The sequence below is a fragment of the Pectobacterium zantedeschiae genome (genome assembly GCF_004137795.1).
Lineage (GTDB): Bacteria > Pseudomonadota > Gammaproteobacteria > Enterobacterales > Enterobacteriaceae > Pectobacterium > Pectobacterium zantedeschiae.
In genome coordinates this window covers 1-57671 of sequence record NZ_NWTM01000001.1, presented here as the reverse complement: position 1 = coordinate 57671, position 57671 = coordinate 1, and the positions used below count along the sequence as shown (strand labels likewise).

Genomic DNA, 57671 nt, shown 5'->3' with positions numbered 1-57671 from the left:
CAGAAAACTGTTTGTTCGCTTCTGCCAGCAAAGCACTGCCTTTCGTCGGATCATACTTCAGCGCCCGACGTAATAAATTGCGCGCGTCTTCAGTCTGTCCAGCATTGAAAAAGCAGTATCCCGCATTTTCCAACGCATCAGCAACCTGACTGTAATCAGGAAGTTGTGCAGCCGCACTAAACTGTCGCTGCGCCGCTACATACTGCCCTAAACTACACAGAAACGCACCGTAATTATTCATGACGCTGCCATTTTCCGGCGCCATGTTCAACACATGCTGATAACGTTGTTCGGCCAGGCGGTTTTCACCTATCCGTTGCTCGTAAAGCGCCATACCCAACTGTGTTCGATAATCCTGCGGCGCTATCGCCACCGCCTTCTCAAGATTCTGCCGAGCCGAATCCAGATTATTGTGCGCCAGATACGTCAGACCAAGCTGTAAGCGGGTTTGGGCGACCGCTGGATTTGTCGTTTCCTGAGGCGAATGTACACACCCCACCAGCTGCAACATCGCAAACAGGCCACTCAGCCAATACATTCTCTGTGATAAAGGTTTCGCCATCCCTGTTCCCCTACTTTGTCGTCCTTGCCAAAGAGGTTACCTGAATATGAACAGAGTGGCAGTCGTACCTGACAACGACGCGGCGCGCTTCGCAATTTGCTCTCATTTTCCCTGCAAACTACGTTGGTGAAACAACATCAGCGGCAGAGGCTGGGTTAACACAGAAGCGTTAACCCACGCCATTCGTTATCAGACCGCTTTCACCGTGATAGGTTCACCCGCCATTTTCTTCTTCAATGTACGTTTGGTTCTATCCACCACTTCACCCGCCAATTGACCACAGGCAGCATCAATGTCATCCCCACGGGTTTTACGTACGATCGTCGTGAAGCCGTACTCCATCAGCACCTTGGAGAAACGATCAACGCGGCTGTTTGAGCTACGGCCATACGGTGCGCCGGGGAACGGGTTCCACGGAATCAGGTTGATCTTGCATGGTGTATCTTTCAGGCATTCAGCCAGTTGATGCGCATGTTCGGTGCCATCATTGATATGGTCCAACATCACATACTCAACGGTCACGCGGCCCTGATTTGCATTGGATTTTTCCAGATAGCGGCGTACCGCACTCAGGAACATCTCGATATTGTATTTTTTGTTGATCGGCATGATTTCGTTGCGAATGTCGTCGGTCGGCGCATGCAGTGAAATCGCCAGCGCAACATCTATCATATCGCCCAGCTTGTCCAATGCAGGTACAACGCCTGACGTGGACAGCGTCACGCGACGCTTCGACAAACCAAAGCCGAAATCATCCAGCATGATTTCCATCGCTGGCACCACATTAGTGAGATTCAGCAACGGCTCGCCCATTCCCATCATCACCACGTTAGTGATCGGGCGCTGGCCGGTAACTTTAAACGCACCGATGATCTTCGCCGCACGCCACACCTGACCAATGATTTCCGATACGCGCAGGTTACGGTTAAAGCCCTGCTGTGCCGTTGAGCAGAATTTGCACTCTAGCGCACAGCCAACCTGGGACGATACGCACAGCGTGGCGCGATCTTCCTCTGGAATATAAACCGTTTCGACCCGCTGGCCGCCCACCAGAATCGCCCACTTAATGGTGCCATCGGAAGAGCGCTGCTCGTCCACCACTTCAGGTGCGCGAATTTCAGCGATTTCCTGCAATTTGGAACGGAAGACTTTGTTGATATCCGTCATCTGATTGAAGTCATCACAGCAGTAGTGATACATCCATTTCATGACCTGATCGGCGCGGAACGGCTTCTCTCCCATCGACATGAAGAGGTCGCGCATTTGCTGACGGTTAAGATCCAGCAGATTAATTTTTTCCGCACTGGTTTTGACGGATTGAGAGGCATCAGCAGACGCCGGAGAGAATTCAGACACGGTTGGCTCGGATACGGTTGTTGTAGATGAGGCAATTGTAGATGCGGTCATTTCAGACACGATGATTTCAGACGCGATTTGCTTAGACATTGTAAATCCTGGCCTCGTTGTTACACGTTATGGCGCTAAAAAAGAAGGTGGAGTTCGATGGTAATGACCAAAGAAACGCCCCGGACAAGTGCAGGCTCATCCGGGGCGCAGCATTGTACAAAGTTTAAAACAGGTAAGCTACTATCACCGCTTTTTTTCTGTGCCATCACGTCAACGGAACGCACCGACACTAATGAAAAAAAGCAATATCACAAGCGATTACCTGTTATCACGCACAAAAACGCATCATGCGTGATTACGCGTAGGCAAAATTACGCGCGTGGGCAGATTTCGTCGTCGCTGAAGAAATAAGCGATTTCACGCTGAGCGGACTCGATAGAATCAGAGCCGTGCACCGCGTTCGCCGTGAAGCTGTCCGCGTAATCGGCGCGCAGCGTTCCTGCCAGTGCGTTGGCTGGGTTCGTTGCACCCATGATGTCACGGTTACGTTGAACGGCATTTTCACCTTCCAGCGCCTGTACCATGATCGGGCCAGACATCATGAATTCAACCAGGCCGTCAAAGAACGGCTTGCCTTTATGCTCAGCGTAGAAACCTTCTGCTTGCTCACGGCTCAGACGCAGCATTTTAGCCGCAACGATGGTAAAACCTGCGCTTTCAAAACGTGCGTAAATCGCACCGATGGCATTCTTGGCAACCGCATTAGGTTTTACGATGGAGAAGGTACGTTCTATCGTCATATTGACCTCATTAACTAAACTGTCAGATTGCAGCCGGATTATAAGAATTGTCTACCCGACCAGTGAAAGTGGCGCAGATTATAAGGGTAGCTACCTTTAATGCCCACCAAGGAAATAACATTTTATTAAAAAAATATTACCTCTTATTTTCTCTTCGTTAACGATTCCACATTGCACTTTTTCGTCCCCCATAGCCTCTACGCTGAATGTAACAAATCATCGGCGATCACAGTTCTGAAGGTTACTTGTAACGTTATAGGTTATTTGTTTTTAAAACAACAAGATAACTGGAACCTTTCTGGCATTCGCTGCTAGCCTTGCTGCTGTACCCACCATAATGGCCAGTAAGAGGGCTGATAATGAAAAGAGCGGTCAACGCATTACAAAATTTCGGCAAGTCCCTGTATGGGCCAGTGCTGATACTCCCGATTGTCGGGTTATTCATCGCATTTGGGAATGTGTTCGGTAACGGTAACTTAGCGGGCTATGTCCCTTTACTCAATCACCCCTTGATTCAGGATTTTGGTCAACTGGTTTCCAAATCTGCCGTGGCGATCTTGGCTAATTTGGCGCTGGTGTTCGCCGTCGGGATTCCAATCGGGCTGGCGAAACGCGACAAGGGTTATGCCGCACTGATCGGTCTGGTGATGTTCATCATCTTCATTAATGCCATGAATATCACACTGCAATTGCAGGGAAAACTCGTGCCAACCGCCGAGATGCGCCCTGCTGGGCAAGGAATGGTTCTGGGCGTTCAGGTGCTGGAAATGGGTGTTTTTGCCGGTATTCTGATCGGTGGGTTCGCTGGCTACCTGTACAACCGCTATTCCAGTAAACAGTTTAACGGCGTTATGGCGATCTATTCCGGTCACTGCTTCGTCGCCATTCTGGTTATTCCATTAGCGATTGCGCTGGGCTTTGCGATGAGCGCCCTGTGGCCGTTTGCTCAACACGGCATTACCTGGCTGGCCTTCGCCATCAAAGGTGCTGGCCCTGTCGGCATCGCAATTTATGGTTTTCTGGAACGCGTTCTGATTCCTACCGGACTACACCATCTGGTCTATACCCCGTTCCTGTACACCGAACTGGGCGGAACCGCCGAGGTATGCGGCAAGCTGTATCAGGGCGCACGCAACATCTATTTTGCTGAAATGGCCTGTCAGGACGTCAAACAACTGAGCTCAACCGTGGTCTGGGATGCGCGCGGCATCAGTAAAATGTTTGGTTTGACTGCCGCCGCATTGGCGATGTACGTCACAGCGAAGCCAGAAAAACGCCTGGCGGCGAAAGCCATTCTGATTCCTGCCGCTTTTACCTCTTTCTTACTGGGCGTCACCGAGCCGCTGGAGTTTTCCTTCCTGTTCGTCGCCCCAATGCTGTTTGCCGTTCATGCCGTACTCACGGGCATAGGCATGATGCTGTTCTCCATCATGGGCGTGCACGCGATTGGTGCCAACGGCGTCATCGACTTCCTGCTCTATAACCTGCCGCTGGGCATCGAGAAATCCAACTGGCCGATGTATATCGCGGTTGGACTGACCATGTCGGTAATTTACTTCTTCGTCTTCCGCTTCCTGATTCTGTATTTCGACATGCCAACACCAGGGCGTGAAACCGATGAGGAAGAGACGCGGCTTTACTCAAAAACCGAATATCAGTCCAAGACCGAGAATCAGGCGAAAACGCAGGATGCGATGAAAGGTGATACTCAGCCTGTCGGGGCCACCATCATCGCGGGGCTAGGCGGCAAAACCAATATCGAGGTGGTGGATAACTGCTACACCCGCCTGCGAGTCACGCTCATCGACCCGGCTTTGGTAGACGAACAACAGCTTAAGAACACCGGTGCGAAAGCCGTTATCCGACAGGGTAACAACGTACAGGTGGTTTACGGACTTCACGTCAAAACTATACGCGAAGCAGTTGAAAACGCGCTTTAACAGGAGACTGACCATGACGAAACCCCCATTCATTCTGACGATTGCCGGTGGCGGCAGCACCTATACCCCAGGCATCGTAAAAAGTCTGATGGTACGTCTCGCGGATTTCCCGCTGGCAGAGATTCGTTTGTATGACATCGACGGCCAACGGCAGGACATCATCGCACCGGTGGTGGAAAAGGTGATTCGCGACCACAGTGATAGCATTATCTTTAGCGTCACGACGGACGCAGAGACCGCGTTTACCGGTGCTCACTTTGTCTTTGCACAGATGCGCGTCGGCCAATACAAGATGCGCGAACAGGACGAGAAAATTCCACTGCGCCACGGCGTCGTCGGGCAGGAAACCTGTGGCCCCGGCGGTCTGGCTTACGGACTGCGTACTATTCTGCCGATGGCCGAGCTGATCGATCTGGTTGAACGCTATGCCCATAAAGAAGCGTGGATCGTCAATTACTCCAACCCTGCCGCGATTGTTGCCGAAGGCGTTCGTCGTCTGCGTCCTAACGCCCGCGTGCTGAATATTTGCGACATGCCGGTTGCTGCGATGCGTAATATCGCGGCCGTGCTGGGCGTTGATCGTCACGACATCACTGTGGACTATTTCGGGCTGAATCACTTTGGCTGGTTTACCCGTGTGCTGGTCGACGGTGTCGATCGTATGCCGGAACTGCGAGAACACATCGCCCGCTACGGCCTGTTGACCGCCGATGCCGCCGACACCGATCCGCAACACGCCGATCCGTCATGGGTGAAAACATGGCGTAACATCAAACCAATCATGGATCATTTCCCAGAGTTCGTGCCGAATCCGTATTTGCAGTATTACCTGATGCCTAACCAAATCGTTGAACATCAGGATCCTGACTACACACGCGCCAACGAAGTGATGGACGGACGTGAGAAGAAACTGTTTGCGGCCGCTGCCAGCTACAAAGAAACCGGTATTCTGCCGGATGCGTTCCACGTTGGCGTACACGGTTCGTTCATCGTTGATGTTGCCTGCTCGCTGGCGTTCGATCTCCGCCAGCGCCATTTGGTCATTGTCGAAAATAAAGGTGCCATCGCCAATCTGCCTTACGATGCGATGGTGGAAGTCCCAGCTTATATTACCGCGCAAGGGCCAGAACCGGTGCGAATGGGGAATGTACCGCAGTTCCATCGTGCCTTGCTGGAGCAGCAGTTAGCGTCTGAGCAGCTACTGGTAGAAGCGACGCTTGAAGGCAGCTACGAGAAGGCGTTGCAGGCATTTACCCTGAACCGTACCGTGCCAACAATGCAGCACGCCAAAGCGATTCTGGATGACATGATCGAGGCCAATCAGGATTACTGGCCGCAATTAAAACAAGCATATAGAGACGGTATTGCCCAATAATCTGCGACTTGTCGGATTAAGGAAAATCGCTGACAATGAATCTATCATTGCACATCAATGGTAGATTCGGGGTCGAATTCGTCGACCCCAACGTGGAGGATCTATGTCAGCATCGTCTTCTGATTTGCCCGTTTCTCATGAGCGGTTTGTCTCCGCAGACTGGCTTGCCAGCCACCTGAACGACAGCAGCATCACGCTCATTGACGCCCGAATGTTGCCACCGGGTAACAACACCCGTGATATTCATGCCGAATACCGCGCCGCTCATCTGCCTGGCGCGGTTTTTTTTGATATTGAAACCCTGTCCGATCACAGCACCGACCTGCCTCATATGATGCCGACTCGGAAAGACTTCGCTCGCGCGATGGGTGGGTTGGGGATCGATAACCAGCAGCATCTGGTGATTTACGATGAAGGCAATCTCTTCTCCGCCCCCCGTGCATGGTGGATGCTACACACTTTCGGCGCGACATCCATTTCAATCCTGAGTGGTGGTCTGGCAGGCTGGAAAGCGCAGAATCTGCCGCTGGAACAGGGCGATGTGACACGTAACCCCGTCACGTTTCACGCTACGTTGGATGAAAACGCCATTCGTTCACGCGACGACGTACTCTCAATCAGCCGGGATAAATCAGAACAGATTGTCGATGCACGCCCCGCGCCACGTTTTAATGCCGAAGTAGACGAACCGCGTCCCGGTCTGCACCGTGGCCATATCCCCGGTAGCCTGAATGTGCCGTGGACTGATTTGGTGAATAACGGCGCGCTGAAGCCTAATGCCGAACTAGCGACCATCTTGCATAAGCACGGCGTAGATTTCACTCGACCTATCGTCGCCAGCTGTGGTTCCGGTGTAACGGCATCCGTCGTGGTGTTGGCGCTGGCGCAGTTGAATGTGCCCAATGTGACGCTGTACGACGGATCCTGGAGCGACTGGGGTAGCCGCGATGATGTCCCGATTGCGCGCGATTAATCCCGCACGGTACTTTGTTGTCAGTCTATTTATTCCTTGCCTATCAGGAATCGTTCAGGAGTAGCTGATGGATAATAGGCTGGCATCGTTAATGCAGCACGGTCAGGCGCTGACGCGCGCGGAATATCGCGTGCTGGCTTTTATCGCCGATCATTCATCGCTGATCGGCAAAATTACGGTGCGGGAACTGGCTCAGAAAACCTATGTTTCTACCGCGACGATCATGCGCCTGTGCCAGAAAATCGGCTTTAGCGGCTACAGTGAATTCATTTATCACTGCAAAACGCTACTCACGGACAATCCGCGGCTGGCTCCATCACCTGTCGTTACGCCCGATGATGCCTCGCTGCCTGATGCTTTTCAGCATTTTATCGATAACTATCAGCGCACATTTACCTACATTAGCCATCAGGATAGAGCAGCCTTCAGCGCTATCCTGAGACAGGAAAGCCATTTTTTCCTCTACGGCGCAGGATTTTCCCATTTGTTTGCCGAATATCTGGCGAAGAAACTTCAGGTGTTGGGGAAAGATGCGTTCTCTTCTGGGTTAGGCGACAGTCGAGGCATTTTTCTCAATAACGCACCGAAGTATCAAGTATTTATCGCAATCTCCCGCAGTGGGGAAACCGAGCAAGTGTTGGATAAGGCGCGGATCGCCAAAAATATTGGTATGAGGGTGATAGCATTTACCCGCGCGTCGTTGAACTCATTAGGCGAGTTGGCCGATTTGCACTTCCGGCTCTACGATGATGCGGTTCACTATGCGGCGGAAGCGGGCGAAATTAGCTCATTTGAATCGAATCTGGTGATGCTGATCGATTTACTGTTGTTACAGGCAACAGCGGAAAAATCGTAATCCGCTGTCACCATCATTAGATCTATACCCTAAATAATTCACGTTGCGTAAAGGCGACCAGCGCCCATGCAGCTTTAAGTATGACGGGTATCAGGCGTTACCGGTGGCCTTAAACTCCCTCAGGAAACTCCCCCACTTGCGTTCGTAGAACGGCGTGGTGTGCTTAATCATGTAATGACTGATGCCCGGCTCGCCTTCCTTCACCAGACACAGGTCGACAGGTCGCTCATCCGGTAAGGTATCGCTGGCGACGCTGCCCGCTTCGCGAATGATGATTTCCTCATCCTGATCGGCATCAATACCAATCAGCAGATGCGGCTGTTCTTCACCCGGCTCCTGAATCTGTGCCAGAAACGCCCGTTTTACATGGCGATGCTTGGTAAACAGCTGAGTCAGGGAATCAATCATCTGCGCTGGCATCTCGGCTGGCTGGCTCAGCATGACCTGCATTTCTTCTTCAACAACGCGCTGCTGAACAAAGCCATTACCTTCGCCAGACAGAATATGTTCAATTTCCTGCGGCAAAAATTCTTTGCCGTACGGCAGCTTAGGATTAAGGAACAGCGTGACGCCCTGCGTAATTTCAAACAGCGAACGCACTGGCAGTGCCAGAAAAGACGCCTCTTCCGTAATCACGCTCTGTAATGCTTCCAGAGAAGAAAAGAAAGGAATAGCGGATGAACCATCGTCTTTTTCCCAGTGCTGAATGTTCACATTACTGCCTGCATGCAACACCGTCTCACCGGATTCATCCCCGTCATCAGTACTGCCCAGCACGAACACCGTGGCTTCCATCAGTTCGCTGAAAAATTCAGGGCGATGTGCGGGCTCCGTTGCGGCCAGAATCAGCACCTCTTCCAGTTTATTACGTGGCGAAAACTCCATACTTTCCTCAACATGATTACGTTAAAAACCGACGCTTTGAGACCTGAATAAAATGAATGGCAACAGCCATCAATTTCAAACGGGTCTCAGCGCGGCTTTAATTCTCAACACATTCTGTAAATGGCCAGCAAGCCAGGAACCAACTACTTGGCGTTGCTTAGCAGGAGATTCGCCAGCGTACGCACGCCGAGTCCCGTCGCGCCAGTCGCCCACTGATCTACCGCGCCTTTACGGTATGTTGCAGAGCAGTCGATGTGCAGCCAGCCCTGCTGGTAATTTTTCACAAAGTGCGAGAGGAAAGCGGCTGCCGTACTGGCACCAGCGGTGTGTGCACCACTAGCAATATTGTTCAAATCAGCAAAGCTGGACGGCAGGTGGCTGCGGTGGAACTCTTCCAGCGGCAGACGCCAGAACGGCTCATTTTCTTCTTTCGCACTTTCCTGCAATGTCGCAACCAGTTCATCATCAAAGCTGAACAGCGCGTGGTAATCGTTGCCCAGCGCCATTTTCGCTGCGCCCGTCAACGTCGCGCAGTCAATGATCCACTGCGGGTTCTGCTCGGAGGCATCAATCAGACCATCAGCCAGCACCAGACGCCCTTCCGCGTCGGTGTTCATCACCTCAACCGTTTTGCCGTTGCGATAGCGAATGATGTCGCCCAGACGGAATGCATTGCCGCTCACCATGTTGTCTGCACAGCACAGATACAGCTTCACACGCTGTTGCAAACCGCGTGACGCCGCCAGCGCCAGTGCGCCCGTCAGGGTGGCCGCACCGCCCATATCTGACTTCATGGAATCCATGGAACTACTAGGCTTCAGGCTGTAGCCACCGGTATCAAACGTAATACCTTTGCCGACCAAACAGGCGAACACCGGAGCATCTGGGTTACCTGTTGGGTTATAGTCCAGTGCCAGCAGCACTGGCTGACGTTCAGAACCGCGACCAACCGTATGCAAACCGGCATAATTCTGTTCACGCAGATCTTCACCTTTAGTGATGCGGTAGCTGACGACATCACATGCCACGTCACACAGCAGGTCAACCGCACGGGTCGCCAACTGCTCTGGCCCCAAATCTTCAGCAGGCAGGTTGATGGTGTCACGCACCCAGTCAACAATCTTCAGACGGTCATTCAGTTCTTTCTTGTCGGCGTCATTCAGTTCCGCCCATTCAACCGTTCTTTGCCCTTTCGGCGCACGGTATCCCTGCCAGAATGCCCAGCTGTTTGCCAGATCCCAGCCTTCACCCGCTAACGTAACGTGTTTAATGCCCTGCCCGTCAATTTTGCGGGCAGCGCGCTGGATCGTTGCCAACGCAGCTTTGCCATTCAGCGACGTCGTTCCAACATGAATGGTAAAACCCTGCTCATTCACACTCAGCGTCGCTTTTTCTCCCCAGCGCGCATCAGCAGGTTGAGTGGAGAGTGAAATCAGCATGGTATTGTTCGTCATAGTGCTTCTCCGATAATGGATATTCCTGCCACTTTTCATGTTTGCAGGTGCTTTTCATATTTGCAGATACATAAACCGTGCATCATGACATGAAAATGTTACAAATTTTGGCACTCACCAGCCTAATGCTGGACACTTAGGCCTCATATTAGGAGAAACTCGGGGATGAGGTTCTTACAGGGATACCCCGCCTCGTCGTCGCTCCGTGTATCTCGATTCTTAAACTATCGGCATTAATCAGGTAGCCCGTCATATTGCTTAGTCGACTTCATCTAACCAGACCAGCAGGATCGCTTCCAGAATTTTTTCGTTGGAGGCGTCCGGCCGATCGTCAAATTCATCCAGTTCGCAGATCCACTGGTGCATATCGGTGAAACGCACCGTTTTCGGATCGAGATCGGGAAACTGGTCGTAAAGTGCTTCGCCGATCGCCCGGCTATCTGTCCATTTTAATCCCATAACTGCTGCTCCTTATGCAGATCAATGCTCGCGTGCATGGTTGATCGTATAACGCGGGATCTCAACGACCAGATCGTCTCCGGCGATACGCGCCTGACAGCCCAGACGGCTTTCGGGCTCCAGCCCCCAGGCCTTATCCAGCATGTCATCTTCATCTTCTGTGCTTTCTGCGAGCGAATCAAAGCCTTCGCGCACAATACAGTGGCACGTGGTACAAGCACAGGATTTCTCGCAGGCATGCTCAACGTCAATACCGTTACGCAGGGCGACTTCCAGAATACTTTCACCGCGTTCCGCTTCCAAAACCGCGCCTTCAGGACACAAATCCTGATGCGGTAAAAAGACTATCTTAGGCATGTTACACCTCATCCACAGAATGGCCTGCCAGCGCACGGCGGATTGAAGCATCCATGCGGCGGGCGGCGAATTCCTGGGTTTGTTGATCGACTGTTTTAATTGCGGCTTCAATCGCCACGGGATCGCGTCCCTGCATCATCATGTGCAGGTGTTCGGATGCCGCGACAATGATGTCTTTTTCGTCATTGCTCAATAACTCAGCATCGGCTGCCAGTGCGCTTTGCAAACTTTCCAGCACGCGTGCCGCCTCCACTTTTTGCTCTGCCAGGCGACGCGCCCCGACATCTTCCTTAGCATTCAGCATCGAGTCGGTGATCATCGTGGCAATTTCCGTATCGCTTAAACCGTACGACGGTTTAACCTGAATGGATGCCTCAACGCCCGTCGATTTCTCCATCGCCGTAACGCTCAACAAACCATCCGCATCAACCTGAAAAGTCACGCGGATGTGAGCCCCACCGGCGGGCAGCGGCGGCAGACCGCGCAGTGAAAAACGCGCAAGAGAGCGGCAATCCGCCACCATTTCACGCTCGCCTTGCAAGACGTGGATCATCATGCCGCTCTGGCCATCTTTAAAGGTTGTGAATTCTTGCGCACGAGCAACGGGGATCGTGGTATTACGCGGAATGATTTTTTCCACCAGCCCGCCCATCGTTTCCAGCCCGAGCGACAGGGGGATCACGTCCAGCAGCAGCATTTCACTGTCCGGTTTGTTGCCCACCAGAATATCCGCCTGAATCGCCGCACCGATCGCCACGACCTTGTCTGGATCGATAGACGTCAGCGGTGTACGACCAAAAAACGTCCCCACCTGCTCACGTACCAATGGAACACGAGTGGAACCGCCGACCATCACCACTTCCTGCACGTCTTCTGCCGTCAATCCCGCATCTTTCAGCGTGCGACGACAGGACAGCAGCGTACGTTTCACCAACGGAGCAATCAGTGCATCAAGTTGTTCACGGGTGATACTTCCCTGCCAGCCAGCGATATCAACATCGATCGCATCCGCGCTGCTGAGCGCAATTTTGGCCTTCACTGCCGCATTGCGAAACGCATGATCACGTTGACGATCGTTACGTTCGTGAACACCGGCCTGCTCACGCAGCCACTCCGCCAACAGATGATCGAAATCATCTCCGCCCAGCGCAGAATCACCACCGGTCGCCAGCACTTCAAAGACGCCCCGGCTTAAGCGCAGAATGGAAATATCAAAAGTGCCGCCGCCTAGATCGTAAATGGCGATCACACCTTCTTTACCGGAATCCAGCCCATAGGCAATTGCCGCCGCGGTTGGTTCGTTGAGTAGACGCAATACGTGCAGCCCAGCCAGACGCGCCGCGTCCTTAGTCCCCTGACGCTGTGCATCATCGAAATATGCGGGAACGGTAATCACAACGCCATCAGGCACGCCGCCTAACGCCGATTCCGCACGCGCAGCCAGCGCAGACAAAATGTCCGCAGATACCTGTACAGGATTGAGGTTGCCAGCAGAGGTCTGAATCAGCGGCAGGCCATTATCGCTGGCATGAAAGCGATACGGTAAATGCGGGTAACGCTGCTGAATATCCGCCAGAGAGCGGCCCATCAGGCGTTTGACTGAACTGACCGTGTTTTCCAGATCGTGAGCCGCATTGTCACGCGCTTGCCAGCCGACGCTGTGGCCATCGTGACGATAATGGACAACAGACGGCAGCAGATCGCGCCCGTCGCTGTCCATCAGCGTCTGGGCTTCGCCGCTACGCACGGTGGCAACGAGAGAATGGGTAGTACCTAAATCAATACCGACGGCCAGACGGCGCTGGTGCGGTGCGGCGCTAAGGCCAGGCTCACTAATTTGTAATAAGGCCATATTGAGCTTCCATCAATTGGCTGGCGAAAAACCTGCATGGCAATCACCATCGGCTTTCCCACCGGATTAACGAGTTATCTGTCCAGCAATTGCTCTTCGAGTTCTTCAACCTGTTGCTGGAGCTTGTCTAAAAAGCGTAGCTTGCGCACGGTATCCACGGCGTCTGCCCACGTCTCATTATTAAGTTCATCGCGCATACGAGAATGACGTGTGGCGATCGTTGCCTGCAACCGCTCGGCAAAGGCCGTCAGCGCATCATCAGCATCTGACCGTTGTGAGATCGCCTCCAACTCTTCGCGCAGTTCAAGCTGTTCCATCAGGAATGCGGTGTCCCGCATCGTATGCTGCTCATTGTTCACATCAAAACCGTGCAATGACAGCATGTACTCCGCACGTTTCAGCGGATGTTTTAGCGCTTGATAGGCGTTATTGATCGTCGCCGCCTGCTGTACCGCCAGCATACGCTCGCGCTCTGGGCTGGTAGCATAGCGATCAGGGTGGAACTGCCGCTGTAAGTCCTGAAAACGGGATGCAAGAAGACCGCCATCCACATCATAGCGAATGGGTAGCCCGAATAACGTAAAGTAATCCATAGTGGTACTCTGGGAGTTCTGGGTAGCAGCGCGTGTCATTAATCGATCGCACGCTCACTACCCAAGAGGGATCAGACGTTGAAACTTTCGCCGCAACCACATTCGCCGGAAATGTTGGGATTATTGAACTTAAAACCCTCATTCAGCCCCTCTTTGACGAAATCCAATTCGGTTCCGTCAAGATAGACCAGGCTTTTACCGTCCACGATGACTTTGACGCCTTTATCTTCAAAGACCGTGTCACCGTCGTTCAAATCATCAACAAACTCCAACACATACGCCATACCGGAACAGCCGGATGTCCGTACGCCAAGACGCAGACCAAGGCCTTTGCCCCGATTTGCGATGAAAGCGCTCACGCGTTGTGCCGCACTTTCGCTCAGAGAAATCGACATACTGTTACCTCGATCGTTCGCCACCTCGACGGAATCAGGCACCAATAACAACGGTGCCCCGACGAGTTCAGCCGCAGAGATTACTGCGCGTCACGTTTACTTTTGTAATCCGCAATCGCTGCCTTGATAGCGTCTTCCGCCAGAATGGAGCAGTGAATCTTCACCGGCGGTAACTCAAGCTCTTCGGCAATCTGCGTGTTCTTAATCGCTTCGGCTTCATTCAGCGATTTGCCCTTTACCCACTCAGTAACCAGCGAGCTGGAAGCAATGGCAGAACCACAACCGTACGTCTTGAAGCGGGCATCTTCGATGATACCCTCGTTGTTGACTTTTATCTGCAACTTCATCACATCGCCGCACGCTGGCGCACCGACCATGCCGCTGCCGATAGAAGGATCGGCGTTGTCAAACGAACCCACGTTGCGTGGGTTTTCATAGTGATCAATTACTTTTTCGCTGTAAGCCATGATAGTCGTCCCCGCACTGGTGAATTAATGATGCGCCCATTCGATGCTGCTGATATCTACGCCCTGCTTGAACATTTCCCACAACGGAGAAAGATCGCGCAGACGGCCAATAGATTTACGTACCAGCTCGATGGTGTAGTCGATCTCTTCTTCGGTGGTAAAACGCCCCAGCGAGAAACGGATCGAACTATGTGCCAGCTCATCATTCATACCCAGCGCACGTAGCACGTAGGAGGGCTCCAGACTGGCCGACGTACAGGCAGAACCGGACGATACCGCCAGATCCTTGAGTGCCATAATCAACGATTCACCTTCAACATAGTTGAAGCTGACGTTCAGGATGTTGGGCACGCCCTGTTCGATATCACCATTCAGGTAGACTTCTTCAATATCATTAATACCGTTCCACAGACGATCGCGCAGCGTACGCAAGCGATCCATTTCTGCGGTCATCTCTTCTTTAGCGATGCGGTAGGCTTCGCCCATACCGACAATCTGGTGCACAGGCAAGGTGCCAGAACGCATACCGCGCTCATGACCGCCGCCGTGCATCTGCGCTTCGAGGCGGATACGGGGTTTACGACGAACATACAGTGCTCCGATCCCTTTCGGCCCATAGATTTTATGGCCGGAGAAAGACATCAGATCCACTTTTAACTGGCTGAGATCGATAGGCAACTTGCCTACGCTCTGCGTGGCATCAACGTGGAACACGATACCGCGGCTACGGCACATGTCGCCGATGGCTGCGATGTCCTGCACAATACCGATTTCATTATTGACGTGCATGATGGAAACCAGAATGGTGTCCTCACGCATCGCAGCTTCAAGTTCAGTCAAATCGATAATGCCGTTGCGCTGCGGTGCCAGATAAGTGACATCGAAGCCTTCACGTTCGAGTTGGCGGCAGGTATCCAGCACGGCTTTGTGCTCGGTCTTACTGGTGATGATGTGCTTGCCCTTCTTCTGGTAGAAGTTGGCCGCACCTTTAATCGCGAGGTTGTCGGCTTCTGTCGCGCCTGACGTGAAGACAATCTCACGCGGGTCGGCACCGACCAGTTCAGCAATTTGGTTACGGGCGATATCAACCGCCTCTTCCGCCTGCCAGCCAAAACGGTGTGAACGGGAAGCCGGGTTACCGAACGTGCCGTCCAGAGTTAAACACTGCATCATTTTCTCAGCGACGCGCGGGTCAACCGGCGTGGTAGCTGAATAATCGAGATAGATAGGTAACTTCATTGCTCATAAACTCCGTACATCACTTCAAAACGTACAATGCGTTTTGTTTTATTGACAGGCTGTTTATACCCGCAACCTCTCGGGCCAATGCAAAAAATCTGACGATGTTATAATCGGAAAAGCACCGTGACAGTCGAACTAACGCCAACACCACATTGAGTAATGTGGTCATTGATTACGTAACTATCAGAAAGGCAAAACGTGACGAATAAAAATTACTCGTCACGTTGAAGGTGTATCAGGCACGCAGGTTAACGTTGATCGTTTCCTGGATACGCCCGTTAGCGGTGCGACGGATGTCGGCATCCTGACGATCGGCAACGTTCAGCACTTCCTTATTGTTCACCAGCTCATCCAGCGTGATGTTATTCAGGAAGTCAGTAATACGGTCGCTCAGATCGCGCCACAGTGTGTGCGTCAGGCAGCGATCGCCACCCTGGCAGCCTTCACGGCCCTGACAGCGCGTTGCGTCAACAGACTCATCGACGGCAGAAATAACCATACCAACGGCGATTTCATTCGCGTTTTTACCCAGCAGGTAACCACCGCCTGGGCCACGAACGCTGGCAACCAGCCCGTTCTTACGCAAGCGCGAAAACAGCTGCTCCAGATAAGACAGTGAAATGCCTTGGCGTTCAGAAATATCCGCCAATGGAACTGGCCCTTCCTGGGAATGCAGAGCCACATCGAGCATGGCGGTAACGGCGTAACGGCCTTTGGATGTCAGTCTCATGATAGTGGTACCTGTAGGTAAAACATGTATTATGAAAACATGTATTGGCAGAACATACCGCGAGTCTGACATTCCTGAGTGTTTTAGTCAACTATTTAACCAAGTAAAACACTCAAGTATTATTCGTCATGTGTTTTTTGTACCGAACTCAATATCCCGCGAAGGATGTTAAGTTCCTGAGCTTCAGGTCTGGCGCGGGTAAACAGGCGACGCAACTTGTTCATTACCTGCCCCTGATGTGCAGGTCGGATAAATCCGGTTTGCAGTAATGTCTGCTCAAGATGCTGATAAAAGCGTTCCAGATCGTCGACCAGCGGGTACGGAGATTCTTCGTGTTCTGGCTGGCCGGCCTGTAACCGATCCAAATGCGCGATGCGCACTTCATAAGCAATGATCTGTACTGCCATCGCCAGATTTAACGAGCTATATTCCGGGTTTGCGGGGATTGCCACGTGGTAATGACATTTCTGAAGTTCATCATTCGTCAGCCCCACACGTTCACGCCCAAATACCAGAGCTACCGGTGCGTGCTCCGCTTCCTGCGCGCTGCGAACACCACACTCACGCGGTTCTAGCATCGGCCACGGCAAAGTTCGGGAACGCGCGCTGGTGCCAACCACCAGGCTACACCCTTCGAGCGCCTGATCGAGCGAATCAACAATCGTAGCATTACCGATGACATCGCTGGCACCAGCCGCCAACGCAATCGCCTGTGAATCAGGCTTAACCAGTGGATTGACCAGATAAAGTTTACTGAGTCCCATGGTTTTCATTGCTCTGGCCACCGACCCCATATTGCCAGTGTGCGACGTTTCAACCAGAACAATGCGAATATTGTCTAACATATGTACTCTATTGTGCGATAGATAAAGGAAGTCGTGCGAGCGAAAAGGAAACCGCCATACCTTAACACAAACTTAGCTATTTTACTTTTCTACTGCTATACTCTGCGCCGCTTTCCGTTCTTTAACATTCCAGTGGACCGATACCATGCATCCGATGCTCAACATCGCTATACGCGCTGCGCGTAAAGCCGGTAATTTGATTGCCAAAAACTATGAAACGCCAGACGCCGTCGAAGCTAGCCAGAAAGGCAGCAATGATTTTGTGACCAACGTCGATCGGGATGCAGAACGTCTGATCATTGAAGTCATCCGCAAGTCTTATCCACAGCACACCATTATTGGTGAAGAGTGTGGCGAGCTGGCAGGTGAAGATCCGGCAGTACAATGGGTTATCGATCCTTTGGATGGCACCACCAACTTCATCAAACGTTTACCTCACTTCGCTGTTTCTATTGCGGTCCGCATTAAAGGCCGTACCGAAGTTGCCGTCGTTTACGATCCTATGCGTAATGAACTGTTTACCGCGACCCGTGGTCAAGGCGCACAGTTGAACGGCTACCGTCTGCGCAGCAGCACTGCCCGCGATCTGGACGGCACCGTGCTGGCAACCGGCTTCCCTTTCAAATTAAAACAACACAGTAAAAGCTATATCAATGTTATCGGCGCGCTGTTCACCCACTGTGCGGATTTTCGTCGCACGGGTTCTGCCGCACTGGATCTGGCCTACGTGGCCGCAGGTCGCGTTGATGGTTTCTTTGAGATCGGTCTGAAGCCATGGGATTTTGCTGGTGGCGAACTGCTGGTGCGTGAAGCTGGCGGGATCGTGACAGACTTCGTTGGTGGCCATAACTATCTGGCGTCTGGCAATCTGGTCGCAGGCAACCCGCGCGTGGTGAAAGCCATTCTGGGCACTATTCGTGAAGAACTGAGCGACGCGCTGAAACGCTAATCTCGATCGACTCCGGCCCACTCGTATAAAAATGAAATCGGGTCGGAGTTGTTATTTTTCTTTACATATGAATCCTGTATACGCATTGTTTATCATTATACGATAATAATTATCAAACTCATTACACTGATAACTTCATACACTGATAAATTGTGAATTAGGATCGCTACCATGTTAAGAAACTCAGTAAGATCGTTCTTTCTGACTGCATTACTCTCAGCCCCACTCTTCAGCTACGCCACCCAATACCCTCTCACTGTTACCGATTTCGACGGCAGAAGTGTCACCATTAAACAAGAGCCGCAGCGCATCATTCTTCAAGACGGCCGCGATATTATGGCGATGGCATTACTTGACCGCGATAATCCCTTTCAGCGTCTTGTCGCCTGGAACAATCTGGCGAAAAAACAGGACACCGCAACCTGGGACATGCTGAAAGGAAAATGGCCTGAGTCCGTCGGCATTCTGGATATGGGCTTCAGTGACAAAGGCAACGTCGATCTGGAAAGCGTGCTGTCAAAACAGCCGGACCTGATGATTGCCCAACTGCGTGCCAAGGCAGCACTGAAAGAAAGCGGTGTAATTGACAAGCTCAGCGCACTGAATATTCCCGTACTGTTTGTCGATTATGAAGTGAATCCGGCTAAAGATACCGCTCCTAGTGTTGATCTGTTGGGTAAAGTTCTGAATCGTGAAGCCAATGCCAAAGCGTATACCGATTTTTATCGTCAGCACTTCGACGCTATTCAGCAAAAAACCGCCGCAATAACGCCGAAACCTAGCGTCTTTGTTGAACCGATTGCCGGCAACTCAGATTCCTGCTGCTTCACGCACAGCAACAGCGGCTGGGGCGGGTTGATTGAAGCAATCGGCGCAAAAAATATTGGTTCGGATTTGCTACCAGGCGCAACAGGTTTTGTCTCGCTGGAAAAAATCATCAGCATGAAACCTGATGCCTACATCATGACAGGCTCTAAACGTGGTAACAGTCAGGTACTGCCGCTAGGCTATGGCGCCAAAGTAGAAGACGTTCGTACTCAGGCTAATGTGCTGCTAAACCGCACCGGTATTAGCCAAATTCCAGCCGTTCAGGCTAAGCGCGTCTATGGTGTTTACCACCATTTCTACAACCATCCCTACAACATTGTTGGTATGGAATATCTGGCAAAAGATATTTATCCTCAGGCGTTTGCCAGCCTGAATCCTGATGAAACGTATCATCATATTATTCAAAACTTTACCTCACTGCCTGACAGTGACTTTATCTTTGCCTGGAAACAAGGTGAGTAATTTTTCATGAGTACAACCACTGAACCGGGTATCCACAATACTGCCGCGGATGCCAACACCATTATGGACAACTATCGCGGCATCATTCGACGCCGCGTGGGTGTGATGGCGATACTGCTGTTGATCATCATCGGCTCGTTGTTGCTGGATTTCACGATGGGGCCTTCGGGGCTGACGCTTGATGTGCTTTGGCAGACGCTGACCGATCCGGCCAGCGCCGATGCAGGCACACGCGTGATCGTCTGGGATATTCGTCTGCCTTATGCACTAATGGCTATCGTCGTCGGGCTAGCGCTCGGCCTGGCTGGTGCAGAAATGCAGACAATCCTGAACAACCCGCTGGCTAGCCCGTTTACGCTTGGCGTTTCCTCCGCCGCCGCATTCGGTGCTGCATTGGCTATCGTCCTTGGTATCGGCATCCCCGGAATTCCGGCTCAGTGGTTTATCTCTGCTAACGCTTTTATCTTTGCTCTGTTGGCAGCACTGCTGCTTGATGGCATTACGCGCTGGACGCAGGTCGCCACCTCTGGCGTCGTGCTGTTCGGTATTGCCCTGGTGTTTACCTTCAATGCGCTGGTTTCCATGCTTCAGTTCATCGCCAATGAAGACACGCTGCAAGGTCTGGTGTTCTGGACGATGGGCAGCCTGGCACGCGCTTCGTGGGAAAAACTGGGCATCCTGCTGCTGGTGCTCGTCATCGTTATGCCAATCTCACTGATGAGCTCATGGAAGCTCACAGCATTGCGATTGGGTGAAGACCGTGCCGTCAGTTTTGGCATTAACGTACGCCGTCTGCGTCTGGCGACGCTGCTGCGCATCAGCATTTTATCCGCTATTTCGGTCGCGTTTGTTGGCCCCATCGGCTTTATCGGCCTGGTTGCGCCACACATCGCGCGTATGGTTTTCGGTGAAGATCACCGTTTCTATCTGCCTGCGAGTGCGTTAACCGGCGCGCTGGTGTTGTCGATGGCGTCCGTTGCATCGAAAAACCTGATTCCCGGCGTCATTATCCCGGTCGGTATCGTCACCTCACTGGTTGGCGTACCCTTCTTCCTGAGCATCATTCTGCGCCACAGAGGGAACGCATGAGCCAGCAAACCTCCTCTGGATTAAGACTTTCCCACTTTCGCGCAGGTTACCCCAAGCGTCAGGTGATCCGCGATCTGTCCGTACCTCAATTGCCGCGCGGAAAGATCACTGTACTGCTTGGCCCCAACGGCAGTGGTAAATCAACCCTGTTGCGGGCCATGGCTGGCCTGAACGCTTCCGAAGGCGAACTGTATCTGGATGATACCAATCTAATGACACTGCCGTTCGCTCAGCGGGCGGAGAAAGTCGTTTATCTGCCACAGTCATTGCCCGCAGGCGTTCACCTGCACGTGCTGGAATCCATTATCGTCGCGCAGCGCGCCTCTGGCGGCATGCACAATGCAGAAAAACAAGACGAAGTGATGACCCTGCTACGTCAGTTGGGTATTGAGCATTTGGCGCTGAGCTATCTTGATCAGCTCTCAGGCGGACAGAAACAGCTGGTTGGGCTGGCACAATCGCTCATTCGTCAACCCTCGTTGCTTTTGCTGGACGAACCGCTCAGCGCACTGGATCTGAACTATCAATTTCACGTGATGGATTTGGTACGAAAGGAAACACGTAAGCGCAACATCGTTACCGTTGTGGTGGTGCATGACATCAATATCGCTTTGCGTCACGGCGACCACGTACTGATGCTGCAAAACGGTAATTTGATTGCCGATGGCGCGCCAGCCGAAGTCATTAGTCCAGAAAGCCTGTCTGCGGTCTATGGCGTACGTGGACGCATCGAGCGCTGCTCACAGGGCGTGCCGCAGGTGATTATCGACGGATTAGTCAGCGAGCCCACCATCTAGACAATTGACCGCTCAAATAGCCTCCGGTAGCGAGTGCCCCGGAGGCATAATACCGCTAGTGTAAACGCTCAGTTCCCAACATATCGCGCATGTTCGTCAGCATGTTCTCAAACAAACGCAATGCCAGCCCAACACTGTTTACGTTGTAGTACAGCGCCGCGTCATGATGCTTTAAATAATCCTCAAACTCAGGTTTGCCGATCAATTTATAAATAGCAGTAAATCGCGAGATCAGATGGCTGCAATTATTGAGATACAGATCAAGCGTGCGGTAATCGCTGTTAATTAACTGCGTCAATAACGTCGTCATATGCTCGAACTCAGTCAGTAACGACGCATAATCTCCCAGGTTTTCCGCACTGTGTTCGGTCAATTCCATACCGTTATTTCCCTTGCTCTTCTCTTTTCTCCATCCGTCATCGGCTCCTTTGGCCACGCACCGTTAGGTGCGTGGCTCTGTAGATCAAAAACGCTGCCAGTCCGCTTCATCCTGAGCAAGCGCGCTTTTTTTCTTCGCGAAGGCGAGACGAGGTGCAGATATGCCTGGCGGCACAGAAGCAAAAGCGGGGGTCTGCGCCGATGAAGCGATTTGTCCCACAATAAACTGCCCCACCAGTTGGCTCAATGTGCTCGCCTGTTCCTGCAACGACTGCGAGGCCGCAGATGCCTCTTCGACCAATGAGGCGTTTTGCTGAGTCACATCATCCATCTGGTTAACAGCCTGATGGACCTGACTGATCCCCTGACTTTGTTCTTCCGTCGCCGCAGCGATTTCATTAACTAAATCCGTCACCTGCTGGATCGCATCTTTCATCGCTGACATGTTTTTCCCTACGTCGCTGGCTTGTTCAACACCCGACGACACCAGCGAGTTTGAGGCATCAATTAAATCCTTGATTTCACGCGCAGCCGTGGATGAACGCTGTGCCAACGTGCGAACTTCACCCGCCACCACCGCAAAACCACGCCCCTGCTCACCGGCACGTGCCGCTTCCACTGCTGCATTGAGGGCGAGGATATTGGTTTGAAACGCAATCCCTTCGATGAGCGCAATGATGTCAGTGATCTTGCCTGAGCTATTGCGAATATGTTCCATCGTATTCAGCATCGTGCTAACTGAATCGGCGCTATTGATGGAAATTCTGCTGGCATTCCCCGCCAGCAGGCTGGCCTGTTGGGTGTTTTCTGCGTTCTGGCGCACCGTTTCACTAATTTCCGTCATACTAGCTGCGGTTTGCTCCAGTGAGGCCGCCTGCTCCTCAGTTCGGGATGACAAATCCTCATTACCCGCCGCAATCTGGGTTGCCGCGCTGCTAACCGACTGCGATGAAGCGCTTACTGACGCCAACGCTGAAGAAACACGGTTCATTAAGCTATTAAAGGCGCGGGCGGTATTGCCAACTTCATCTTTGCTCCGATCGTCAGCTTGAATAGTCAAATCGAGATGCGTGCTGACGCTTTCCATCGTTTGACTCATATTGTTCAGGCTCTTTCTAATGCCCAGAATAGTTCTGACAGCAAAAAAACCAATCAACAACACCGTCAGTAACGCGCCAGACAACAAACCAAACCACGTTTTTTCATAAATTCGTGTATTCACCTGACGTAGGTCATCACCCAGCTTGACGTTAAGATCGAATTGCTTGCGGTAGTTAGAGATTAAATTGCGTACCGCTTCACCTGGGCCTCCCGTTCCCTGAAGCAGGCCGAGGGCGATGTCATTCTGGTTTGCTCTTGATGCGTTCAAAAAAACGGGCAAAGACGCCTGTAATTTTTTGACTAACTCAATCGCCGTATAAGTCAGTTGGCGATCCTCTTCGCTGGAAGCATTATTTTTCAGGTAATACTCATTGAGCGCCTTCATCTCTTCAATGGTTCTAGTAATGTCTTGCTCGATCGCAGGTAATTTACGATCGTCATCTGTGGTTTGGTGACGATACAAAAAAAGCACCAGCGAATTACTTTTATCCACCAGATTATTCAAATCTTTAATACTTGGGATCGCATTATCCTGTACATATTCAAAGCGAGATTGGAACCCTGATAATAACGACAAAGTGACTATAACCAATGAGATAAGTGCTAGAGACATTAACGAAAACGTCAACAGCAGGCGTTGCGTGATATTCATAACCGCTCCATTTTTGAGTTTTTATACCGTATCTTTTTTCCTGATTCTGGTATGTCGAATAAACAATTTTTGCCTCCACATTTGGCATTTTGACTAAAAATCCGCCATACCTTTATCACGCTCAATTATCGACACAGAAGCGAGCAGCTTGATAGCATTGATCGACAAAACCACTTAATAATACCAAATCAATAATCATCAACTATCAAAATAAGATTATCGATCGTCAAAAACATCCGACGATCCTGTGATGAAGTAAATTGATAGGAAAACGTTTGCTTTATTCTGCGCAGCACAAAGAATGCGGTGACATAAACATCGCCAGCGCTGCTGTCACTGGGTGGTAGAAACGGTGGGAAATGCACAAAAAAAAAGCACTGACCAATGAGGTTCAGTGCTTTTTTATTATCTGATGATTGACCGTCTGGTAGCGTTATTTCTTCGCTGGCAGAGTGACCCAATAGCCTGGCTGATACGGCAGCGGCAGGAACTTTTCATGGAAAGTACGGAACGTCGCGTCAGGATCGAGATCCTTGAACAGTTCCGGATGTATCCATTTCGCTAATACCTGAATCGCCACAAACTGATACGGACTGTCATAAAACTGATGCCAGATCGCATGAGCATTGCCATCGGTCGCGACCGGCAGCGTTTTAAATGCCGAGCGCTCCATCAGTTTTTGCAGGCGTTGCAGCGCTTCTTTCTGGTCAGCTCCCGGCCCGACGCCAACCCAGCCGTTGGCCGTGTTGTAATTCTTCCAGTTAGCGCCAGTCACCACTACGACATCTGGACGCGCGCTGATAATCTGCTCAGGGTTCAGCGTACCAAACGTACCAGGGATGATGTTCTTGGCAATGTTGTCACCACCCGCAGCCTCAACCATGCGGCCAAAGTTCTCATCACCGAATGACATGCAGCATTCTTCGTCATACCCCCCCGCACGGTCGATCATCACTTTCGGACGCGGCCCCTGATAGTTTTTCAACCGCTCAGTGACGATTTCAATCTGCTCACGGCGGAACTTAATCAGTTCTTCAGCACGCTGTGGTTTGCCGACCAGTTGACCCATGATGTGAATGCTTTTCTCTGCATTCTCAAACGGTTTCTCGCGGAAATCGATAAACACCACAGGAATACCCAGAGAACTGAGTTTTTCAATCAACTTACCTTCATCCGTCGCGGCCTTTGATTCCAGATTCATCAGTACCAAATCCGGTTTCAGCGTTAATGCCTGCTCAACGTTGAAGGTGCCGTCTTTCGCGCCACCAAAGGTCGGCAGCTTTTTGATTTCCGGGTATTTCTTTTCATAGGCAAGATAACCGTCATAATCTGCTTTCGGCAGATCGTCACGCCAGCCCACCACACGCTGGAACGGTGCTTCGGTATCAAAGGCAGCCAGCAGATAAATCTGTCGACCTTCCCCTAAAATAATCCGCTTCACTTCGGATTTAATTTCTACCTTCCTGCCACTAACATCTTCAATAACAATCGGGTTAGCGCTGGCAGCAACGCTCGCACTCATCCCCAATAGAACAACGACTGAGAACAGCCATTTTTTCATTATTATTCCCTTCTGCGATGATGGTTATAGATGATAATAGTTATCATTATTGGAATGATATCTTGCCGTGATTATCGGAGGCAATGGGTTTTTAGTGCGAGGTTAATAAAAAGTGAAATCAGCCGGAGAATGGCCGAATACCGCCCATCATCGCAGGCTGTGCGCTGACGTACAGCAGGATGCCGGAGCCGACCAGAATCAGCCCACCAGCAAACGCCAGAAGAGAAAAAGTCACACGCTGCCACACGGGCGATGCGCGATTTGCACCTAACTGCTCAACGACGCGACGGCAGTAAAAAACCAGCACGGCCAGCGCAGAGATCGTAATCGCCGTTCCTGCAGCCATCACTAGCGCAGAAGCTACGCCCCATAGGTAAACGCCGATCACTTTAGAGAAAAGCAACACAAGGATAGCACCTGAGCACGGACGCATCCCCATCGCCAGTACAATCATCAGGCGAGTACGCCAACTGCTATCGCGTTCAAGTTCCTCATTGCTGGGGAGATGGCGGTGCCCACAGCCACAGTCGGCATCGTGCTGATGAAGAAAATGAGACGGCGCAGGAGTCAGACGAAGTATCATACGTCCAGTCGTTGGTGCATTTAGCGGAGTGACGCGCAAAGGAACAACGCGCAAAATAGTCGTGGTCTTAGGTTGACGCACCAGCACGATATACAGCTGTTTCAATGCACGAAAACAAAGCAGCAGCCCCAGCCCCGCCACCAACACGAAGCTTCCCTTTTCCATCCAGAAGCTGCTGTTATGAAGCGTTCGGCTAGACAATTGCAAGATCCCGAGTACGACGGTCACCAGCATCACTGCCATCCCCCCTTGAACCAGCGAGGCGGCAAGTGTTAACTTCAGACTGCTTTTCAACTTCGACGGATGTGTCGCCAAATAGGTCATAATGACGACTTTACCGTGCCCCGGCCCAACAGCATGGAGCACACCATAGACCAGGCTGAACACCATCAAACTCAACCCTGCCTGATGCGGCTGCTGTTCAACCATCTGCAACAGGTGTGACATCTGCTGGTGCAGCGACTTCTGCCAAATCGCACTTTGCAGCACAATTTGCGGCCAGTAACCCACGATGTAATGCAGTGCTGAGATTAGCAGAGCTAAAAATAGCCACAGCGGCCAGAGATCGCGCAGTCTGCTCAACAACGAACGTTGACGCGGCAGCGATCCAAGGTTTACTGACATTGCAACGTCACCCGCTGTGCAAATTGTTTCCCCAGATCCATGTCTTCATCCGGTGCATCATTCTTATCCAGCGACAGCGCATAAGATTGCAATTCAGCATTAGGTTCCGGCGTGACGAGCGTGGTTTTACAACGCGAGGTCAGTGCGGGTGAAAGCTTAACGGCCTTGTCGTTCTGATAGGACATATCGACAAAGTAGGTAGGATCGTAAGTAGAAATGAGCAACGGCTTTCCAGCCAGCGGCTGTGGATGCGCCAGCGGCAGCACAAACTCCAGTACCGCCTGATTGCCTTTGCGGGAAAGGTGATACTCAGTTGGCAGCAGCGTATATTTCACAGGCTGATTATCACGATAAATATCGGTAAAATAGTGCTGCCCCCAGACATTCGCCATGACTTCCGCCGCCAGTTTTTTCCAGATTTCAGAATCGGTTTTCGCTTTTCCAGCGTCATACAGCAGATCGGCCGACGTGATAGGGTCCATCGTCCACTGCATACGTAAACCGGTGATCTTGTCGTTCTGACTCTCGACTGTCGTCTGCATATCAATAAAACTGTGTGGGTGAGCGAAAACGGGCTGACCAAATGCCAGACCTGCCATTAGCAACGTTATCCGTCCGCACCGCCCTTTAAAAGCGTTATAATGTAACATTGTTTTTACCACAATACGTTATATTGACAGTAGGCACCATTTTCTTACGCTTTTTCGACAACAGTATGGTGGCTGACAGAGGGCCGGATAAACAGTGCCGGAACCGCCAACAGCGCCATCACCCAAAACGTGCCGCCCTGCAAATGCTCAAACAGGAAACCGGACACCATTGTCATGACAGCAATACTCCCCCCCATCGCCAACGCGGAATATACCGCCTGCAATCGCAATACGTCACCACCGCTGCGTGCCGCAATAAAGCGCATAGCGGCCAGATGGCAGACGGTGAACGTACCGCAGTGCAATATCTGTATCACAATCAGCCACGGCAGAGCCACCGTCGCGCCCATTAAGCTCCAGCGCACCACGCCGCATACGGCAGAGAGCAGCAGAAGCTGTCTGGCACTCCAACGTCGAAACAAACGTTGGCTGAAGGTAAAAATAACAATCTCCGCAACGACACCCAGCGACCAGAGATAGCCGATAATCGAGGCGGAATAGCCTGAATCCTGCCAATAAATCACGCTAAAACCATAATAAGCCGCGTGAGCCCCCTGCAACAGGGATACACAAAGCAGGAAACGCCATACTGCGGGCTCAGTCAGCAATGTTTTCCACGGCGTGACGCTAACCGACTGCGCTGTTGAGGCTGCGGCCTGTGGCATCACACTAGGTCGAAGCAGCATGCCTAACAGCATGACGGCCAGCCCCGCGCTGAGAATTGCCAGAATCGCGGAATGCCCCCAGATAGCAACCAGTTCGCCTGTCGCCGCCGAAGCGATAACAAACGCGATCGATCCCCATACGCGTACCTTGCCATAGTCCATCACCACCTGCCGCTGCCAGGTCGCAGCCAACGCATCGGTCAGCGGCACCAGCGGCGCAAAAAACAGGTTAAACCCGACCATGACAATCATCAGCCACAGCCAGGCATTGCCCAGCCAAAAGCCGACGGCCAGCGCCAGTGACAACAATGCCAACCCACGTAATACCGTAATCAATTTGGAGGGATCTTTCACACTGGGCGTAATAACCAGGCTGCCGACGAAACGCGCCACCAGTCCGGCACCCAACAGCATACCAATCGACTCTGCCGAGAGCCCTTCACCTTTCAGCCATCCGCCCCAAAACGGCAGGAAAACGCCATAACAAAAAAAGTATGTGAAATAGCTCAGCGCCAGCCAGCGCGTCGATTGCAACACCATGATTTCTCCCTTTGGACGGCGAACACACCCGTTCACCATCCTACAAACCGTCGCAAACACGGCGTTGATAATTTTTCACTGAAAATGCACCAACGTTTTTTGCTGGCGATTCTTTTTACCGATGATTTTTTTGCTGGTTACTGTGTCAGAGTGCATGCGGCGGTGCAATGCGTTATTCGTCATTAAACGCGAATGAAGATATCAGCTTGATCAACAGACATAAAAAATTTCCGGGAAAAATTTTTAACGTTGCGTCAGCAGCGACCCATAAGAGTGGCGGCCAGGAATGGCGCGCCATAAAAAAACGTGGGGAACGTTTTTCAACGTCGCTTGCGACGGCCCGCAGGGTGGCGGCCAGGGATGGCAAGCCATAAAAAACGCCAGCACATAGGCTGGCGTTTGAGACATGTTCCGACAATGTTGTCAGAGAAAAATGCCGAATTATGCGTAGACCGGGAAGCGAGCGCAGATATCCAGAACTTTTTGCTTCACGCGCTCGATGGTCGCTTCGTCGTTGATGTTGTCCAACACATCACAGATCCAGCCAGCCAGTTCACGCACTTCCGCTTCTTTAAAGCCACGACGGGTTGCCGCTGGCGTACCGATACGGATACCGGAAGTCACGAACGGGCTCTTCGGATCGTTAGGCACGCTGTTTTTGTTCACGGTGATGTTAGCACGGCCCAGCGCAGCATCTGCTTCTTTACCCGTCAGGTTTTTACTGACCAGATCCAGCAGGAATAGGTGATTGCTGGTCGCACCAGAAACCACATTGAAGCCACGTGACAGGAAGACTTCTACCATTGCTTTGGCATTTTTCGCCACTTGCTGCTGGTAGACTTTGAACTCAGGCTCCATCGCTTCTTTCAGTGCGACAGCTTTACCCGCGATGACGTGCATCAGCGGGCCACCCTGACCGCCAGGGAAAACAGCGGAGTTCAGTTTTTTATACAGCTCTTCGTCGCCACCTTTCGCCAGAATCAGGCCACCGCGTGGGCCAGCCAGCGTTTTGTGCGTTGTCGTCGTCACGATGTGAGCATGAGGAACTGGGTTAGGATAAACATCTGCGGCAATCAGACCGGCAACGTGTGCCATATCAACAAACAGGTAAGCACCGATGCTGTCTGCGATTTCACGCATCTTCGCCCAGTCAACCACGCCAGAGTAGGCAGAGAAACCGCCGACGATCATTTTTGGCTTGTGCGTACGCGCCAGTTCAGCCATTTCGTCGTAGTCGATTTTACCGCTTTCATCAATGCCGTAAGGGATGACTTTATACAGTTTACCAGACAGGTTAACCGGAGAACCGTGCGTCAGGTGACCACCATGCGCCAGGTTCATACCCAGAATGGTGTCACCCGGCTGCAGCAGCGCGGTGTAAACGGCAAAGTTAGCCTGAGAACCGGAGTGCGGCTGCACGTTGGCATAATCTGCACCGAACAGCGCTTTAGCACGATCGATCGCCAATTGCTCAACGATGTCCACATACTCACAGCCGCCGTAGTAACGTTTGCCCGGATAACCTTCAGCATACTTGTTCGTCAGCTGAGACCCTTGAGCCTGCATAACGCGTGGGCTGGTGTAGTTTTCTGACGCAATCAGTTCAATGTGCTCTTCCTGACGCACTACTTCTTGCTCCATTGCTTGCCACAGGTCGGCATCATAATCGGCAATGTTCATTTCACGCTTTAACATCCGGATCTCCTGACTCAGCTAACATAAATATACTGGGAATTGATGGCCCATTTAGGAATTGGCCTCCCCTTTTGGGGAATAGCGTATAGTGTAAACCGTTTTTCCCTAATGAAGATAGGTCTTGACAGAGGTTTTTACGCAAACGATTAGCTACAGGCAGGGCAAGGCCTCAGCAAATATAAACCTCCTGGTGGCAAACAGATTTTTATTCATTCTCAACCTGCTATTTCTTCATGTTATTCCCTCTTACTTACTCTCCTTAAAACCCTTACCACCAAAAAGGTAATTTACAGCGACAGACAAACCCAATAAGATGCATATAAAATACAACTTATAAATCATACCAATAAATAAGGAGTCACCATGCTGGATAACCACACTATCGCCATCGTTAAATCGACCATTCCTCTGCTGGCAGAAACCGGCCCGAAACTGACTGCACACTTCTACGATCGCATGTTTACGCATAACCCTGAGCTCAAAGATATTTTTAACATGAGTAACCAGCGTAATGGCGATCAGCGGGAAGCCCTGTTCAATGCTATTTGTGCTTATGCGACGAATATTGAGAATCTGGCTGCGCTGCTGCCTGCGGTTGAGCGTATCGCCCAGAAGCATGCCAGCTTTAACATTCAGGCAGATCAGTATCAGATCGTGGGTAATCACTTATTGGCCACGCTGGATGAAATGTTTAGCCCCGGACAAGAGGTGCTGGATGCCTGGGGTAAAGCCTATGGCGTGCTAGCGAATGTTTTCATCCAACGCGAAGGTGACATCTACCGCGGTACCGAAGCGAAAAACGGCGGCTGGAGTGGTGTGCGGCCTTTTCGTATTGTGAACAAGCAGCCGCAAAGTTCAGTGATCACCAGCTTTACGCTGGAACCCATCGACAGGCAGCCTATTGCTGACTTTCAGCCTGGCCAGTATCTGGCGGTTTACATCAGGCACGACAGTTTTGCCAATCAGGAAATTCGCCAATACTCTCTGACTCATGCGCCGAATGGAAAATACTACCGGATTGCGGTTAAACGCGAAGAACAGGGCACCGTTTCCGGCTATCTGCATGATACTGCTCGTGAGGGCGATACCATTCATCTGGCAGCTCCACACGGCGACTTCTTCCTTGATATCCCGGTCTCGACACCGGTTGCCCTGATTTCTGGCGGCGTAGGGCAAACACCAATGCTGGGCATGCTGCATACGCTAAAACAGCAGGAGCATCAGGCAAAGGTGTTATGGCTACACGCAGCAGAAAACGGCACAGCACACGCGTTTGCTGATGAAATCGAACAAGCAGGCCAGTCATTGCCACAATTCCAGCATCATATTTGGTATCGGGAACCCCAGCAGGCTGACCGTCCGGGTGAAGATTATCATCACAGCGGACTGATGCAATTGGCCTCGCTAAAAGGCGAGTTAACCACACCCGCTATGCACTATTACCTGTGTGGCCCTGTCGTTTTCATGCAGTTTGTCGCACAGCAACTACTGGCAATGGGCATCCCGGCCGAACGGCTACATTACGAATGTTTTGGTCCACATAAAGTCGTCTAACCCTCATGAGTGGCGCATCAAACCCAAAGGTCGCTTGTGCGGCCTTTTTTTTGTCTATCAAAACATCGCCTTCCCAGAAACACTTTATTGATCACAATTTTATGTGCCGATACACGGGTACTCCGCTAAAAAAGAGGTGGGTCACAAAAAAACACACATTATTAAAATAATATTTCATTTTTAATGAATATCTATTTCACCAAAGAGCTCTACGTTTATATCCTAAATAATTCGAGTTACAAGAACGCTGCGTGCAGCGGCCCTTTAGAGCGAGGCTACGATGGGTCGAGTTTTTGAACGCTGCTAACGCACATGCAATGTGAAGAATGACGGATATAGGTATCGCCCTTAAATCGGCTTGGGTGCACAATGCAAGCCCCAACATTTCTCTAAAGGGCGTGACAAGAACGATAAAAAACAGCGGCCTTACTTTGATAATGCTTGGATTCATTAACTGTTTTCGATTAATCAACAAGGGATATGTCTCACCATGGCAAAACGTTTTTCAGAAAGTGTAGCTTTAGCTCTGATACTTTCCGCCCCTTTCACACTGGTACATGCTAAAACTCCCGCAGCCGCACACCAGACTGCCGCACCAGAAAGCATTAAATTGTTGTCAGGTTCAACGCTGGGTGAAAAAACGGGATTATCCGGGAGTGTCACCGCACGGGATATTCATCTGCCTGCCACCATTATTATCAGAGACCAACAGGGTCAGAAACGGCAGACACAGACCGATGAGCAAGGAAAGTATCACCTTGATATTTCTGGCCTCACGCCACCGTTACGGCTTTTAGCCATCGAATCCGGTGGTAACAACTGCCTGCTGAATAATATTTCTCGTGCAATTTGTTTGTCCGCCGTCGCCCCTTCATTGCATGACGGCAAAGAAAATATCGCCAATATCAATCCGCTGACTGACCGTATTACTTCAGATATCGCGGTGGCGGCAGGCTACATTGGTCCACAGCAGTTAACGGACGACACGGCATCACCAAAACTGGATGCTACAGCCTGGAAAAAAGCCTACGCCGATTTTCATGCGGGCTTTAATGATGCGTTAAAACAGGTGGGTATCAGCGCCCCCACACGCTTCGATCCCCTGAGCTATCCCGCCGCTCAGCAAGACGCTGTCACCAAAATCGTCAGCGTCATTAACCATAACCGCAATTATCACAACAACACCGGCTACTCCGGCCATACGGTACTAACTGACAGCGCGTTCCATCCGATTGTTGGCCTGAACGATAAAGGCGACTATGAACCACTGGACTATCGATCTGCCCGCCAGAATCTGGATGCGATTCAGAAAGCGCAAACGCGTATTTTCATCGTCGGCGACTCAACCGCAGCCACTTATGAAAAGGGACGCTTCCCACGCATGGGATGGGGACAGGTTTTTGAACAACAATTCAGTAAAAATAGCGGCGTAAAAGTCGTCAATGGCGCACGTTCAGGCCGTAGCTCACGTGACTATTTTTACGAAGGCTGGTTCCGCCAGATGCAACCCCTGATGAAAGAAGGTGATTTCCTGTTTATTCAGATGGGACACAACGATCAGAACTGCAACGGTGCGAAAGCAGTACGCGGTCCCGCTGATGTCGCTAACCTCTGTACTTACCCAAATGATGCGGCAGGGAAAAAACAGGCACCGCAGGGGAAAGCTGACATGTCATTCCAGACATCGCTGGAACGCTACATCACCTTTGCCCGTCAGCACAAACTCACACCGGTTCTGCTGACCCCAACCACTCGGGTCAAAACGGCTGAAGGCAAAGAGGGCACACCAGCCGTACATAGCCACTTCACCAAACAAAATTCAGAAAATGGTTATGCCTTCATCGGCGATTACAGCCAGACCATCAAAGACACGGCAACGGATAACAAGGTGATTTTACTGGATGTTGAACCTGCTACTATCGCGCTGGCGAATCAGGGCAACAGCGATCATTGGAAACAATACTGGCTGGCGATCGATCCCAAGAAATACCCTTTTTATCGCGATCAGGCTGGTAGCCTAAGCAAACCGGATACCACACATTTTCAGAAAAAAGGCGCTATTGCTGTGGCAGGCATTGTTGCTGACGCCATTCGGCAGGAACCCGCTTTAGCATCGCTGGCCGAAAAAACGGCCAGCAAGCACAAGTAGTCATCAGTCAGGCAAAACGATAAGACAGACCCACGCGCGGCGCTACGTAGCCGCGCGTTATAGCCCCTCCCCTTTTCCCTTACCGATTACAGGACGCTGGACATGATAAACGCCTCACATCTCTACAAGACGTTGACCTTAGCCATGTTAATTTCCTCACCTTGGGCGTTAGCACAGGCAGCCGACTACAATGCGCTGGTTTCCGCCAATGCAACGGATGCAAAAGCCTATAAAACCATCACTGAAGCTATCGCCAGCGCCCCGGCAGACAGCTCTCCATTTGTTATCTATGTGAAAAATGGTGTGTACCATGAACGCCTCACTATTACACGTCCCAACATTCACCTACAGGGAGAAAGCCGTGACGGTACCGTGATCACCGCAACCACCGCGGCTGGTACGCTCAAACCTGATGGCAGCAAATGGGGAACCTATGGCAGCAACACGGTGAAAGTCGATGCTCCCGATTTCAGTGCCCGTTCACTGACCATCAGCAACGATTTTGATTACCCTGCCAATCAGGCAAAAGCGAATGAGGATCCAACCAAATTAAAAGACTCGCAGGCCGTTGCATTATTAGTTGCCGAAAATAGCGATCGCGCATGGTTTCATGATGTCAGCCTGACGGGTTATCAGGATACGTTGTATGTGAAAGGTGGACGTAGCTTCTTCTCAAAATGCCGAATCAGCGGCACCGTTGATTTCATCTTTGGCAACGGCACTGCGCTGTTTGACGATTGCGATATCGTCGCGCGCAACCGTACCGACGTAAAAGATCAGCCTCTTGGCTACCTCACCGCCCCCAGCACTGACATTAAGCAAAAATATGGTTTGGTTATTATTAATAGTCGGGTGATTAAAGAGAAAGACGTCCCGGCGAAAAGCTATGGTTTAGGCCGCCCTTGGCACCCAACGACCACCTTTGAGGATGGTCGCTACGCCGATCCTAACGCTATCGGCCAGACTGTATTCCTGAATACCAGCATGGATGACCACATCTATGGCTGGGACAAGATGTCAGGCAAAGATAAACAAGGTGAGAAAATCTGGTTCCATCCGCAGGACTCGCGCTTTTTCGAGTATAAATCCAGTGGTGCAGGAGTAGAGAAAAACGATCAGCGCCGTCAGTTGAGCGAGGCGGAAGCGGCAGAATATACTGCAGATAAGGTGTTGGCGGGTTGGGTTCCGACTGCACCTAAAGGGAAATAAATGTAACGAAGCCAGCCTGATACAGGCTGGCTTCTATACTCGTCATACTTCAAGTTGCATGTGCGTTGGCTGCGCTCACATACCTGAGTAAGCCCATCGGGACTCCCTCACTTTCCGCCAGCCTGAAACCCGAATTATTTAGAGTATACAGCGATATTGACGGAGTAAGGCGAAACGATTAAATCGCTTCCTCGTCTTCTTCACCGGTACGAATACGGACAACACGTGCCACATCAAAGACAAAGATTTTGCCGTCGCCGATTTTTCCCGTCTGTGCGGTCTGCGTGATAGTTTCAACACAGGTATCAACGATATCATCCGATACGACAATTTCGATTTTTACTTTCGGCAAAAAATCGACCATGTATTCTGCGCCACGATACAGCTCTGTGTGGCCTTTCTGACGACCAAAGCCTTTCACTTCCGTTACCGTCATCCCTGTAATGCCCACTTCAGCTAACGCTTCACGTACATCGTCCAGTTTGAACGGCTTAATAATCGCATCAATTTTCTTCATGGAGGAACCTTTGTGTTATCTATGTTGCGGCCAAAGCCGAGCATCAGCGAGTAAACAGCATGTCAGAACTCAGGCAGACAATCTATATCCGTTATACTTTACGCTGCTTGTACTTTGGCTGCCCGCTCTCTCAGCACTAGTCTTTAAAATCGTTGGCATCCAGCTCGTGGCGGCCCAACAGCTTATAAAATTCGGTTCGATTACGCCCGGCCATTCGTGCCGCCTGCGTCACGTTGCCTTTGGCTATCTGTAATAATTTCCGCAAATAGTTAAGCTCAAACTGATGCCGCGCTTCAACAAACGTTGGCAGCGCGGTGTTTTCACCTTCCAGCGCTTGCTCAACCAGCGCATCGCTAATCACCGGTGCGCTGGTCAATGCCACACACTGTTCGATGACATTCACCAACTGGCGCACGTTACCCGGCCAGCTTGCCGTCATCAAGCGCTTCATCGCATCGGTTGAAAAGGTGCGCACAAAAGGCTTGTGACGATTGGCAGATTCACGCAACAGGTGGTTTGCCAGCATCGGGATATCTTCAGCACGTTCATGCAGTGCTGGCAGCTTCATATTCACCACGTTGAGCCGATAATACAGATCCTCGCGGAATTCGTTTTTTTCCATCGCCTTCGGCAAATCACGATGCGTGGCGGAAATAATCCGTACATCAATGTCCAGATCGCGGTTACTACCCAGCGGGCGGACTTTTCGCTCCTGCAAAACACGCAGCAGCTTAACCTGTAAAGACAGTGGCATATCGCCGATTTCATCTAAAAACAGCGTCCCGCCTTCTGCCGCCTGAAAAAGCCCTTCACGGCTGCTGACCGCGCCAGTAAACGCGCCTTTCGCATGACCGAACAGTTCCGACTCCAACAGAGGTTCCGGCAGCGCCCCGCAGTTAATCGCGATGAAGGCTTTTTTCGCTCGCGGGCTTGCTGTATGAATCGCCTGAGCAAGCACCTCTTTCCCGGTTCCGCTCTGACCATTAATCAGCACGCTGACGTCCGACTGTGCGACCATTCTGGCCTGTTCCAGCAGGCGCAGCATAATTGGGCTGCGCGTCACGATAGTTTCGCGCCAACTCTCATCACCCGCCGGTGCGGACAGCGCCAGCGCTTCGTCTATCGCTTTGTAAAGCGCATCACGGTCAACAGGCTTCGTGAGGAAGCTAAATACCCCCTGCTGCGTAGCCGCAACCGCATCGGGGATAGACCCATGAGCGGTTAAAATGATCACCGGCATCCCCGGCTGATAGCGCTGAATTTCGGAAAACAGCGCCATGCCATCCATCTCGTCCATACGAAGATCGCTAATCACCAGATCGAATGTCTCACGCGTTAACAGACGCAGTGCTTCCTGGCCGCTCTCCGCCGTCATCACGCTAAATCCTTCGCTGGTCAGACGCATTCCCAACAGTTTTAGCAGGCTAGGGTCATCATCCACGAGCAATAAACTCGCCGTCTTTCTGGCTGTCATTGTCTTGTTGACTCCTTCTTCGTCGTCGGTTTGTCCGTATGTGACTCCATCGGCGGCGTATAGGTATCATCCGTATCCACGGGTTCATTTCTGGATTTCGCTGCCGAATTGCGCGAGCCGTCTTTATTCGCACCCGCACCACTGCGACGTTCGGTATCGTTATCCGGCATCTCTCCCGACAGCTGCTTACGGGACGACAGTTGACGCTCAATATCCGTCAGATTTTCCAGCTTCTGCGTGGTTGTTTCTAACTGGTATTGCAGGTGATTTTGCTGTACACGCAGGGCGTCTAGCTGTTTGTCGCTGGATTCTTGCAAACGCTTATAGCGCAGGCGTTCATCCGACAGCGCCAGAAACAGCGTTTGTCTGTCACGCCAGGTTTGCATCAGAGGACGCAGCGCTGCTGGGAAAGCCAGGCGATATAAATTGATCTGTTCCAACACCTGACGCCGCTCAGCCTGAGTAATCCCGGCATTATCCAACAGAATACCCTGCTTAAATACGCTATCCCAGTTGTCACCCGCAACCTGCCCGGCTTCCTCACGGGCCTGGAATTGCGTCAACCGCCCAGCACAGTCCATCGCCCGTAACCAGTAAAGCGCGTTGTTCATGGATTCACGATCGTCTATCTGCCAGAGATGCTCGCATTGCGCGATACGGAAATCAGCAACCTGCTCTTTCGGCGGTGTAGCTTCTGCTTCTAGCAACGCGGTGCCGCTGTTCACATGGCTATTGCACCCAGCCAAAACGAGTGGCGACGACATGACCACCGCTCTCAACAAACGGGAAAATCTTCTATTTGCAAGCCATCCCTTCATAAATCCTACATTCATTATCTATTCATTCTCGGATTTTATTCATTATCGAACTATTCGTTATCGGACAATAAAGGCAACTCGATGCGGAAACATACATCAGCATAATCAACGGTAATGAGGCTCAGCTCACCGCGCATACGACGAATGCAATCACGCGCGATGCTCAGCCCTAATCCGCTTCCCTTGACTGCACCACGGCGCTGATGACTTCCCTGATAAAAGGGTTCGAAAATCATGCCCCGCTCTGCATCAGGAATCGGCGTACCACTGTTGGCAACATCAATTTGAACGCGATTGCCAATCTGACGGCTATAAATCCAAATGTTACCGGATTCCTTACCGTAGTGCACCGCATTGGAATAGAGATTATCAATCACTCGCATCAACAGCGTCGTCTCCGCCCAACAGTGCTCGACGGCCAGCGTCACATCGGTATGAATCATTTTAGCGCGGGCAGGCAGACTATGGGACGATACAACAATATCGACGATCTCTTCGATTTCAACGCGTTCCAGCTCGGTCGGCGTATCCGCAAGCTTGCGATTATAGTCGAGCAGTTGATCAATCAGTTGTAGCAGGTGACGGCTGCTGCTATCGAGGATATCCACAACCTCTTTCTGATCGGCAGTCAGCGGGCCAACCACTTCATCTGCCAGCAGTTCGGTGCCTTCCCGCAGGCTCGCCAGCGGCGTCTTGAGTTCATGGGAAATATGGCGCAAGAATTCATGCCGCTGCGACTCCAGCCACGATAGACGCTCGCTCAGCCAGATAATGCGTTGCGCCAACGTCCGAATCTCACGCGGCCCTTTGAAGGTGCTGGTGTTACCCAACGAGCGCCCTTCCCCAAGGCGGTTAATCATCCGCTCGACGCCATTAACTGGGCCGATAATCATTCGTGTAAAGAGAACCACCAGCAGCACGCTGACCAGGAATAGCAATAGCGCCTGCCAGCCAAAGAACTGGCCACGTTCAGAAATAGCCTGCTGGAGTTGTTGGCCACGGGAAAAAACGACGTCACGCGTCACCTGTACCATCTGCCCATTGGCACGGGAAAAACCTTCCAACAGGCTGGATGCCGTTTGTTCCGGGCCACTGTTATGGCAGCGTATTTCGCCTAGCTGAGTAAGGAGTTGACGTAATGTCTGATAATAACGGGGATCGGGGAGCACCTGCGCGTGGGAATCCAGCATTTGCGAATACTGTTTACGCTGGTTCTGGTAGAGCGTCGCCAGCGTCTGATCGTCCAATACGCAGTATTGCCGGTAGCTACGCTCCATCGCCAACGCGACGCTGGTCATCGCCTCACTGCGGCGGGCATCCGTCAGCGTTGTCCGGTTGATATCTGCCGCCTGTTCGCTCAGCATGTTCAGACTTTGATAAGCCTGATAAGCCAGCACCAACAGCGGCAGCAGTACCAACAAGAACGCCATAATTACTAATTGCCGCAGGGAACGCGGGAATAAACGCCATCGTTTCAAAGAAATCATCTCGTTACCTATCAAATCCGCTCTGATGCTAACTGAGTCTTACAAAAGTTCAACGTTTTCTCTTACGGCATGCGCAACGCTTCGCAATACGACATGAATACCAATGTCACGCCGTAGACAGTGACGCCGTAAAAAATCAGGGGATTCTCTGGGAGATGTGATGGAGTAATAAAGCATCACGCGGCCAGAAGAATCGCTCCCTCTGGCCGCGTAACTGAATAGGCGGTGCCTCACTCAACGTGTCGTCCGATGCTTGATAAAGTTCGTTTTCACGCTCTGTTATCGGTCTGGTGGACGATAGGCACCCTTTCTTTTGGCATCATTCCAGATGTTATGAGCGAAAATGTTTGCCAGTTCGCAACGCAATCATAACCAGTTGAATGAGCAACACTGACTATAAAGCACTTATCATGCCAACTTGGCAAAACAAAAATCAAATACATGATTTTTAATGGCTTTTAAATTAAAACCCACTAAAAAACAAAGTACCAAGAACGCAAATAACGAAAATACACGTCAAAGAGACAATTTATGTCGCTAAAAACAGACAGCTTTATGACAAGGTCACGCCAATCATAAAAATCAAATAGTTAAACGTCTCCAATTAGAGACATCGAAAAATCAGTTCGTCGCAAAAAAGCGACAACCCAAGAAAACAGACGTAAAAAAGGGGCCAAAGCCCCTTTTCCTCACAAAGTTAACTCAGCCCAGCTGTCTGCGCGCATTGCGGAACATACGCATCCACGGGCCATCCTCGCCCCACTCTTCAGGGTGCCAGGAGTTACTGACGGTACGGAACACTCGCTCAGGGTGTGGCATCATGACAGTTGCACGGCCGCTGGTGCTGGTCACCGCCGTAATACCGTTTGGCGAGCCATTCGGGTTAGCCGGATAATTCTCGGTTACCTGACCGTAGTGGTTGATATAACGCAGGGCCACCAGACCGTGCTCTTCAAGCGCCGCTAAATGCGCATCGTCGCGGACTTCAACTTGTCCTTCGCCGTGTGAAACAGCAATAGGCATACGCGACCCTGCCATGTCGTTCATGAACAGAGACGGGCTTTTCTCCACTTCGACCAGACTGAAGCGTGCTTCAAAGCGATCGGATTTATTACGGACAAAACGCGGCCAGAGATCGGCCCCCGGAATCAGTTCACGCAGGTTAGACATCATTTGGCAGCCGTTACATACGCCCAGCGCCAGCGTCTGTGGACGCAGGAAGAATTCAGCGAATTCATCACGCACGCGAGAGTTGAACAGAATGGATTTAGCCCAACCTTCACCCGCCCCCAGCACGTCACCATAAGAGAAACCACCACAGGCAACCAACGCCTGAAAATCCTGCAAGTTACGGCGATTTGCCAGCAGGTCGCTCATATGGATGTCGATGGCATCAAAGCCCGCGCGGTGGAACGCCGCCGCCATTTCTACGTGGGAGTTCACCCCCTGCTCACGCAGGACAGCCACTTTAGGCCGAACATTCTTAGCGATATAAGGCGCGGCAATATCTTCCTTCGGATCGAAGGTCAGCGATACATTCAGACCGGGATCGTTATCATCCTGTCTGGCGATGTGTTCTTGGTCAGCACACTGTGGATTATCACGCAGGCGCTGCATCTGCCAACTGGTTTCAGCCCACCAGCGGCGTAGCGTCGAACGGCTCTCCTGATACACCGCTTCTGCACCCTGATTGATGGTGAAACGCGTTCCCTCTTCAGCCTGACCGAGGTAATGCACACAGTCCGCCAAACCATGCAGAGCCAGAATAGCTTCCACTTCAGCACGACGCGCTGCCGGAATCTGAATAACGGCGCCAAGTTCTTCGTTAAATAGCGTCGCCAGCGTGTCCTCACCCTGAGACGCGATATCGACAGTGATACCGCAATGGCCAGCAAAGGCCATCTCCGCCAGCGTCACAAGCAGGCCACCGTCTGAACGGTCATGGTAGGCCAGAAGTGCCTTAGCAGCGACCAACTCTTGGATCGCATTAAAGAAGCCCGCCAACTGCTCTGGACTATGAACATCTGCCGTTTTACGACCCAACTGGCGATAAACCTGTGCCAGCGCCGTTGCGCCCAGCGCTTTATTACCTGCCCCCAGATCAATCAGCAGCAGCGCATTATCCTGACCGGTACGCAACTGTGGCGTTACCGTGTTACGCACGTCCTCTACACGGGCAAACGCAGAGATCACCAGCGACATCGGCGAAGTAACCGCGCGATCTTCGCCTTCTTCCTGCCAGCGGGTTTTCATCGACATGGAATCTTTACCCACCGGGATCGTCAGACCCAATGCTGGACACAGTTCCTCACCCACGGCTTTCACCGCATCGTATAGGCCGGCATCTTCGCCCGGATGCCCTGCTGCTGCCATCCAGTTTGCGGACAATTTCACTCGGGTCAGCGGGCCAATATGCGTGGCGGCAATGTTCGTCAACGCCTCACCCACGGCTAAACGCGCGGAGGCTGCGAAGTTACGCAACGCGACCGGTGCACGCTCGCCGATAGACATCGCTTCACCGTAATAACTATCGAGGCTGGCAGTAGTCACTGCACAGTCAGCCACTGGCACCTGCCATGGCCCGACCATCTGATCGCGCGCTACCATACCGGTAACAGAGCGGTCGCCGATGGTGATCAAGAAGGTTTTTTCCGCAACAACTGGCAAGTGCAGTACACGCTCGACGGCTTCGGCCAGATAGATTTCATCACGCTGTAGCGGCGTACCTGCTACCTGTTTACGCTCAACATCACGCAGCATCTTCGGCGTTTTGCCCAGCAGCACATCCAGCGGTAAATCGATAGGTTTGTTGTTGAAATGACGATCGTTCATCGTCAGATGCAGCTCTTCCGTCGCTTCACCAATCACCGCATAAGGTGCGCGCTCACGGCGGCAAATCTCATCAAACTGGGACAACTGCTCTGGGGCAACCGCCAGAACGTAGCGCTCCTGCGATTCGTTACACCAGACTTCCAGCGGGCTCATGCCCGGTTCATCGTTCAGAATATCGCGCAGTTCAAAGCGACCACCGCGACCACCGTCGCTCACCAGTTCCGGCATTGCGTTAGACAAACCACCCGCACCGACATCGTGAATGAACAGAATCGGGTTGGCTTCGCCTAATTGCCAACAGCGGTCGATGACTTCCTGACAGCGACGCTCCATTTCCGGGTTATCACGCTGCACAGAAGCAAAATCCAGATCCGCATCGGATTGACCCGATGCCATGGAAGAGGCAGCGCCACCGCCCAGACCAATATTCATGGACGGTCCGCCCAGCACAATCAGTTTAGCTCCGACGCTAATTTCGCCTTTTTTGACGTGATCGCCACGGATGTTACCAATGCCGCCTGCCAGCATGATCGGTTTATGGTAACCGCGCAGCTCTGCTCCATTGTGGCTATCGACACGCTCTTCATAAGTACGGAAATAGCCAGTCAGTGCAGGACGGCCGAATTCGTTGTTGAATGCCGCGCCGCCCAATGGGCCTTCAGTCATGATATCCAGCGCGCTGACAATACGATCTGGCTTACCAAACTCTTCTTCTTCCCACGGCTGAATAAAGCCAGGAATACGCAGATTCGATACAGAGAAGCCCACCAGCCCCGCTTTCGGTTTGGATCCACGGCCTGTTGCGCCTTCGTCACGGATTTCACCGCCGGAGCCAGTTGCTGCGCCCGGCCACGGTGAAATTGCGGTTGGGTGGTTATGTGTTTCAACCTTCATCAGGATATGTGCGTCTTCCTGATGGTAATCATATTGCCCATTGGCATCGGTGTAGAAACGGCCGACGGCGGAGCCTTCCATGACGGCAGCGTTGTCTTTATAGGCAGAGAGAACGTGATCGGGTGTGTGTTCAAAGGTGTTTTTGATCATTTTGAACAGTGATTTCGGCTGAATTACGCCGTCGATCACCCAATCCGCATTAAAAATCTTGTGGCGGCAGTGCTCAGAATTCGCCTGCGCGAACATATACAGTTCGATATCGGTCGGGTTACGGCCCAGATTGGTGAAAGCTTCTAGCAGGTAGTCAATTTCATCTTCTGCCAAGGCCAGCCCAAGACGAACGTTCGCCTCTTCCAGCGCCTGACGCCCTTGCAGCAGAATTTCGATGCGCTTGAAAGGCGCAGGTTGATGATGAGAGAACAGCGCTTCGGCCTGTTTCAGGTCGCTAAATACGCTTTCCATCATCCGGTCATGCAGCAGTGCCCCCAGTTGCTGCCACTGCTCGTCGTTCAACGTAGGCGCATGAATATAGAAAGCCAGACCGCGCTCCAGACGCAGTACTTTGCTTAATCCACAGTTATGGGCGATATCGGTGGCTTTGGAAGACCACGGTGAAATGGTGCCAGGACGTGGCGTCACCAGTAACAGATGACCTTGCGGCTCGTGCTCCGCGAGAGAAGGACCATACTTCAGCAAACGTGTCAGTTTGGCCTGTTCATCGTTGTTCAGCGGAGCGCTGACATCGGCGAAATGTACGTATTCAGCATAGATATCGCTGACCGGCAAAACGTGCTCTTTGCAGCGGACCAGCAATTTATTAATACGAAAAGCCGATAAAGCAGGTGAACCACGCAGTATTTCCATAATCTAAAGTTCTCTCGTCTTCGATGCACTGGCTGCGATACAGCCATTGGGCACAACAGGGGGGAAACGCGCGTATTATAGAGAATCCTTCCCTCGGACGAAACCGTTTGCGTGGCGATAATTTCACTTCGCATCCGCCGAATGATTAATCGGTGACCAAATCAATAAAAGTTGCACACTGGCGGTTTGTTAAGCAAAATGCCCCCACTCTGGGAAATGACGTATAAAAAAACTGCCGTTACAGACAGCCTGGCCACGCGGCCGCCGAGAGATAACTATTTGAAGCCTTTAAAATTAAATTATTTTTTCATCGGGATTATCACGTTACTGCTGGCGTTAGCGCTATGGCCTAGCATTCCCTGGCGCAGTAGCCAGGATGTACAGCTCAGGCAGATCCTCTCACGCGGTGAGTTGCGTATCAGCACCGTTAACTCACCGCTGACTTATGCAATGAGCAACGGATCCCCGACAGGTCTGGACTATGAACTGGCAAAACGTTTCGCCGATTACCTCGGCGTCAAGCTGGTGGTCTCGTCACGTAAGAATCTTGACGAACTGTTCGACGATCTGGACGGTGACGATGCGGACCTGCTGGCTGCCGGGCTGATTTACAATCACGAGCGTCTGGAACGTTTCCGTGCTGGCCCGACCTACTACTCTATTTCCCAACAGATTGTCTATCGCCTCGGATCGCCCCGCCCAAAAACGCTGGATAAACTGCAAGGCCGTCTTGTTGTTACGTCGGGCTCAGCCCATGCCGCTACCCTACGTGATTTAAAAGCAGAGAAGTATCCGCAATTAAGTTGGGAATCCGCCTCCGATCAAAGCACGCAGGAATTACTGAAACAGGTTGCCGACGGCAAACTGGACTATACGCTGGGTGATTCGGTCACCATTGGCTTGATGCAGCGTATTCATCCACAGCTCGCCGTCGCCTTCGATCTCAGCGATGAAGAACCCGTCACCTGGTATATGCGCCGTTCCCACGATGATAGTCTGTCCGCTGCGCTGCTGGATTTCTTCAGCCAGATTGCCGAAGACGGTACGCTCGCGCGTCTGGAGGAGAAATATCTCGGTCACGTTGGTGAATTTGACTATGTTGACACCACTACGTTCCTAAGCGCGATTGACGAAACGCTGCCGGACCTGCGCCCGCTGTTTGAAAAATACGCCACCGATATCGACTGGAAACTTCTGGCGGCTATCTCCTATCAGGAGTCACACTGGAACCCGATAGCGACCTCTCCTACTGGCGTACGCGGACTGATGATGCTCACACGCAACACCGCAGAAAGCCTGAACGTCACCGATCGCGTTGACCCAGAGCAAAGCATTCGCGGCGGCGCACAATATATGTCGCATATGATGCAGAAAATGCCGGATACCATCCCTGAGGATGAAAAAATCTGGTTTGCGCTAGCGTCCTACAACATGGGATACGCTCACCTGCTTGATGCGCGCAAATTAACTGAAAAACAAAAAGGTAACCCAGACAGCTGGGTGGATGTGAAAATGCGCCTGCCGATGTTGAGCCAAAAGCGCTATTACACCCAAACCACCTACGGCTACGCGCGCGGACACGAAGCCTATAATTATGTAGAAAACATTCGGCGTTATATGGTGAGTCTGGAAGGTTACCTGATAGAAAAAGAAACCAAGTCGCAGCAGCAGACGCAGATTGCACAAGGTTATCCAGCGGTTCCTCTCACCAAAGTACCGGAATAACAGCGTCGTAATAGGGCTGTATAAGGAAGGAAAAAACCTGCTGCTGGCGACTTCAGCCGCACTTTAGGAGAAACACGGGAGATAAGGTTCCCGCAGGGACACCTCGTCTCGTGGTCGCTCTATGTATCTCGGTTTTTCAACGATCGGCATTACGTTCCTGCGCGGCGTTTTTCTCCGCGGCACGACGGGCTTTATGCTGCTCACGGCGCAGACGGAAGAACGCGCTGAGTGTCGCAGAACATTCATCAGCCAAAATACCTGATTCAATTACGATTTGATGGTTCATACCGGGATGACGCAGAATATCCACCAGCGACCCCGCCGCCCCCGTCTTCTCATCTGACGCACCGTAAACCAGACGACCGATACGGCTGTGTATCATCGCGCCCGCACACATGATGCACGGTTCCAGTGTGACATACAGCGTCGTCTCCAGCAGGCGGTAATTCTGCAACACCTGCCCTCCCTGCCGCAGCGCCATAATTTCCGCGTGCGCGGTAGGATCGTGATGCCCTATCGGCCGGTTCCACCCTTCACCAATCGCTTCGTTATCCAGCACCAGCACTGCGCCAACAGGCACTTCGCCTTCATCCTGAGCACGCTGAGCCAGCGCCAATGCATAGCGCATCCAGTATTCATTATCACGCAGGCTACTCACGTTTCCTCACTTATACCCGTAATACTTCAAACTGCATGTGCGTTGGATACATTCGCTCTCTTGCCGCCTTCCTGCAACTCGAATTATTTGGGGTATAGAACCTATATCAGTAGGCCCTTATCATTCACATTTTGGCGGCGCATTATACCTATCTGGATGGCGAATTGAAGGTGTTACTCCAACTGTTGCAGACTGCCTTCGGGCGTCACCCGCCAGCGGTGCTCGCAAAAATAGAGCAGTGGGTTGTCCTGTTTGCTGTCGCTGTAACCGCTGTAGAGCTTGAGCGGCGCGCCCAGACGCTGCTCCATCTGCGTCACTTTTTCATGCCCGAGACAGCGTAGCGTTAATACCCAACCGCCGTAGCGGCGTGTAATTTGGCTCCCCATCAGGCGAACGCCGGGCAGAAAAGGCGAATCATGGTAGACCAGTTCAACCAGTCGCTGTGGCGATCCAGTCACCAGCCAGACCTGCGCATCACTGTCTTCAAGATAGTTTTTCAACCGCTGCTGAACCTGAGGAAACGGTATGACATCGCGGCGAAATACGCTGACGAACTGCTTTTCAAGCTGAATGAGATGGTCTTCATTACGCCCAAAAGTAATCGCCCACAGCAGCCAGCTCATCGGCCAGCGAGCCGCCCGACCGCGTATCAATAATCCCATCCCAATAACGGGTAAAAGCGGAATAACCAGGACGAGGTTTAACGGCAACCGACGAAGCAAGAAACGTAAAAAGCTGCCAAACATGTCCTGCTGATGCAACGTGCCATCCAGATCAAAAAAAACAATGCGTTGCTCTCGCTTATCACTCAAAACGGTTCTCCCGATTACACCCAAATATTCTTATTCGCCAATTAACGCCTCACGCAGATAGCCGTTGTGTTTTTTCAGGCGTTCACGCGCAGCTTCCACATCAATATTAGCCAGAAGCATCAGAATCGCTGGCTTAACGTCGTTATCCGACTGCACCAGCGCCTGCCGCGCCCTATCCCACTCTGCTCCCGTCGCGTCAACCACGATGCGACAAGCACGATCAAGCAGCTTCACATTGGTTGCCTTCACATCAACCATCAAATTCTGGTACACCTTGCCCAGCTTAACCATTACACCAGTAGAAATCATATTCAGGACTAATTTTTGCGCCGTTCCCGACTTCAACCGCGTCGAGCCCGTTAGTGCTTCTGGGCCAACGACAGGGGAAATCGCGATTTGTGCTTCCTGTGCAATAGGTGAATGCGGGTTGCAGGAAATCGCCGCTGTCCGGCAGCCAACCTCGCGTGCATAGCGCAATGCACCAATCACATACGGCGTCCGGCCTGATGCCGCAAGACCGATCACCATATCGGTAGCCGTTAAACTCAGCGCTTTCAAATCCGCGGCACCGAGTTCGGGATCGTCTTCCGCACCTTCTACCGCCTTAAGTAACGCTCCCGGCCCGCCAGCAATCAGGCCAATCACCAGCCCATGCGGTACGCCAAACGTCGGCGGACACTCAGAGGCATCCAATACGCCCAAACGGCCGCTGGTACCTGCCCCCAGATAGATGAGCCGCCCACCTGCCTGCAACGATGCCGTTGCCAGATCGACAGCGTCGGCAATCGCAGGTAAAACCTGCGCAATGGCTTCAGGCACTTTCCGGTCTTCCTGGTTAAATACGTGCATCATCTCCAGCGTAGAGAGCTGATCCAGCGTCATCGTTGCCGGATTCCGTGTTTCGGAAACCAACGTCCCTAAGTTAAGGTTCTCTCTATTCACTACGCCTGAACTCATTCTGATACCTCATGCTCTATGTCAGCGTTCTTTCAACGTTTTTCACACGCCGATGACAAACCCCTATTTTCACTACTATACCCCAAATAATTCGAGTTGCAGGAAGGCGGCAAGAGAAGGAATCCCGATGAGCTTACTCAGGTAAGCGATTCGGGTGAGTGAACGTAGCCAACGTACATACAGCTTGAAGTATTACAGGTATATACTGCTTTTGAGACCTATGAAAGTAAGCTATTCTGCATCGAATTCACTCTACACATTCATCTCGCAAGGTAAGCAGAAAAACCTCAGTGCAACTCTCCAGGTTCAGAATCTCCAGTTACAAGCTCTTGTTTATTAGCTGTCTGCTGTTTCTGCTGGCGGGCTCGCTGCGTGCGGACTGGGATTTTATTACCATTAATCAGCGTACCGAGCAGCTTTATGGCCCGGCAACGCCCGATGCTCGCCGCCGGATAGATGAATGGCAGGCGCTGTTGGTGAATTCTCGTAATAAAGATGAAAAGACGCTACTGAGTAGCGTGAACCAGTTTTTCAATGACCGAATGCTGTTTCGCGATGATATCGTCGTCTGGAATCAGGAGGATTACTGGGCAACGCCGATTGAGGCGCTACGCAAAGGGGCCGGGGACTGCGAAGATTACGCACTCGCCAAGTATTTTACCCTGCGGCATTTAGGCGTCTCTGCGGACAAATTGCGCATCACCTACGTTAAAGCCCTGCGTCTGAATAAAGCGCATATGGTGGTTACCTATTACCCCACACCAACGTCTATTCCGCTGGTGCTGGATAATCTGACCGACAAGATCCAACCCGCGACAGAGCGCAACGATTTAGTTCCGGTGTACGCCTTTAATGGCGGTGGTCTCTGGCTACCGGGAGCAAGCGGCAGCAATAAACGCGTCGGTGACAGTAAACGACTTTCACGCTGGCAGGATGTATTAACCAAAATGCGTGCCGAAGGGTTTTCAATTGAGGAGTAAGGGTAGGCTATGTCTCTATACAAACAACTACTGATAGCCATCTGCCTGTTTGTGCTAATTATTTTCAGCGGGAGTTTTTTCGTCAGCCTGGAAAATTCGCGTGAACAGTACAATAACCAGCTTCACTCTCACGCACAGGATGCCGCGACCGCGCTCGGGCTTTCTCTAACACCGAATATTGATGACCCCGCAATGGTGGAGCTGATGGTCAGCTCAATTTTTGACAGCGGTTATTTTTCCAGTATTCGCGTGCGAGATTTAAAAACCGGCAACGTCACACTGGAACGCACCGCATCGCCGGATATCCCTGACGTACCGCTCTGGTTTGTCCGGTTAGTGGACCTTCAGCCCGGCGCTGGTGAAGCTATTGTGATGCGCGGTTGGGAACAGGCAGCAAAAGTTGAAGTGGTCAGCCACCCGATGTTCGCGGTAACCCGCCTGTGGCGCAGCAGTACCGCAACCTTCCTGTGGCTGCTTGGCTGCGGCACGCTGGGTGTACTTATCGGCGCATTATTCCTGCGCCGCCAGCTACGCCCGCTCGACTATATTGTCGATCAATCGCTGGCCATTACCCGACGTGAATTTCTTAGCCAGCCGGATTTACCCAATACACCCGAATTCCGCCGCGTCGCGCAGGCGATGAACCTGATGGTCAGCAAACTTAAGACGCTATTTGAAGAGGAAGCAGAGCGGAGCGAGCGCTTACGTCAGGAAGCCTACCAGGATCCACAAACCGGACTGAATAACCGCCGTGCGTTTGACATGCAGTTCAACGACAAACTGGCTGACGAAGAAACCGCTCCCGGCTTCCTTATTATGATTCGCGTGCAGGATCTGGCGGGGATGAATCAGCGTCTGGGCGGTCAACGTACCGATGCACTGTTAGCCTCCATCGGGCATATACTGCGCCAAACGCAAAAACAGCATACCAATACAGAGAGCCTACTGGCACGTATCCGCGGTGGGGAATTTGCGCTGTTCTGTCCAGGTCTGGTCGATAAAGAAGCCTATGCGCTGATTGGCGAGCTGATGCGCAACATTGAAACCTTGCATCTGACAGGCGAAACCGATGTCTCCCCTGTCGCTCAATTCGGCATGGTGCCTTTCCGCCCTGGCGACACCGCACAATCCCTGTTTATTCAGGGCGACCAAGCTCTCACGCGCGCCGAAAGCAGCACGGACACGACCGCACCTCATGAGATACCGTTGGTTGGTACGGAACAGATCGAAACCGATCGCCATATGTGGTTTAACCTGCTCGATCCTATCCTTGAGCAAGAGCGCTTGCAGCTTTTCCTGCAACCCGTCGTCGCGTGTGACGATCCCAGTCAGGTACTCCATCACAAGGTACTGGCTCGTATTCAGGATGAGCAAGGGAACAGCATCGCAGCGGGTCGATTCCTGCCGTGGATTCAACGCTTTGGCTGGGATACTCGCCTGGACCAGACCATGCTACGTGAAGTACTGGACTATCTCCGCCAGCACGACGGCAACCTCGCACTAAGTTTGTCTGGCACCACGGTTCTGAATCTTCATCTGCTCGCCGATCTGCTTGCTCCACTGAAGCATCAGCCTGAGGTCGCCAGACGACTCATTCTAGAACTGGATGAAAATCAATTGCCAGACAGCACTCAGTTGGAAGCCTTAATCAAGCTGTTGAATGAACATGGTTGTGCGCTGGGGTTACAGCATTTTGGTGGGCGCTTTAATATGATTGGCAACTTGTCCCAGTGGGGGCTGGCTTACCTGAAAGTCGATGGCAGCTACATCCGTAATATCGACCAGGAAGGCGATAAGCAAATGTTTATCGAAGCGCTGTATCGCGCCACCAACAGTATTGCTCTACCACTCATCGCCGAACGTGTTGAAACCGCGGGTGAACTGAAAGTGCTTCAGGAAATGGGATTACAGGGTGCAATGGGACGGCTGCTGGGTGAACCGATGCCAGCGGTTAGAGCCTGACGCGTCCTCTTTAACTCAAACTCACTATGTTTAACTCCCCCGGCTTCTCTCTTATATAGATGAGAAGCCGGGACGTATTGAGAGGTAGAGAACGCGATAAACAGCGTGAGCGATTGAACAGGACGTTAAGGCATCATTTCTTCAAGGTATAATGTCTTCAAAACATGGTCTATTCAGAACATGGTCTCTTCATCGTCGCCAATCAGCTTGTTCAGTCCACCATTCAACGCTTCACGCGCCTGCGCGCGGTTGATCAATTTCAGCTGCGCTGCCTGAGGGAAATCGGTAATGCTGACGACGCCTTTTTGAATCAAAACCTGAATTAAATCCTCCAGCACGCGGACCATTTCCAGATCGCTTTGCCGCAGTTGCTGCAAGCTGGACATCGCCGCCTGATGGCTGCGGCACCAGGCCTGCGCCTCGCGCGAATCATCAGGCAACTCGCCATTCATTTCAGGAAAAGGGCTCTTTTCTACCTTCATCAGGTGGCCATCACTGTCGCGCTGGATATAAAACATTCTCGGAGCCCCTTAAGTTTTTTGATAGAGAAAGGAGCCAAATAGGCTCCTTTTCCTCTTTCCTGTCAGCTAGATGGTTCCGGTTTGCTAACCAGACTCTCCAGCGACGGTAATGCACCGTTATAATGTTCCAACGTAATTGACACCGCAACCGTTCCGCCTTTATCCGCTGTAAAGTTCCCTGCTGTGCTAACTTCAATCGTCGGCGAGCCGTGATTATCCGTGATGCGAATATAGCGGCTGATATCGGTTCCTTCCTCCAGTTCACCAACCAGATCGCTTAAATCAATCCGGTCACCCTCTTTAGCATTAAAGTCTTTGATCACATCATTGCCGATATCACCAGCCAGCCATTTAAAGGTATCCGCGCCAGCCCCGCCGATAAGCGTATCACCTCCAGGGCCACCGATCAGGATGTCATCCCCCGCACCACCGTAGAGCAGGTCATTACCTTCTCCGCCAATCAGCGTGTCATTTCCACCTTGGCCGAAAAGAATATCATTCCCTGCTCCACCGTTGAGTATGTCATTGCCATCTTTCGCCGACGACAGATCGAACTCCGCACTGTGCGTGGCAATATAACCATGCATCTCTTTCGCCGTTGGCACGCCTGTTTGCATACCTAACTGCTTGCCGATGTAGTTCTGCAACGCGGTGATACCATTGCCGTCGATATTAGGGAACGATACAACATCGCCGAACAGAATGTCGTTCCCCAGCCCGCCATTTAGCTGATCATTACCGGCATGTATCGACTCGCTGCTGCCCAAAATCGCCTTATTCAGGTTAGCAGGATCAATATGATCCTGAACCACGCCATCAGTGTCATAGCGCTTCAGCGTATCGCCATTTAAATCAGCACCAATGCCGATCGCTTCAATCGTCGACTGCTTCTTCAGCAAATCGAAGGCCTGAGCCGCATTCGTGTTGCTGACATCGCGGTTACCTGAATTATCAACCCAGTACCAATTGCCTCGGTAGTCCTGCGTCCAGTAGCTACTGTTATTACCCACGCCGCCCAGGGAGGAAATTTCATACGTTCCATCCCCCTGCGCGTGTACTTGCCCAATGACCGTGCCTACGACTTTATTGCTGCTATTGCTCCAAGAATATTGATAGACGTTCCCTTTGCCATCAATGACTTCACGCACAGCACCGCGCACATCCATAGAATAAGACTGCCCAGGCTTGTAAGCGATATTGTCAATATTCAGCGACTGCCACCAGTCACTCACGCGCACTTCATTGGCTTCATTGGTCTGGTAGTAAGTTGGCTCACCGTCGGTAATGAAATAGGTCAGGTTATTACCCACATTTTTCTGCACGGTGTCGCTTTGGAACCAGTTAGCGGTCGTCTTGAATACATCTTCATAGTTGGTACCACCACCAGCAGAAGATCCGCCCACCATTGAATTCAATACGGCAGTCAGCTTGTTAAGTGCATTGGTGTCGTTCAGATTGACGGATACGGTTTTACCCACCTGCGTATCAAAGTCCGCCAGGAAAACGTTCACCGTGCCAGAATTCACGCCAGCAGCACTGTTGATCAGACTTTTGAACACATTGACCAATGACGTACGCGTATTATCGATATCCGTTGACGACATGCTGCCTGATGAGTCGACCATAAAGGCAATGTTGTAATTCTGCCCTTCAATGATCTGCAAACCGGATACATCCGCGACCATCACATCATGGCTATGCGTACCAGACATGTTGTCATCGCCTATCGTACCGACGCTCATTCCATACTGTTCAACGCCTCCGGAAGAGTATCCGGTCGCCGTATCGTGATTGGCGATTTCTGTCGATGTCGCCTGCGCGACCACGTTGAATTTACCCGCATCGACCGGCACTTCGAGCGTAATCTTTCCAGCCAGCGTCAGTGCATTGTTGGCGTTCTTGATAACGTACGATCCATCATCACCAACGGTATACGTCACATTGTTAATGTGGTCAGTCAGCACCGTTCCTTTCGGAATCCCCGTGAGCGTAATCCCTGACAGGGTTTCACTACCGTCACGATCGGTGAGAGCAGCCGAGACATCAAGCGTATGCGTCTGTGTTCCTGCCTGACCGGGCACTTTTTCCACCGTCGCACTGTTGGTGCCCGGAGTGTAGGTCGTGCCGTCGCTATAGATCACACCTTCAATATTGTTGCTAACCTGCGTTGTAAACGAACCGGATTTGCCGCTGCTATCGGTATAGTTAACCTTTAAGCCATCCAGCGTATTCACCGACGTGTCCTGATTATTGTTCGTGCTGTAGGTCGCGTTATAGGTATAACCTGTCTCTTTCATAACGAACACATAATCAGAATGCGCACTACTGCCGTTATTCGTCCTGTTACCGTTGAATGAATCCAGATCGCGGTGATCCTTACGATCGGCCGCCCAGTCGCTCTGCCGATAGAAATAGCCGCTGGTAGAGTGCACCACGAAGATATCGCTGTAGCTACCGTCACCGCTAGTATTGCCCTGACTGTAATACGCCACCTTACCGGTGCCGACCACGGTAGGTACCGGATCCCCCTCGGTCAGCCAGACGCGAACACCGCTACCCACTGCGATGATTTTCCCATCTTGTACGTCGAAGCCACCGTTGGCGCTACCGCCATTCACCTTAATAATTTCCGAAGAGGTCGCCGTCGTGGCACCACTGGTGATGCTCAGACTCACTACTGGTGCATCGGCTACTGGCGTAATGCCAATATGCAGCGCGGCTTTATCGCCCGCATTCCCTGCACTATCGACAGGTCGATACGCAATGTCACCCAGCGATGCGCCAGAAACATTAGTCGCAGGTGTAAAGCGCAGGTCGGTGTTACCAGCCGTAAAGGTTTGGCCAGCGGTGACGGCTTTCCAACTCCCGCTGTCATTAAAATAGAGCGTGCCAACGCTGGCTGGTGGCAGAGACGAAATCACGATGCTTGTGGTATCACTCGATACGCCCAGATCGCCCCAGCCAATATGCAGCGGTGTGTCTTCTGTACCCGACACCGTATTGTTATGTGCGACAGGCGGCGTAATATCCATGATCGCCTGACTGTTATCATGAGCCTGATTACCTGCGGCATCGGTCGCTGTTGCCCCTGCGGTAATCTTGCCCTCCGCTAACGTGCTCAAATCGACATTCGTCTGCCATTTTCCGTTTGTTACTGGCACGTCATGCAGCGTAACCGACTTACCGTTCACATCGGTAAAGACCAGATCGACCGTCTTCTCGTTGCTGGTACCACTGATTAACGTGTTTTTCGACTCACTCTGGCTGACATAGCCATCGTTACCGGCAAAATTCGTAATATCAATTTCTGGAGCGATGGTATCCACCGCGTATGCATGATGGGTGTTCGCCGTGGTGACGTTACCCGCCGTGTCGCGGGTCGTCACCGTGGCACTGACATCGCCATTGGCGGCCAGTACCGATCCCGGCACACTGACGCTCCAGGTTTTGCCGTCCGCATTCACCGTGGTCTGGTAGGTCTCGTTGCCGACTTTTACCGTCACCGCATCGCCGGCCCTGACGTCGTTATCGACCTTACCGGTCACCGCGATGGTCTGGCCGGATTCGGCCGCATTAATCACGTTATCGCTGGTGACATTATCGATAGTAATCGACGCGGTAGGTGCCACCGTATCCACGCCGTAGGCGTGACTGGTATTGGCGGTGGTCACGTTGCCTGCCGGATCGCGGGTGGTGACGCTCGCACTGACATCGCTATTCGCAGCCAGTACCGAACCGGGAACATTGATGCTCCAGGTCTTGCCGTCGGCATTCACCGTGGTCTGGTAGGTCTCGCTGCCGACTTTTACCGTCACCGCATCACCGGCCTTGACGTCGTTATCGACCTTGCCGGTCACCGCGATGGTCTGGCCGGATTCGGCCGCATTGATCACGTTATCAGCCGTGACGTTATCGATTGAGATAGACGCGGTAGGTGCCACCGTATCCACACCATAAGCGTGACTGGTGTTCGCCGTCGTCGCGTTACCCGCCGCATCACGGGTGGTGACGCTCGCACTGACATCGCTATTCGCAGCCAGTACCGAACCCGGAACACTGACGCTCCAGGTTTTGCCGTCCGCATTCACCGTGGTCTGGTAGGTTTCCGTGCCGACGTTCACCGTGACCGCATCACCGGCTTTGACGTCGTTATCGACCTTACCGGTTACCGCGATGGTCTGGCCGGATTCGGCCGCATTAATCACATTATCAGCCGTGACGTTATCGATTGAGATAGACGCGGTAGGCGCTACCGTATCCACACCGTAGGCGTGGCTGGTATTAGCGGTGGTCACATTGCCTGCCGGATCGCGGGTGGTGACGGTCGCACTGACATCACTATTCGAAGCCAGTACCGATCCCGGCACCGTGACGCTCCAGGTCTTGCCGTCGGCATTCACCGTGGTCTGGTAGGTCTCGCTGCCGACTTTCACCGTCACCGCATCACCGGCCTTGACGTCGTTATCGACTTTACCGGTTACGGCGATGGTCTGCCCGGATTCGGCCGCATTAATCACGTTATCGCTGGTGATATTATCGATAGTAATGGCTGCCACCGGCGCATCGGTATCCACACCGTACGTGTGATTCGTGTTCGCCGTGGTCGCGTTACCCGCCGGATCGCGGGTGGTGACGCTCGCACTGACATCGCTATTGGCGGCCAGTACCGCCCCCGGCACATTCACGCTCCAGGTTTTGCCATCCGCATTCACCGTGGTCTGGTAGGTCTCGCTGCCGACTTTTACCGTCACCGCATCACCGGCCCTGACGTCGTTATCGACCTTGCCGGTCACCGCGATGGTCTGGCCGGATTCGGCCGCATTGATCACATTATCGGCGGTGACATTATCGATGGTAATCGACGCGGTAGGTGCCACCGTATCCACACCATAAGCGTGGCTGGTATTGGCGGTGGTCACGTTCCCGGCCGTGTCGCGGGTGGTGACGCTCGCACTGACATCACTGTTGGCAGCCAGTACCGAACCGGGAACATTGACGCTCCAGGTCTTGCCATCGGCATTCACCGTGGTCTGGTAGGTCTCGCTGCCGACTTTCACGGTAATGCTGTCACCGGCCTTGACGTCGTTATCGACCTTACCCGTGACCGCAATGGTCTGGCCCGATTCGGCCGCATTAATCACGTTATCGCTGGTGACATTATCGATTGAGATAGACGCCACCGGCGCATCGGTATCGACACTATAGGTGTGATTCGTGTTCGCCGTCATCGCGTTCCCTGCCGCGTCGCGCGTCGTCACGCTCGCACTGACATCGCTATTCGCAGCCAGCACCGAGCCCGGCACATTGACGCTCCAGGTTTTACCGTCCGCATTCACCGTGGTCTGGTAGGTCTCGCTACCGACTTTTACCGTTACCGCATCACCGGCTTTGACGTCGTTATCGACCTTACCCGTTACCGCAATGGTCTGGCCCGATTCGGCCGCATTAATCACGTTATCAGCCGTGACGTTATCGATTGAGATAGACGCGGTAGGCGCTACCGTATCCACACCGTAGGCGTGGCTGGTATTAGCGGTGGTCACATTGCCTGCCATGTCGCGGGTGGTGACCGTGGCACTGACATCACTATTCGCAGCCAGCACCGCGCCCGGCACATTCACGCTCCAGGTCTTGCCATCCGCATTCACCGTGGTCTGGTAGGTCTCGTTGCCGACTTTCACCGTCACCGCATCACCAGCCCTGACATCGTTATCGACCTTACCGGTTACCGCGATGGTCTGGCCGGATTCGGCCGCATTGATCACATTATCGGCGGTGACATTATCGATGGTAATCGACGCGGTAGGTGCCACCGTATCCACACCGTAGGCGTGGCTGGTATTGGCGGTGGTCACGTTCCCTGCCGTGTCGCGGGTGGTGACCGTGGCACTGACATCGCTATTCGCAGCCAGTACCGAACCGGGAACATTGACACTCCAGGTCTTGCCGTCGGCATTCACCGTGGTCTGGTAGGTCTCGTTGCCGACTTTCACCGTCACCGCATCACCAGCCCTGACATCGTTATCGACCTTACCGGTTACCGCAATGGTCTGGCCGGACTCGGCCGCGTTAATCACGTTATCGGCTGTAACGTTATCGATTGAGATAGACGCGGTAGGCGCTACCGTATCCACACCATAAGCATGACTGGTGTTGGCCGTCGTAACATTGCCTGCCGTATCACGGGTGGTGACCGTGGCACTGACATCACTGTTGGCAGCCAGTACCGCCCCCGGCACACTGACGCTCCAAGTTTTGCCATCCGCATTCACCGTGGTCTGGTAGGTCTCGCTACCGACTTTTACCGTCACCGCATCACCGGCCTTGACGTCGTTATCAACCTTACCGGTCACCGCGATGGTCTGGCCGGATTCGGCCGCGTTAATCACGTTATCGCTGGTGACATTATCGATTGAGATAGACGCCACTGGCGCATCCGTATCGACACCGTAGGTGTGACTGGTATTGGCGGTGGTGACATTGCCAGCGGTGTCTCGGGTGGTGACGGTCGCACTGACATCGCTATTCGCAGCCAGTACCGAACCGGGAACA

Annotated in this window: 46 protein-coding genes (1 of these 46 running past the window's edge); 15 read left to right on the top strand and 31 right to left on the bottom strand. The window is 52.2% G+C overall.

The annotated features are described in order from the left end of the window. The 3 genes from pilW to ndk form a co-directional block, all read right to left on the bottom strand. Nucleotides 1-562, bottom strand: partial view of a type IV pilus biogenesis/stability protein PilW gene (gene pilW / locus CLR69_RS00275; protein WP_129705050.1) — the 5' portion only. Its footprint begins 200 nt before the window's first position; the window shows 562 of its 762 coding nt (coding positions 1-562); the start codon lies at nucleotides 560-562; its stop codon lies beyond the left edge, outside the window. Between the two features lie 189 nt (nucleotides 563-751). Further along, a complete protein-coding gene (gene rlmN, locus CLR69_RS00270) occupies nucleotides 752-1969 on the bottom strand; it encodes a dual-specificity RNA methyltransferase RlmN (RefSeq protein WP_197730559.1) in 1218 nt (405 codons plus the stop codon). Nucleotides 1970-2280: 311 nt separating this feature from the next. Further along, nucleotides 2281-2709: a nucleoside-diphosphate kinase gene (ndk, locus tag CLR69_RS00265; RefSeq protein ID WP_014698955.1), complete on the bottom strand. Its 429-nt coding sequence runs from the start codon at nucleotides 2707-2709 to the stop codon at nucleotides 2281-2283. Nucleotides 2710-3068: 359 nt separating this feature from the next. On the opposite strand from ndk, the gene CLR69_RS00260 reads away from it, so the two are divergent. The 4 genes from CLR69_RS00260 to CLR69_RS00245 all read left to right on the top strand — a co-directional run bounded on the left by CLR69_RS00260 (nucleotide 3069) and on the right by CLR69_RS00245 (nucleotide 7853). Next, nucleotides 3069-4649: a PTS transporter subunit EIIC gene (locus tag CLR69_RS00260; RefSeq protein WP_129705048.1), complete on the top strand. Its 1581-nt coding sequence runs from the start codon at nucleotides 3069-3071 to the stop codon at nucleotides 4647-4649. Nucleotides 4650-4662: 13 nt separating this feature from the next. Next, on the top strand, nucleotides 4663-6024 hold the full coding sequence (locus CLR69_RS00255) for a 6-phospho-alpha-glucosidase (protein WP_129711977.1): 1362 nt from the start codon (nucleotides 4663-4665) through the stop codon (nucleotides 6022-6024). Nucleotides 6025-6127: 103 nt separating this feature from the next. Then, nucleotides 6128-6997: a 3-mercaptopyruvate sulfurtransferase gene (gene sseA, locus CLR69_RS00250; RefSeq protein ID WP_129711978.1), complete on the top strand. Its 870-nt coding sequence runs from the start codon at nucleotides 6128-6130 to the stop codon at nucleotides 6995-6997. Between the two features lie 67 nt (nucleotides 6998-7064). Further along, entirely contained in the window at nucleotides 7065-7853 is a 789-nt protein-coding gene (locus CLR69_RS00245) for a MurR/RpiR family transcriptional regulator (RefSeq protein ID WP_129711979.1), read from the top strand. 90 nt (nucleotides 7854-7943) lie between these two features. On the opposite strand, the gene sseB is transcribed toward CLR69_RS00245, so the two are convergent. From sseB to trmJ, 11 genes are all read right to left on the bottom strand, one after another. Beyond that, nucleotides 7944-8738 carry an enhanced serine sensitivity protein SseB gene (gene sseB, locus CLR69_RS00240; RefSeq protein ID WP_129705041.1) on the bottom strand — a complete coding sequence of 265 codons (795 nt, stop codon included), beginning with the start codon at nucleotides 8736-8738 and terminating at the stop codon, nucleotides 7944-7946. Between the two features lie 143 nt (nucleotides 8739-8881). Continuing rightward, a complete protein-coding gene (gene pepB, locus CLR69_RS00235) occupies nucleotides 8882-10192 on the bottom strand; it encodes an aminopeptidase PepB (protein ID WP_129705039.1) in 1311 nt (436 codons plus the stop codon). Nucleotides 10193-10450: 258 nt separating this feature from the next. Beyond that, nucleotides 10451-10651 (bottom strand): Fe-S cluster assembly protein IscX, encoded by a 201-nt coding sequence (gene iscX, locus CLR69_RS00230; RefSeq protein WP_129711980.1) that lies wholly within the window; start codon nucleotides 10649-10651, stop codon nucleotides 10451-10453. 21 nt (nucleotides 10652-10672) lie between these two features. Next, a complete protein-coding gene (fdx, locus tag CLR69_RS00225) occupies nucleotides 10673-11008 on the bottom strand; it encodes an ISC system 2Fe-2S type ferredoxin (protein WP_095700236.1) in 336 nt (111 codons plus the stop codon). Nucleotide 11009: 1 nt separating this feature from the next. Further along, nucleotides 11010-12860 (bottom strand): Fe-S protein assembly chaperone HscA, encoded by a 1851-nt coding sequence (gene hscA / locus CLR69_RS00220; protein ID WP_129711981.1) that lies wholly within the window; start codon nucleotides 12858-12860, stop codon nucleotides 11010-11012. 74 nt (nucleotides 12861-12934) lie between these two features. Then, complete coding sequence (hscB, locus tag CLR69_RS00215; RefSeq protein WP_129705035.1) at nucleotides 12935-13453, bottom strand: co-chaperone HscB; 519 nt, start codon at nucleotides 13451-13453, stop codon at nucleotides 12935-12937. A gap of 71 nt (nucleotides 13454-13524) precedes the next feature. Next, nucleotides 13525-13848 (bottom strand): iron-sulfur cluster assembly protein IscA, encoded by a 324-nt coding sequence (iscA, locus tag CLR69_RS00210; RefSeq protein WP_010307854.1) that lies wholly within the window; start codon nucleotides 13846-13848, stop codon nucleotides 13525-13527. Nucleotides 13849-13928: 80 nt separating this feature from the next. Continuing rightward, nucleotides 13929-14315, bottom strand: coding sequence for a Fe-S cluster assembly scaffold IscU (gene iscU / locus CLR69_RS00205; RefSeq protein WP_005970177.1), 387 nt, complete (start codon nucleotides 14313-14315; stop codon nucleotides 13929-13931). A 24-nt stretch (nucleotides 14316-14339) separates the two neighbouring features. Continuing rightward, complete coding sequence (locus CLR69_RS00200) at nucleotides 14340-15554, bottom strand: IscS subfamily cysteine desulfurase (RefSeq protein WP_129711982.1); 1215 nt, start codon at nucleotides 15552-15554, stop codon at nucleotides 14340-14342. Nucleotides 15555-15792: 238 nt separating this feature from the next. Continuing rightward, a complete protein-coding gene (gene iscR, locus CLR69_RS00195; RefSeq protein ID WP_107170447.1) occupies nucleotides 15793-16287 on the bottom strand; it encodes a Fe-S cluster assembly transcriptional regulator IscR in 495 nt (164 codons plus the stop codon). 119 nt (nucleotides 16288-16406) lie between these two features. After that, nucleotides 16407-17132, bottom strand: coding sequence for a tRNA (cytosine(32)/uridine(32)-2'-O)-methyltransferase TrmJ (gene trmJ / locus CLR69_RS00190; RefSeq protein WP_129705031.1), 726 nt, complete (start codon nucleotides 17130-17132; stop codon nucleotides 16407-16409). Nucleotides 17133-17277: 145 nt separating this feature from the next. On the opposite strand from trmJ, the gene suhB reads away from it, so the two are divergent. The 4 genes from suhB to CLR69_RS00170 all read left to right on the top strand — a co-directional run bounded on the left by suhB (nucleotide 17278) and on the right by CLR69_RS00170 (nucleotide 21257). Further along, nucleotides 17278-18081, top strand: a complete 804-nt coding sequence (gene suhB / locus CLR69_RS00185; protein ID WP_129711983.1) for an inositol-1-monophosphatase — start codon at nucleotides 17278-17280, stop codon at nucleotides 18079-18081. A gap of 171 nt (nucleotides 18082-18252) precedes the next feature. Beyond that, nucleotides 18253-19371, top strand: coding sequence for an ABC transporter substrate-binding protein (locus CLR69_RS00180; protein WP_129711984.1), 1119 nt, complete (start codon nucleotides 18253-18255; stop codon nucleotides 19369-19371). A gap of 6 nt (nucleotides 19372-19377) precedes the next feature. Then, nucleotides 19378-20460 (top strand): FecCD family ABC transporter permease, encoded by a 1083-nt coding sequence (locus tag CLR69_RS00175; RefSeq protein WP_129705025.1) that lies wholly within the window; start codon nucleotides 19378-19380, stop codon nucleotides 20458-20460. Continuing rightward, nucleotides 20457-21257 carry an ABC transporter ATP-binding protein gene (locus CLR69_RS00170; RefSeq protein ID WP_129705023.1) on the top strand — a complete coding sequence of 267 codons (801 nt, stop codon included), beginning with the start codon at nucleotides 20457-20459 and terminating at the stop codon, nucleotides 21255-21257. The genes CLR69_RS00175 and CLR69_RS00170 overlap by 4 nt, the downstream gene beginning before the upstream one ends. A 55-nt stretch (nucleotides 21258-21312) precedes the next feature. On the opposite strand, the gene CLR69_RS00165 is transcribed toward CLR69_RS00170, so the two are convergent. The 6 genes from CLR69_RS00165 to CLR69_RS00140 form a co-directional block, all read right to left on the bottom strand. Then, complete coding sequence (locus CLR69_RS00165; RefSeq protein WP_129705021.1) at nucleotides 21313-21636, bottom strand: hypothetical protein; 324 nt, start codon at nucleotides 21634-21636, stop codon at nucleotides 21313-21315. A gap of 84 nt (nucleotides 21637-21720) precedes the next feature. Then, nucleotides 21721-23388, bottom strand: coding sequence for a methyl-accepting chemotaxis protein (locus tag CLR69_RS00160; RefSeq protein WP_129711985.1), 1668 nt, complete (start codon nucleotides 23386-23388; stop codon nucleotides 21721-21723). 433 nt (nucleotides 23389-23821) lie between these two features. Continuing rightward, complete coding sequence (locus CLR69_RS00155; RefSeq protein ID WP_129711986.1) at nucleotides 23822-24949, bottom strand: ABC transporter substrate-binding protein; 1128 nt, start codon at nucleotides 24947-24949, stop codon at nucleotides 23822-23824. 118 nt (nucleotides 24950-25067) lie between these two features. Then, nucleotides 25068-26156 carry a nickel/cobalt transporter gene (locus CLR69_RS00150; RefSeq protein ID WP_129711987.1) on the bottom strand — a complete coding sequence of 363 codons (1089 nt, stop codon included), beginning with the start codon at nucleotides 26154-26156 and terminating at the stop codon, nucleotides 25068-25070. After that, entirely contained in the window at nucleotides 26147-26806 is a 660-nt protein-coding gene (locus CLR69_RS00145; RefSeq protein ID WP_129705013.1) for a DUF1007 family protein, read from the bottom strand. Before CLR69_RS00145 ends, CLR69_RS00150 begins: the two co-directional genes overlap by 10 nt. Before the next feature lie 44 nt (nucleotides 26807-26850). Continuing rightward, entirely contained in the window at nucleotides 26851-28011 is a 1161-nt protein-coding gene (locus CLR69_RS00140) for a 3-phenylpropionate MFS transporter (protein ID WP_129711988.1), read from the bottom strand. A gap of 167 nt (nucleotides 28012-28178) precedes the next feature. On the opposite strand from CLR69_RS00140, the gene CLR69_RS00135 reads away from it, so the two are divergent. Further along, nucleotides 28179-28385 (top strand): hypothetical protein, encoded by a 207-nt coding sequence (locus CLR69_RS00135; protein ID WP_129711989.1) that lies wholly within the window; start codon nucleotides 28179-28181, stop codon nucleotides 28383-28385. 67 nt (nucleotides 28386-28452) lie between these two features. On the opposite strand, the gene glyA is transcribed toward CLR69_RS00135, so the two are convergent. Further along, complete coding sequence (gene glyA, locus CLR69_RS00130; RefSeq protein WP_039508020.1) at nucleotides 28453-29706, bottom strand: serine hydroxymethyltransferase; 1254 nt, start codon at nucleotides 29704-29706, stop codon at nucleotides 28453-28455. Between the two features lie 363 nt (nucleotides 29707-30069). On the opposite strand from glyA, the gene hmpA reads away from it, so the two are divergent. The 3 genes from hmpA to pemA all read left to right on the top strand — a co-directional run bounded on the left by hmpA (nucleotide 30070) and on the right by pemA (nucleotide 34618). Further along, complete coding sequence (gene hmpA / locus CLR69_RS00125; protein ID WP_129711990.1) at nucleotides 30070-31260, top strand: NO-inducible flavohemoprotein; 1191 nt, start codon at nucleotides 30070-30072, stop codon at nucleotides 31258-31260. Between the two features lie 490 nt (nucleotides 31261-31750). Further along, nucleotides 31751-33409: a pectin acetylesterase PaeY gene (paeY, locus tag CLR69_RS00120; protein ID WP_129711991.1), complete on the top strand. Its 1659-nt coding sequence runs from the start codon at nucleotides 31751-31753 to the stop codon at nucleotides 33407-33409. A gap of 102 nt (nucleotides 33410-33511) precedes the next feature. After that, complete coding sequence (gene pemA, locus CLR69_RS00115) at nucleotides 33512-34618, top strand: pectinesterase PemA (protein WP_129711992.1); 1107 nt, start codon at nucleotides 33512-33514, stop codon at nucleotides 34616-34618. A gap of 178 nt (nucleotides 34619-34796) precedes the next feature. Here the strand turns inward: pemA and glnB are convergent, their stop codons facing one another. The 5 genes from glnB to purL all read right to left on the bottom strand — a co-directional run bounded on the left by glnB (nucleotide 34797) and on the right by purL (nucleotide 43504). Further along, nucleotides 34797-35135, bottom strand: a complete 339-nt coding sequence (gene glnB, locus CLR69_RS00110) for a nitrogen regulatory protein P-II (protein WP_005970202.1) — start codon at nucleotides 35133-35135, stop codon at nucleotides 34797-34799. Nucleotides 35136-35271: 136 nt separating this feature from the next. Beyond that, nucleotides 35272-36609, bottom strand: a complete 1338-nt coding sequence (glrR, locus tag CLR69_RS00105; protein WP_129711993.1) for a two-component system response regulator GlrR — start codon at nucleotides 36607-36609, stop codon at nucleotides 35272-35274. Further along, nucleotides 36606-37442, bottom strand: coding sequence for a two-component system QseEF-associated lipoprotein QseG (qseG, locus tag CLR69_RS00100; RefSeq protein ID WP_129711994.1), 837 nt, complete (start codon nucleotides 37440-37442; stop codon nucleotides 36606-36608). The genes glrR and qseG overlap by 4 nt, the downstream gene beginning before the upstream one ends. A 35-nt stretch (nucleotides 37443-37477) precedes the next feature. Continuing rightward, complete coding sequence (locus tag CLR69_RS00095) at nucleotides 37478-38914, bottom strand: sensor histidine kinase (RefSeq protein WP_129711995.1); 1437 nt, start codon at nucleotides 38912-38914, stop codon at nucleotides 37478-37480. Between the two features lie 702 nt (nucleotides 38915-39616). Next, nucleotides 39617-43504: a phosphoribosylformylglycinamidine synthase gene (purL, locus tag CLR69_RS00090; RefSeq protein WP_129711996.1), complete on the bottom strand. Its 3888-nt coding sequence runs from the start codon at nucleotides 43502-43504 to the stop codon at nucleotides 39617-39619. A gap of 216 nt (nucleotides 43505-43720) precedes the next feature. Between purL and mltF the strand changes: the two genes are divergently transcribed. Next, nucleotides 43721-45229 (top strand): membrane-bound lytic murein transglycosylase MltF, encoded by a 1509-nt coding sequence (gene mltF, locus CLR69_RS00085; protein ID WP_129711997.1) that lies wholly within the window; start codon nucleotides 43721-43723, stop codon nucleotides 45227-45229. Nucleotides 45230-45365: 136 nt separating this feature from the next. Here the strand turns inward: mltF and tadA are convergent, their stop codons facing one another. The 3 genes from tadA to murQ form a co-directional block, all read right to left on the bottom strand. Further along, nucleotides 45366-45887 carry a tRNA adenosine(34) deaminase TadA gene (gene tadA, locus CLR69_RS00080; protein WP_129704995.1) on the bottom strand — a complete coding sequence of 174 codons (522 nt, stop codon included), beginning with the start codon at nucleotides 45885-45887 and terminating at the stop codon, nucleotides 45366-45368. A gap of 173 nt (nucleotides 45888-46060) precedes the next feature. Next, on the bottom strand, nucleotides 46061-46699 hold the full coding sequence (gene yfhb / locus CLR69_RS00075; RefSeq protein ID WP_129704993.1) for a phosphatidylglycerophosphatase C: 639 nt from the start codon (nucleotides 46697-46699) through the stop codon (nucleotides 46061-46063). A 30-nt stretch (nucleotides 46700-46729) separates the two neighbouring features. Next, nucleotides 46730-47656 (bottom strand): N-acetylmuramic acid 6-phosphate etherase, encoded by a 927-nt coding sequence (gene murQ / locus CLR69_RS00070; protein WP_129711998.1) that lies wholly within the window; start codon nucleotides 47654-47656, stop codon nucleotides 46730-46732. Nucleotides 47657-47946: 290 nt separating this feature from the next. Between murQ and lapG the strand changes: the two genes are divergently transcribed. Both lapG and lapD read left to right on the top strand, forming a co-directional pair. After that, nucleotides 47947-48636 carry a cysteine protease LapG gene (gene lapG, locus CLR69_RS00065; protein WP_129711999.1) on the top strand — a complete coding sequence of 230 codons (690 nt, stop codon included), beginning with the start codon at nucleotides 47947-47949 and terminating at the stop codon, nucleotides 48634-48636. Nucleotides 48637-48645: 9 nt separating this feature from the next. Then, nucleotides 48646-50598: a cyclic di-GMP receptor LapD gene (lapD, locus tag CLR69_RS00060; protein ID WP_129712000.1), complete on the top strand. Its 1953-nt coding sequence runs from the start codon at nucleotides 48646-48648 to the stop codon at nucleotides 50596-50598. 173 nt (nucleotides 50599-50771) lie between these two features. Here lapD and CLR69_RS00055 read toward each other — a convergent pair whose 3' ends face one another. Continuing rightward, nucleotides 50772-51116 carry a tryptophan synthase subunit beta gene (locus CLR69_RS00055; RefSeq protein ID WP_129704985.1) on the bottom strand — a complete coding sequence of 115 codons (345 nt, stop codon included), beginning with the start codon at nucleotides 51114-51116 and terminating at the stop codon, nucleotides 50772-50774. Nucleotides 51117-51181: 65 nt separating this feature from the next. After that, nucleotides 51182-57671 (bottom strand): Ig-like domain-containing protein (locus tag CLR69_RS00050; RefSeq protein WP_131534983.1); only part of this gene is annotated, 6490 nt, incomplete at its 5' end.

What these genes read in the sequence shown, in the direction of transcription:
- CLR69_RS00160 (WP_129711985.1), bottom strand. Translation starts at nt 23,388, where the DNA reads ATGAATATCACGCAACGCCTGCTGTTGACGTTTTCGTTAATGTCTCTA.
- sseB (WP_129705041.1), bottom strand. Translation starts at nt 8,738, where the DNA reads ATGGAGTTTTCGCCACGTAATAAACTGGAAGAGGTGCTGATTCTGGCC.
- lapD (WP_129712000.1), top strand. Translation starts at nt 48,646, where the DNA reads ATGTCTCTATACAAACAACTACTGATAGCCATCTGCCTGTTTGTGCTA.
- CLR69_RS00255 (WP_129711977.1), top strand. Translation starts at nt 4,663, where the DNA reads ATGACGAAACCCCCATTCATTCTGACGATTGCCGGTGGCGGCAGCACC.
- hmpA (WP_129711990.1), top strand. Translation starts at nt 30,070, where the DNA reads ATGCTGGATAACCACACTATCGCCATCGTTAAATCGACCATTCCTCTG.
- CLR69_RS00245 (WP_129711979.1), top strand. Translation starts at nt 7,065, where the DNA reads ATGGATAATAGGCTGGCATCGTTAATGCAGCACGGTCAGGCGCTGACG.
- suhB (WP_129711983.1), top strand. Translation starts at nt 17,278, where the DNA reads ATGCATCCGATGCTCAACATCGCTATACGCGCTGCGCGTAAAGCCGGT.
- CLR69_RS00180 (WP_129711984.1), top strand. Translation starts at nt 18,253, where the DNA reads ATGTTAAGAAACTCAGTAAGATCGTTCTTTCTGACTGCATTACTCTCA.
- CLR69_RS00165 (WP_129705021.1), bottom strand. Translation starts at nt 21,636, where the DNA reads ATGGAATTGACCGAACACAGTGCGGAAAACCTGGGAGATTATGCGTCG.
- pepB (WP_129705039.1), bottom strand. Translation starts at nt 10,192, where the DNA reads ATGACGAACAATACCATGCTGATTTCACTCTCCACTCAACCTGCTGAT.
- qseG (WP_129711994.1), bottom strand. Translation starts at nt 37,442, where the DNA reads ATGAATGTAGGATTTATGAAGGGATGGCTTGCAAATAGAAGATTTTCC.
- CLR69_RS00135 (WP_129711989.1), top strand. Translation starts at nt 28,179, where the DNA reads ATGCGTTATTCGTCATTAAACGCGAATGAAGATATCAGCTTGATCAAC.
- CLR69_RS00170 (WP_129705023.1), top strand. Translation starts at nt 20,457, where the DNA reads ATGAGCCAGCAAACCTCCTCTGGATTAAGACTTTCCCACTTTCGCGCA.
- trmJ (WP_129705031.1), bottom strand. Translation starts at nt 17,132, where the DNA reads ATGTTAGACAATATTCGCATTGTTCTGGTTGAAACGTCGCACACTGGC.
- rlmN (WP_197730559.1), bottom strand. Translation starts at nt 1,969, where the DNA reads ATGACCGCATCTACAATTGCCTCATCTACAACAACCGTATCCGAGCCA.
- paeY (WP_129711991.1), top strand. Translation starts at nt 31,751, where the DNA reads ATGGCAAAACGTTTTTCAGAAAGTGTAGCTTTAGCTCTGATACTTTCC.
- CLR69_RS00145 (WP_129705013.1), bottom strand. Translation starts at nt 26,806, where the DNA reads ATGTTACATTATAACGCTTTTAAAGGGCGGTGCGGACGGATAACGTTG.
- iscR (WP_107170447.1), bottom strand. Translation starts at nt 16,287, where the DNA reads ATGAGACTGACATCCAAAGGCCGTTACGCCGTTACCGCCATGCTCGAT.
- CLR69_RS00200 (WP_129711982.1), bottom strand. Translation starts at nt 15,554, where the DNA reads ATGAAGTTACCTATCTATCTCGATTATTCAGCTACCACGCCGGTTGAC.
- fdx (WP_095700236.1), bottom strand. Translation starts at nt 11,008, where the DNA reads ATGCCTAAGATAGTCTTTTTACCGCATCAGGATTTGTGTCCTGAAGGC.
- CLR69_RS00155 (WP_129711986.1), bottom strand. Translation starts at nt 24,949, where the DNA reads ATGAAAAAATGGCTGTTCTCAGTCGTTGTTCTATTGGGGATGAGTGCG.
- hscB (WP_129705035.1), bottom strand. Translation starts at nt 13,453, where the DNA reads ATGGATTACTTTACGTTATTCGGGCTACCCATTCGCTATGATGTGGAT.
- CLR69_RS00260 (WP_129705048.1), top strand. Translation starts at nt 3,069, where the DNA reads ATGAAAAGAGCGGTCAACGCATTACAAAATTTCGGCAAGTCCCTGTAT.
- hscA (WP_129711981.1), bottom strand. Translation starts at nt 12,860, where the DNA reads ATGGCCTTATTACAAATTAGTGAGCCTGGCCTTAGCGCCGCACCGCAC.
- CLR69_RS00150 (WP_129711987.1), bottom strand. Translation starts at nt 26,156, where the DNA reads ATGTCAGTAAACCTTGGATCGCTGCCGCGTCAACGTTCGTTGTTGAGC.
- glyA (WP_039508020.1), bottom strand. Translation starts at nt 29,706, where the DNA reads ATGTTAAAGCGTGAAATGAACATTGCCGATTATGATGCCGACCTGTGG.
- iscA (WP_010307854.1), bottom strand. Translation starts at nt 13,848, where the DNA reads ATGTCGATTTCTCTGAGCGAAAGTGCGGCACAACGCGTGAGCGCTTTC.
- sseA (WP_129711978.1), top strand. Translation starts at nt 6,128, where the DNA reads ATGTCAGCATCGTCTTCTGATTTGCCCGTTTCTCATGAGCGGTTTGTC.
- CLR69_RS00055 (WP_129704985.1), bottom strand. Translation starts at nt 51,116, where the DNA reads ATGTTTTATATCCAGCGCGACAGTGATGGCCACCTGATGAAGGTAGAA.
- pemA (WP_129711992.1), top strand. Translation starts at nt 33,512, where the DNA reads ATGATAAACGCCTCACATCTCTACAAGACGTTGACCTTAGCCATGTTA.
- CLR69_RS00140 (WP_129711988.1), bottom strand. Translation starts at nt 28,011, where the DNA reads ATGGTGTTGCAATCGACGCGCTGGCTGGCGCTGAGCTATTTCACATAC.
- iscU (WP_005970177.1), bottom strand. Translation starts at nt 14,315, where the DNA reads ATGGCTTACAGCGAAAAAGTAATTGATCACTATGAAAACCCACGCAAC.
- mltF (WP_129711997.1), top strand. Translation starts at nt 43,721, where the DNA reads ATGACGTATAAAAAAACTGCCGTTACAGACAGCCTGGCCACGCGGCCG.
- iscX (WP_129711980.1), bottom strand. Translation starts at nt 10,651, where the DNA reads ATGGGATTAAAATGGACAGATAGCCGGGCGATCGGCGAAGCACTTTAC.
- murQ (WP_129711998.1), bottom strand. Translation starts at nt 47,656, where the DNA reads ATGAGTTCAGGCGTAGTGAATAGAGAGAACCTTAACTTAGGGACGTTG.
- glnB (WP_005970202.1), bottom strand. Translation starts at nt 35,135, where the DNA reads ATGAAGAAAATTGATGCGATTATTAAGCCGTTCAAACTGGACGATGTA.
- ndk (WP_014698955.1), bottom strand. Translation starts at nt 2,709, where the DNA reads ATGACGATAGAACGTACCTTCTCCATCGTAAAACCTAATGCGGTTGCC.
- purL (WP_129711996.1), bottom strand. Translation starts at nt 43,504, where the DNA reads ATGGAAATACTGCGTGGTTCACCTGCTTTATCGGCTTTTCGTATTAAT.
- CLR69_RS00095 (WP_129711995.1), bottom strand. Translation starts at nt 38,914, where the DNA reads ATGATTTCTTTGAAACGATGGCGTTTATTCCCGCGTTCCCTGCGGCAA.
- CLR69_RS00175 (WP_129705025.1), top strand. Translation starts at nt 19,378, where the DNA reads ATGAGTACAACCACTGAACCGGGTATCCACAATACTGCCGCGGATGCC.
- glrR (WP_129711993.1), bottom strand. Translation starts at nt 36,609, where the DNA reads ATGACAGCCAGAAAGACGGCGAGTTTATTGCTCGTGGATGATGACCCT.